Source organism: Micromonospora zhanjiangensis (genome assembly GCF_042650605.1).
In the GTDB taxonomy this organism is placed as follows: Bacteria; Actinomycetota; Actinomycetes; order Mycobacteriales; family Micromonosporaceae; genus Micromonospora_J; species Micromonospora_J zhanjiangensis.
On sequence record NZ_JBHSBN010000035.1, the window covers coordinates 1 to 54,745 of the forward strand.

At 71.0% G+C, this 54,745-nt stretch carries 43 protein-coding genes and 4 pseudogenes; 26 read left to right on the forward strand and 21 right to left on the reverse strand.

Going from position 1 to position 54,745, the window contains the following annotated elements:
* The first annotated feature begins 921 nt into the window (after positions 1-921).
* Positions 922-1,284, forward strand: coding sequence for a DUF4062 domain-containing protein (locus ACFOX0_RS30150; protein WP_377552360.1), 363 nt, complete (start codon positions 922-924; stop codon positions 1,282-1,284).
* 770 nt (positions 1,285-2,054) lie between these two features.
* Here ACFOX0_RS30150 and ACFOX0_RS30155 read toward each other — a convergent pair.
* A complete protein-coding gene (locus ACFOX0_RS30155) occupies positions 2,055-3,155 on the reverse strand; it encodes an LLM class flavin-dependent oxidoreductase (RefSeq protein ID WP_377552362.1) in 1,101 nt (366 codons plus the stop codon).
* Positions 3,156-3,238: 83 nt separating this feature from the next.
* On the reverse strand, positions 3,239-3,883 hold the full coding sequence (locus ACFOX0_RS30160) for a TetR/AcrR family transcriptional regulator (RefSeq protein WP_377552364.1): 645 nt from the start codon (positions 3,881-3,883) through the stop codon (positions 3,239-3,241).
* Positions 3,884-4,093: 210 nt separating this feature from the next.
* On the opposite strand from ACFOX0_RS30160, the gene ACFOX0_RS30165 reads away from it, so the two are divergent.
* The 10 genes and pseudogenes from ACFOX0_RS30165 (at position 4,094) to ACFOX0_RS30210 (ending at position 12,315) form a co-directional block, all read left to right on the forward strand.
* Positions 4,094-4,993: a hypothetical protein gene (locus ACFOX0_RS30165; RefSeq protein ID WP_377552366.1), complete on the forward strand. Its 900-nt coding sequence runs from the start codon at positions 4,094-4,096 to the stop codon at positions 4,991-4,993.
* A gap of 198 nt (positions 4,994-5,191) precedes the next feature.
* Positions 5,192-6,472 (forward strand): beta-ketoacyl-[acyl-carrier-protein] synthase family protein, encoded by a 1,281-nt coding sequence (locus tag ACFOX0_RS30170; RefSeq protein ID WP_377552368.1) that lies wholly within the window; start codon positions 5,192-5,194, stop codon positions 6,470-6,472.
* Between the two features lie 98 nt (positions 6,473-6,570).
* Positions 6,571-7,761: a ketosynthase chain-length factor gene (locus tag ACFOX0_RS30175; protein ID WP_377552370.1), complete on the forward strand. Its 1,191-nt coding sequence runs from the start codon at positions 6,571-6,573 to the stop codon at positions 7,759-7,761.
* Between the two features lie 19 nt (positions 7,762-7,780).
* Positions 7,781-8,044, forward strand: a complete 264-nt coding sequence (locus tag ACFOX0_RS30180) for an acyl carrier protein (RefSeq protein ID WP_377552372.1) — start codon at positions 7,781-7,783, stop codon at positions 8,042-8,044.
* 190 nt (positions 8,045-8,234) lie between these two features.
* Positions 8,235-8,771, forward strand: a pseudogene (locus ACFOX0_RS30185) (carboxyl transferase domain-containing protein); the annotation flags it as partial.
* Between the two features lie 76 nt (positions 8,772-8,847).
* A complete protein-coding gene (locus ACFOX0_RS30190) occupies positions 8,848-9,138 on the forward strand; it encodes a hypothetical protein (protein WP_377552374.1) in 291 nt (96 codons plus the stop codon).
* 25 nt (positions 9,139-9,163) lie between these two features.
* Positions 9,164-9,961 (forward strand): 3-oxoacyl-ACP reductase FabG, encoded by a 798-nt coding sequence (fabG, locus tag ACFOX0_RS30195; RefSeq protein ID WP_377552376.1) that lies wholly within the window; start codon positions 9,164-9,166, stop codon positions 9,959-9,961.
* Between the two features lie 14 nt (positions 9,962-9,975).
* Positions 9,976-10,941, forward strand: a complete 966-nt coding sequence (locus ACFOX0_RS30200) for an aromatase/cyclase (RefSeq protein ID WP_377552378.1) — start codon at positions 9,976-9,978, stop codon at positions 10,939-10,941.
* 5 nt (positions 10,942-10,946) lie between these two features.
* Positions 10,947-11,399, forward strand: a complete 453-nt coding sequence (locus ACFOX0_RS30205) for a nuclear transport factor 2 family protein (protein WP_377552380.1) — start codon at positions 10,947-10,949, stop codon at positions 11,397-11,399.
* Positions 11,386-12,315, forward strand: a complete 930-nt coding sequence (locus ACFOX0_RS30210) for an LLM class flavin-dependent oxidoreductase (protein WP_377552382.1) — start codon at positions 11,386-11,388, stop codon at positions 12,313-12,315. The genes ACFOX0_RS30205 and ACFOX0_RS30210 overlap by 14 nt, the downstream gene beginning before the upstream one ends.
* On the opposite strand, the gene ACFOX0_RS30215 is transcribed toward ACFOX0_RS30210, so the two are convergent.
* The 3 genes from ACFOX0_RS30215 to ACFOX0_RS30225 all read right to left on the reverse strand — a co-directional run bounded on the left by ACFOX0_RS30215 (position 12,279) and on the right by ACFOX0_RS30225 (position 14,485).
* Positions 12,279-13,184, reverse strand: coding sequence for an MBL fold metallo-hydrolase (locus tag ACFOX0_RS30215; protein WP_377552384.1), 906 nt, complete (start codon positions 13,182-13,184; stop codon positions 12,279-12,281). The two genes, ACFOX0_RS30210 and ACFOX0_RS30215, sit on opposite strands and share 37 nt — an antisense overlap.
* 7 nt (positions 13,185-13,191) lie before the next feature.
* Complete coding sequence (locus ACFOX0_RS30220; RefSeq protein ID WP_377552386.1) at positions 13,192-13,491, reverse strand: antibiotic biosynthesis monooxygenase family protein; 300 nt, start codon at positions 13,489-13,491, stop codon at positions 13,192-13,194.
* Between the two features lie 133 nt (positions 13,492-13,624).
* On the reverse strand, positions 13,625-14,485 hold the full coding sequence (locus tag ACFOX0_RS30225) for an NAD-dependent epimerase/dehydratase family protein (RefSeq protein ID WP_377552388.1): 861 nt from the start codon (positions 14,483-14,485) through the stop codon (positions 13,625-13,627).
* A gap of 75 nt (positions 14,486-14,560) precedes the next feature.
* Between ACFOX0_RS30225 and ACFOX0_RS30230 the strand changes: the two genes are divergently transcribed.
* From ACFOX0_RS30230 to ACFOX0_RS30240, 3 genes are all read left to right on the forward strand, one after another.
* The gene (locus tag ACFOX0_RS30230) at positions 14,561-15,031 is read left to right on the forward strand and encodes a MarR family winged helix-turn-helix transcriptional regulator (protein WP_377552390.1); all 471 of its coding nucleotides are present in this window, start codon (positions 14,561-14,563) and stop codon (positions 15,029-15,031) included.
* 85 nt (positions 15,032-15,116) lie between these two features.
* On the forward strand, positions 15,117-15,626 hold the full coding sequence (locus tag ACFOX0_RS30235; protein ID WP_377552392.1) for a flavin reductase family protein: 510 nt from the start codon (positions 15,117-15,119) through the stop codon (positions 15,624-15,626).
* A gap of 414 nt (positions 15,627-16,040) precedes the next feature.
* Entirely contained in the window at positions 16,041-16,877 is an 837-nt protein-coding gene (locus ACFOX0_RS30240; RefSeq protein ID WP_377552393.1) for an AfsR/SARP family transcriptional regulator, read from the forward strand.
* An 11-nt stretch (positions 16,878-16,888) separates the two neighbouring features.
* Here the strand turns inward: ACFOX0_RS30240 and ACFOX0_RS30245 are convergent, their stop codons facing one another.
* Positions 16,889-17,938 (reverse strand): phosphotransferase family protein, encoded by a 1,050-nt coding sequence (locus ACFOX0_RS30245; protein WP_377552395.1) that lies wholly within the window; start codon positions 17,936-17,938, stop codon positions 16,889-16,891.
* Between the two features lie 183 nt (positions 17,939-18,121).
* Here ACFOX0_RS30245 and ACFOX0_RS30250 point away from each other — a divergent pair, with 183 nt between their 5' ends.
* From ACFOX0_RS30250 to ACFOX0_RS30260, 3 genes are read left to right on the forward strand one after another with little or no spacing between them, the layout of a single operon-like run.
* A complete protein-coding gene (locus ACFOX0_RS30250) occupies positions 18,122-19,153 on the forward strand; it encodes a quinone oxidoreductase family protein (RefSeq protein WP_377552396.1) in 1,032 nt (343 codons plus the stop codon).
* Complete coding sequence (locus ACFOX0_RS30255; protein WP_377552398.1) at positions 19,150-20,169, forward strand: methyltransferase; 1,020 nt, start codon at positions 19,150-19,152, stop codon at positions 20,167-20,169. Before ACFOX0_RS30250 ends, ACFOX0_RS30255 begins: the two co-directional genes overlap by 4 nt.
* On the forward strand, positions 20,169-20,909 hold the full coding sequence (locus tag ACFOX0_RS30260; RefSeq protein WP_377552400.1) for an SDR family NAD(P)-dependent oxidoreductase: 741 nt from the start codon (positions 20,169-20,171) through the stop codon (positions 20,907-20,909). Before ACFOX0_RS30255 ends, ACFOX0_RS30260 begins: the two co-directional genes overlap by 1 nt.
* Before the next feature lie 70 nt (positions 20,910-20,979).
* Here ACFOX0_RS30260 and ACFOX0_RS30265 read toward each other — a convergent pair whose 3' ends face one another.
* The 10 genes from ACFOX0_RS30265 to metK form a co-directional block, all read right to left on the reverse strand.
* Positions 20,980-22,554, reverse strand: coding sequence for a DUF885 family protein (locus ACFOX0_RS30265; protein WP_377552402.1), 1,575 nt, complete (start codon positions 22,552-22,554; stop codon positions 20,980-20,982).
* The gene (gene asnB, locus ACFOX0_RS30270; RefSeq protein ID WP_377552404.1) at positions 22,551-24,365 is read right to left on the reverse strand and encodes an asparagine synthase (glutamine-hydrolyzing); all 1,815 of its coding nucleotides are present in this window, start codon (positions 24,363-24,365) and stop codon (positions 22,551-22,553) included. The genes ACFOX0_RS30265 and asnB overlap by 4 nt, the downstream gene beginning before the upstream one ends.
* Before the next feature lie 28 nt (positions 24,366-24,393).
* Positions 24,394-25,533 (reverse strand): GNAT family N-acetyltransferase, encoded by a 1,140-nt coding sequence (locus ACFOX0_RS30275; protein ID WP_377552406.1) that lies wholly within the window; start codon positions 25,531-25,533, stop codon positions 24,394-24,396.
* Positions 25,530-25,949, reverse strand: coding sequence for an aspartate 1-decarboxylase (gene panD, locus ACFOX0_RS30280; protein ID WP_377552441.1), 420 nt, complete (start codon positions 25,947-25,949; stop codon positions 25,530-25,532). The genes ACFOX0_RS30275 and panD overlap by 4 nt, the downstream gene beginning before the upstream one ends.
* Before the next feature lie 46 nt (positions 25,950-25,995).
* Entirely contained in the window at positions 25,996-27,351 is a 1,356-nt protein-coding gene (locus ACFOX0_RS30285) for a DUF6002 family protein (protein WP_377552408.1), read from the reverse strand.
* Between the two features lie 39 nt (positions 27,352-27,390).
* The gene (locus tag ACFOX0_RS30290; RefSeq protein ID WP_377552410.1) at positions 27,391-29,184 is read right to left on the reverse strand and encodes a non-ribosomal peptide synthetase; all 1,794 of its coding nucleotides are present in this window, start codon (positions 29,182-29,184) and stop codon (positions 27,391-27,393) included.
* 127 nt (positions 29,185-29,311) lie between these two features.
* Positions 29,312-36,814 carry an amino acid adenylation domain-containing protein gene (locus tag ACFOX0_RS30295; RefSeq protein WP_377552412.1) on the reverse strand — a complete coding sequence of 2,501 codons (7,503 nt, stop codon included), beginning with the start codon at positions 36,812-36,814 and terminating at the stop codon, positions 29,312-29,314.
* Positions 36,811-37,005 carry an MbtH family protein gene (locus ACFOX0_RS30300; protein WP_377552414.1) on the reverse strand — a complete coding sequence of 65 codons (195 nt, stop codon included), beginning with the start codon at positions 37,003-37,005 and terminating at the stop codon, positions 36,811-36,813. The genes ACFOX0_RS30295 and ACFOX0_RS30300 overlap by 4 nt, the downstream gene beginning before the upstream one ends.
* Positions 37,005-38,231: an MFS transporter gene (locus ACFOX0_RS30305; protein ID WP_377552416.1), complete on the reverse strand. Its 1,227-nt coding sequence runs from the start codon at positions 38,229-38,231 to the stop codon at positions 37,005-37,007. Before ACFOX0_RS30305 ends, ACFOX0_RS30300 begins: the two co-directional genes overlap by 1 nt.
* Before the next feature lie 18 nt (positions 38,232-38,249).
* Positions 38,250-39,440, reverse strand: a complete 1,191-nt coding sequence (metK, locus tag ACFOX0_RS30310; RefSeq protein ID WP_377552418.1) for a methionine adenosyltransferase — start codon at positions 39,438-39,440, stop codon at positions 38,250-38,252.
* Positions 39,441-39,594: 154 nt separating this feature from the next.
* Here metK and ACFOX0_RS30315 point away from each other — a divergent pair, with 154 nt between their 5' ends.
* Together ACFOX0_RS30315 and ACFOX0_RS30320 are read left to right on the forward strand one after the other, a co-directional pair.
* Entirely contained in the window at positions 39,595-40,917 is a 1,323-nt protein-coding gene (locus ACFOX0_RS30315; RefSeq protein WP_377552420.1) for an aspartate aminotransferase family protein, read from the forward strand.
* A gap of 207 nt (positions 40,918-41,124) precedes the next feature.
* Positions 41,125-41,363 (forward strand): annotated as a pseudogene (locus ACFOX0_RS30320) (transposase); the annotation flags it as partial.
* Here the strand turns inward: ACFOX0_RS30320 and ACFOX0_RS30325 are convergent.
* Positions 41,360-43,495 carry an APC family permease gene (locus ACFOX0_RS30325; protein WP_377552422.1) on the reverse strand — a complete coding sequence of 712 codons (2,136 nt, stop codon included), beginning with the start codon at positions 43,493-43,495 and terminating at the stop codon, positions 41,360-41,362. The pseudogene ACFOX0_RS30320 and the gene ACFOX0_RS30325 sit on opposite strands and share 4 nt — an antisense overlap.
* Positions 43,496-43,825: 330 nt before the next feature.
* Between ACFOX0_RS30325 and ACFOX0_RS30330 the strand changes: the two are divergent.
* The 4 genes and pseudogenes from ACFOX0_RS30330 to ACFOX0_RS30345 all read left to right on the forward strand — a co-directional run.
* Positions 43,826-43,939 (forward strand): annotated as a pseudogene (locus ACFOX0_RS30330) (metal-sensitive transcriptional regulator); the annotation flags it as partial.
* A 66-nt stretch (positions 43,940-44,005) separates the two neighbouring features.
* Entirely contained in the window at positions 44,006-46,102 is a 2,097-nt protein-coding gene (locus ACFOX0_RS30335) for a copper-translocating P-type ATPase (RefSeq protein ID WP_377552424.1), read from the forward strand.
* Positions 46,103-46,148: 46 nt separating this feature from the next.
* Positions 46,149-46,625, forward strand: a complete 477-nt coding sequence (locus ACFOX0_RS30340; RefSeq protein WP_377552426.1) for a hypothetical protein — start codon at positions 46,149-46,151, stop codon at positions 46,623-46,625.
* A gap of 83 nt (positions 46,626-46,708) precedes the next feature.
* Positions 46,709-47,413 (forward strand): DUF305 domain-containing protein, encoded by a 705-nt coding sequence (locus ACFOX0_RS30345; protein ID WP_377552428.1) that lies wholly within the window; start codon positions 46,709-46,711, stop codon positions 47,411-47,413.
* A 108-nt stretch (positions 47,414-47,521) separates the two neighbouring features.
* Here the strand turns inward: ACFOX0_RS30345 and ACFOX0_RS30350 are convergent.
* Positions 47,522-47,995: pseudogene (locus tag ACFOX0_RS30350) on the reverse strand (NF041680 family putative transposase); the annotation flags it as partial.
* 132 nt (positions 47,996-48,127) lie between these two features.
* Positions 48,128-49,528: a cytochrome P450 gene (locus ACFOX0_RS30355; RefSeq protein WP_377552430.1), complete on the reverse strand. Its 1,401-nt coding sequence runs from the start codon at positions 49,526-49,528 to the stop codon at positions 48,128-48,130.
* Between the two features lie 85 nt (positions 49,529-49,613).
* On the opposite strand from ACFOX0_RS30355, the gene ACFOX0_RS30360 reads away from it, so the two are divergent.
* Complete coding sequence (locus ACFOX0_RS30360; protein WP_377552432.1) at positions 49,614-50,168, forward strand: TetR/AcrR family transcriptional regulator; 555 nt, start codon at positions 49,614-49,616, stop codon at positions 50,166-50,168.
* Between the two features lie 243 nt (positions 50,169-50,411).
* Here the strand turns inward: ACFOX0_RS30360 and ACFOX0_RS30365 are convergent, their stop codons facing one another.
* A complete protein-coding gene (locus ACFOX0_RS30365) occupies positions 50,412-51,284 on the reverse strand; it encodes a class I SAM-dependent methyltransferase (protein ID WP_377552434.1) in 873 nt (290 codons plus the stop codon).
* A gap of 117 nt (positions 51,285-51,401) precedes the next feature.
* Positions 51,402-51,992 (reverse strand): helix-turn-helix domain-containing protein, encoded by a 591-nt coding sequence (locus ACFOX0_RS30370; protein ID WP_377552435.1) that lies wholly within the window; start codon positions 51,990-51,992, stop codon positions 51,402-51,404.
* Positions 51,993-52,085: 93 nt separating this feature from the next.
* On the opposite strand from ACFOX0_RS30370, the gene ACFOX0_RS30375 reads away from it, so the two are divergent.
* Together ACFOX0_RS30375 and ACFOX0_RS30380 are read left to right on the forward strand one after the other, a co-directional pair.
* Positions 52,086-52,850, forward strand: coding sequence for an FAD-dependent oxidoreductase (locus ACFOX0_RS30375; protein ID WP_377552437.1), 765 nt, complete (start codon positions 52,086-52,088; stop codon positions 52,848-52,850).
* Between the two features lie 126 nt (positions 52,851-52,976).
* Complete coding sequence (locus ACFOX0_RS30380) at positions 52,977-54,560, forward strand: MFS transporter (RefSeq protein WP_377552439.1); 1,584 nt, start codon at positions 52,977-52,979, stop codon at positions 54,558-54,560.
* Positions 54,561-54,745: the final 185 nt, after the last annotated feature.

Below are 54,745 nucleotides of genomic sequence, written 5' to 3' on the forward strand. Positions count from 1 at the left end.
AGACAAACACCCCCCCCCCCCCCCCCCCCGGCCAATCGCTGCCGGTCAGCACGTTGGGACGGCGGGACGTGGAAGACGTGCAGGTTCCACCGCGTGTCGTCATCGGCCGCGCTGGCCGGTCGTACGGGCACGCACTGGAACCGCTGATGCGTCGGGTTGCCGGCTTCGTTCTTGCGGACGCCGAACTTCCTCACGGCGCTGCCAGCGTGAAGAGAGCCCGAGCACGCCACGAGGCCCATGGTTGACGGCTGTTGGGCCTCCACGCGCGTGCCTTTCCGGGTAGAAAAGAAACGCTACAGCGGCGGATTCCGCCAAATCAACCCGCCATCAACACTCCCAGCCGAGTGCTCCTCACGGATGGAGGCATTCAGCGACGGAGTGTTCACGATCGCTGCCACTCTCCTGTTCCTCGCCCTCGCAATTTACCTGGTCGTCCCACTCGCCGACATTCGCAGGGCCCTATTTCCTCGGTCGTGAAGTCGGACTGAGGCGCCGCCACAAGCGCCTTCTGTCGGGGCGGTGGGGCCGCTGCGCGGAGCTCGCGCCAAAGCAGACGTGCGCGGCGATTCCGTTCCTCACGAGTCGCCTTCGTACTTGGAGTCAACGCCCTCATCGGCAGTTGCGCGCGGATCGCGGCAGATCCGTGCACATGATCATGGGCTCCGGATCGACCGACACCAGCTTCGGACCAGCCGAGGCTGCCGCCGATCGATGGGCTATGCGACTCGCGGCCCAGCGGGCATAAGCCGCTGTCGGCTGCGGGGCGGCGCGGTGTCCAGACTGGCCTACGAGCGAGCCTGCGAGCACCTGACCTGCGCGGTGTCGGCAGCATGCCACACGGCCGTATTCACATCGACCATCGAGCTGCGTGTGCAGCGATGCCGTCGCCGAGGGACGGCGGGCGCGGGGGAGAATGAGTACATGAGGGTCTTCATCAGCAGTGTTCGCCGGGAGCTCGAGGAGGAGCGCGACGCACTTCCGGGCTTGATCTCGGCGCTCGGGCATACACCGGTGCGCTTCGAGGACTTCACTGCCCAGACGTTGCCGAGCCGTGAGGTCTGTCTCAAGGGTGTCACCTCGGCCGAGGTGTATTTGCTGATCGTGGGCGGCCTGGTTCAGCACCGTCTGGTACATCACCTGGAAATCTCCGGGGTCGTCCAGGTGATACGTGGCGTCGCCGGACCAGTCGAGACGTCGGTCGAGCGTCACCACGCCGCTGACCGGACCACGCAGGTCGGCCAGACTCGTGGGTACGACGTAGTGCCGCTGGTCCGCGTACCCTGAACCAGCAGGCGCGCCGCCTGCCCTCACCATCGCTCCACCTCCTGACCCGACCGTACGGTGGGGCTCGCACGTGCCGGCGCAGACCGGTACGAACGGATGGACGATTTTGCCGATGGTGGTCCGGTCGTTGCTGCCCGGCGCTGCGTCGGTCCGCCTTGCGGCGGTTGCTCGGTGGGTGCTCGGACGTCGGAGAACTGACACGGACGTTCCGGGACCGGGATGGATTCCGCCGGTCTGCCGGGGGCGTCAATGATCCGCTTCGGTCGATGTGATGCCGGACCTGCGGGGACGCGGCCGGATTGGCTCGGGCGCGGCTGGACGCCAGCGGACTTCGCCACTCTCTGCAAGATCTACGGATCAGAAGGTTAGGGGTTCGAGTCCCTTCGGGCGCACAACACAATCAAGGCCGTGACCAGCGGAAACGCGGGTCACGGCCTTGATTCGCCGACCTGGCGACACGCGACGGCATCGACCAGGTTGTCGCCTCGGTCGCCGACCAGCCGGTCATGATGCTTGTCGACAACGCGGGCGTGGCCCACTGCCCCGTGAGCGGCATGGCCGAGACCCCCCTCTCGGCCATGCCGCGCCCCGACGCCGGCGATGACGGGACGACCCAAGCTAGCGTCGCCCGCTTGCATGCCGCTTTCACGTCACTGTGGACGAAACTCCTTCGCAGCTCCCCGGTTCACCGATCCATTTTTCGGGAAGCCGGCGGCGCGCAGGTCACGCCGCGCGGCTGGCCCCACGCCCGTCGACCGGATCCGCGCCCGCTACCGCCGTTCGGCAGTGCTCGTCGCGTCGTCCGCCGGTGCCGGCTGCGGGAATCGCGGCAGTACGGCGTCCGCGAACAGCCGCATCGTCTCGGCCGATTCCTCGTACGGCATGTTCCCGGAGATCACCTGAAGGGAGACGGTGATGTCGCCGTACAGGTCCCTGATGCGCGACAGCCGCGCGGTGACTTCCTCGGGGGTGCCGACGAGCACCTTGTCCTCGGCGAGCGACTTGTCGAAATCGCTGCTCCTGACCCGCTGCACGATGTTCTCGTAGCCGGGGTAGTCGGCGCTGCGCGTGCGGCTCCACTCGGCCACCGCGTCCACCAGCTTCTGGTGCGTGTGCTCCGAGTACCGCCGACCATTCCGGTACGCCGTCGTGGCGTCGGTGGCCAGATAGCAGTTGTAGCTGAAGTGGATGTCGCCGGTGTTCGGGTCGTGCCCCGCGGCTTGACGGCTCTTGCGGTACAACTCCAACATCTCCTGCAGCTTCTCCGGCTTGTTGATCGACGGGACCATCATCAGTCCGTAGCCGGCCCGGCCGGCGGCCTCACAGGAGACGGGGGTGGTGGCCGTGGCGACGAGGATCGGCGGATGTGGCTGCTGGTACGGCCGGGGCAGCATCGTCACCGGGCCGAACTGGTGGAACCGGCCCTGCCACACGACCTCCTGCTCCGCCCAGAGTCGGCGGCAGGCCTCCACACCCTCGTCGAACCGGTCGCGGCTCTCGTCCATGGCGACCTGGAACGCCTCGAACTCCGGTGGCAGGAACGCCCTGCCGAAGCCGATGTCGAGCCGGCCGTGCGAGATGTTGTCAAGCATCGCCAGCTTGCCGGCGAGCTTGATGGGATGACTGAACGCGGGGATGACCGCGCCGGTGACCAGGCGGATCCGCCGGGTCCGGGCCGCCGCCGCGGCGAGGAAGGTGACCGGGTCGGGGCTGTACCCACCGTAGGGCGTGAAGTAGTGCTCGACCGTCTTGACGTGATGGAAGCCGAGTTCATCGGCCAACGCGGCGAGGCGCAGCGCCTCGTCGAAGTGCTGCGCGGCCGGTTTCTCGGCCGGGGTCACGGTGGGAAACAGATTGATGCCGAACTGCATGTGCACTCCCGGTGCTGGCGGCTTGGTGCCACCAGCCTCGGAGCGCGCCGTCCAGCGGCGGTCGACGCTGGCTCGAGCGCCGGTCAACCGGCCTTGTCGGGGGCCGTGTCGAGGTGTGCCAGGTAATGCTCCAGATCGCCGTTCGCCAACGACTCGCCGGGCAGCGCGGGCAGATCCGGGCGCGCCCGCAGGGCGGCCAGGAACAGCTCGGTGTAGCGCGCGGTCAACCGGTCGCTCACCGGTCCGGGTGGCGCCTGCACCCCCCGGGACAACAGATTCGTCATGACCTGGACGTCGCCGAACCCGACGTCGGAGCGTAGGTCACCGTCGGCCTGGGCGCGTTCGATCAGATCCCGCACCGTGGCGATCAGGGCGTCGCGCACGTCGTAGAACACCTGGTCCGGTTCGACGCGACCACCCAGGACCGGCAGCAGGGAGCCGAGCCGCCGGATGGCGACCCGCCGCAGGAACTGGGCCAGCGCGTCCCACGCCCGCGGCTGGTCGGCCTGCGCCTGCCGCGCCTCGGCGAGTAACTCCTGCTTGGTCAGCACGACGACCTCGCGGATGAGGGCCTCGCGGGTGGGGAACCGTCGATAGAGGGTGGCGATGCCGACCGAGGCCCGGCGGGCGATCTCCTCCAGGGACGCGTCCGGGCCCGACTCGAGGAAGGCGAGTCGAGCGGCGAGGAGGATCTTTTCCCGGTTGCGTCGGGCGTCGAGCCGCAGCATTGAGGAATTATTCATCGCGTCGTTTGGCACTGCAGTCACAACCTTCGATGGCCGTGCGATGGCCTCGACGGGGATCGAAACACACTTCGGCCAGGAACACAAACCACTGTCGAGCCAGTCTCCACCAGGCGTCCAGTGGTCCTCACCGCCCCCGTAGTGAGGCTTGGCAGGACCGAAGCTCCCGAGCACCACTGCAGAACAGGAACCAGGATGTCCAAACTCTCTCGACGCCGCCTCGGCGCGCTTGCTGCGGGTGCGATCGTCACGGCACTCACCGTCGCGCCCCCGGCCGCCGCCGCCGGACTGCCGGCGGCGCGAACCGCCGCATCCACCATCCCGTCCTACCCTGCCAGCCGGGTGCTGTCGGTCGTCGCTCGCGACGACGCGCTGCGACTCGGGCGCAGCACTGTCTCGTCCGGTCTCGTCGCCCTCGACCTGCGGAACGCCGGCACCGTCGACCACGAGGCGTTGCTGATGAAGCTCAAGCCCGGTGTGACCGTCCAGCAGTACGTGGACACCCTCACCAACAGCGGGCTGGGTGCCGCGAACGCGCTGCTGGTCTACTCCGGTGGCGCCAACGTCGTGCGGCCGGGGAAGTCCCAGGTCACCGTGCAGTCGCTCACCGCCGGCCAGTACCTGGTCCTGTCGTACGCGCAGGACGAGAACGCCGTGCCCGAGGTGGTGAAGGGTATGTACACGCCGCTGACTGTCGTCGACGACGGCGCGCCGTCGGTCACTCTGCCCGCCGGCCTGGTGAAGGGCATGATCACCGCGCATGACATGACCTACACCCTGCCCAGCACGCTGGACGGCCACGGCGTCTACCAGTTCACCGTGACTGATCCGAAGGTTCCGCACGAGGTCGGGTTCATCCGGCTCGCGCCCGGTGTCACCCGCGACGACGTGCTGGACTGGGCGATGACGGAGACGGGCCCGAAGCCGTTCACCGCCGCCGGCGGGTTCGGCGCCCTGCCCACCGGCGGCACCGGCTGGTTCTACCTGGACCTGCCCCCCGGGCAGTACGCGGCGATCTGCTTCGTGCACAGTCCCTACCCGCCGTACGAGTCGCACGCGGCGATGGGTCAGATCGTGCTCTTCACCGTCAACTGATTCGCACCGTCCCTGATGAGCCGGACCGCCCGCGGCGGTCCGGCTCATCCCTGTACGGGCCCCCGTCCCCGGTCGGCGCCACTCCTGGAGCGCCGCTCGATCGAGCCTCCGTCTGCCGTCGAATTCGGCTGTGTTGGTACTCCAGGTCCCGCGGCCACCCTTGATCCATCGATCAGATTGGACAGAGCGGGGACGTTCGTGACATCGACAGACGAGAGAAGAGCGCTCATCACCGGCATCGGTGTGGTCGCTCCCGGCGGTACTGGTGTCAAGGAGTTCTGGGATCTGCTGACCGCCGGCCGGACCGCGACCCGCGGCATCACCTGCTTCGACGCGTCGTCGTTCCGGTCCCGGGTCGCTGCCGAATGCGACTTCGACGGCGCCGCGCACGGGTTGACCCCGCAGGAATTGCGCCGGATGGATCGCGCTGCGCAGTTGGCGGTGGTAAGCGCCCGGGAAGCGGTGGAGGACAGCGGGCTCCCGGTGGCCGCCCTGGACCCGTACCGGATCGGGGTTTCCATCGGCAGCGCGGTGGGCGCGACCCGGAGTTTGGACACCGAATACTCCATCGTCAGCGACTCGGGCCGGAACTGGCTGGTCGACCACCGGTACGGCACGCCCCATCTGTACGACTACTTCGTCCCGAGTTCGTTCGCCGCCGAAGTGGCCTGGGCCACCGGTGCGGAGGGACCGGCCGCGGTGATCTCCACCGGCTGCACCTCCGGTCTCGACGCCGTCGGTCATGCCCGTGAACTGATCCGAGAGGGTACGGCCGACGTGGTGATCGCCGGCGCCACCGACGCGCCGATCTCGCCCATCACCGTCGCCTGCTTCGACGCGATCAAGGCGACCACCGCGCGCAACGACGACGCCGAGCACGCGTCGCGGCCCTTCGACCGCAGCCGAGACGGTTTCGTCCTCGGTGAGGGATGCGCGGTCTTCGTGGTGGAGGAGTACCAGCATGCCCGCCGTCGGGGCGCGAAGGTCTATGCCGAGATCGCCGGTTTCGCCACCCGGTCCAACGCGTTCCACATGACCGGGCTGCGTCCCGACGGGCGGGAGATGGCCGAGGCGATCCGGGTCGCCCTCGACGAGGCGACGACGGACCCGACCGAGGTCGACTACGTCAACGCGCACGGCTCCGGTACCAGGCAGAACGACATCCACGAGACGGCGGCGTTCAAACACAGCCTCGGCCCGCACGCGTACCGGGTGCCGGTGAGCTCGATCAAGTCGATGATCGGGCACTCGTTGGGTGCCATCGGCGCCCTGGAGGTCGCGGCCTGCGCGTTGGCGATCGACCGAGGGGTGATTCCGCCGACGGCGAACCTGCACGAGCCGGATCCCCTGTGCGACCTGGACTACGTACCGCTGCACGCGCGTGAGCAGCGGACCGACGTAGTGCTCAGCGTCGGCAGCGGATTCGGCGGTTTTCAGAGCGCGATGGTGCTCGCCTCGCCGACGAGCGCCGCCGCATGACGGCCCCGGTCGCGCCGACCGGCCGGTACGCGCCGGATGCGCGGGACGGGTCGGCGGCCCCGGGCACGCGCGGGGCTCCGGTCGTGACGGGGCTAGGCGTGGTCGCCGCGACGGGCCTGACCACCGAGTCGTACTGGGCGGCCGCGCTCGCCGGGACCAGCGGCATCAGCCGGCTGACCCGGTTCGACCCGGACCGGTATCCCGCCCGGTTGGCGGGCGAGGTGCCCGGGTTCGACCCGGCCGCGCATCTGCCCAGTCGGTTGCTGCCGCAGACCGACCGGATGACGCAGCTCGCCCTCTACGTTGCCGAGCACGCCCTGGCGGATGCCCGGCTGGACGTGGCCGGACAGCCGGAGTTCGGCGTCGGGGTGATCACTGCCAGCTCCTCCGGCGGATTCGAGTTCGGCCAGCGCGAGCTGGGCAAGCTGTGGAGCAAGGGCGGCGCCTTCGTCAGTGCCTACCAGTCGTTCGCGTGGTTCTACGCGGTGAACACCGGCCAGATCTCCATCCGGCACCAGGCACGTGGGCCCTCCGGGGTGATCGTCACCGAACAGGCGGGCGGGCTCGACGCGATCGCGCAGGCACGCCGCCAGCTCCGCAAGGGGACCGGTCAGGTCGTCACCGGCGGCGTCGACAGCTCCCTCTGCCCCTGGGGATGGGTGGCCCAACTCGCCTCCGGGCGGATCAGCGTCAGCGACGATCCACGGCGGGCGTACCTGCCGTTCGACCGGGACGCCGCCGGGCACGTGCCGGGGGAGGGCGGGGCGCTGCTGATCCTGGAGGACGCCGGACTGGCCGCGGCCCGGGGTGTGCGGCCGTACGGCCGGATCCTCGGTTACGGCTCCACGTTCGACCCCCGGCCCGGTTCCGGCCGGCCGCCCGCACTGCGGCGGGCCATCGAGTTGGCGCTGGCCGACGCCGGGCGTGCCGCGGTAGAGATCGACGTGGTGTTTGCGGACGCCGCAGCGGTCCCGCAGCTCGACGCCGAGGAGGCCGAGGCGATCAGCGCGGTCTTCGGCCCGGCCGCGGTTCCGGTCACCGCTCCGAAGACCATGGTGGGCCGGCTCAGCTCCGGCGCGGCGGCGCTGGACGTGGCCACCGCGCTGCTGGCGATCCGGGACGGTGTGGTGCCGCCGACGGTGCACGTCGGTGAGTTGGCCGCGAACCTGGCCCTCGACCTGGTCACTGACCGACCCCGCCGGATGCCGCTCCGGACGGCGCTGGTGCTGGCCCGCGGTTACGGCGGATTCAACTCGGCCCTGGTTGTCGGCGCACCGGCCGACACCTGATCACAGAAGGAGAACAGCCATGGCTGTCCAGGAAATGACCCTCGACGACCTGCGCCGGATCCTGCGCGACGCGGCTGGCGACACGGAGGCCGCCGACATCGACGGGGACGTCGCCGACATCACCTTCGAGAACCTGGGCTACGACTCGATAGCCATCCTGGAGGTGACCTCCCGGATCCAGCAGGAGTACGGCACCCGGCTGGCCGACGACGCGGTCACCGGCTTCGCCCGCCCACGGGACGTGGTCGCCCTGGTCAACGCCCAGCTGGCGGGCGCGGCATGAGTGACTGGGTTCGGTGCGGTGGGTGCCGGACCTGGTCTACGGCCGGCGCCTGGCGCGCAATCTCGGTGTGTGCCCGGACTGTGATCGGCACCAGCACGTGACCGCGCCGCAACGGTTGGCGCAGTTGCTCGACGACGGCTCGGCGGTCGCGCTCACGACCGCCGGGGCCGGCGCCGACCCGCTGGGCTTCGTGGACTCCCGGCCGTACCCGGAGCGACTCGCCGAAGCTCGCCGTCGGACCGGGCTGTCGGAGGCGGTCGTCTGCGCGCGGGGCGCCGTCCAGGGCAACCCGGTGGTCGTGGCGGCGATGGACTTCCGCTTCCTGGGCGGCAGCTTGGGCGTGGATGTCGGCGAATTGATCACCGCTGCGGCGGAGGAGGCGCTGCGGACCCGTACGCCGCTGCTCATCGTGACCGCCTCCGGGGGCGCGCGGATGCAGGAGGGTGCCTTCGCGCTGTTCCAGATGGCCAAGATCCTCAAGGCGGGTTTCGTGGACGCCATCCGGGATCGCCGCCAGTTGCGCGGGACCCTCGGCCGGCTGTTGGCGCACGGCTCGCGGCGGATAGGGCCGGCCGGCGCAGACGGGTCGGCCGGGAGCGCGGAATCGCGGCCGGTGGCGGAGCGGGCGATCGGGCCGGACGGCGAGGAGGCCGACGCGTGGGCGGTGCAACGGGCGCGTGACCTGCACCGACCCACCACGCTGGACGTGATCGCGGCGGCGTTCGACGATTTCGAGGAGCTGCACGGCGACCGGCTGACCGGCGACTGCCCGGCGATCGTCGGCGGCCCCCACCCCGGGGACGGTGCGGGTCTTCCGGCCGGCCGGCGGCCAGCACGTCCGGGTGGACACCCACGGCTACCCGGGCTACCGCGTGCCGGCCAGCTACGACTCGTTGCTGGCCAAGCTGATGACCTGGGGGCCCGACCGGGAGACCGCCGTGGCCCGCATGCTGCGTGCGCTTGGCGAGTTCCGCGTCGACGGGCCGGGCGTGCGGACCACCACCGAATTCCTCGCCGCCGTACTGGACAGTCCGCGGTTCCACCAGGGCCGCTACGACACCGCACTGGTCGACGCCGTCCTGGCGCGTTACTGACCAGCCACACCGCCTCGGAGGAGATATGACCATCGAGCAGCAGACGTCCGGGTCCATGGTCGCACTGGTCACCGGCGCGACAAGCGGCATCGGCCTGGCCGTCAGCCGGCAGCTGGCCCGGGCCGGGCACCGCGTCTTCATCTGCGCGCGTACCGCGGACGATCTCGCGCTGGTCCTCAAGGACCTGCGGGCCGACGGCCTCGACGTCGACGGCGTGACCGCGGACGTGCGCTCCACCGAGGACGTACGACGGTTGGTCGAGGCCGCCGTCGAACGGTACGGCCCGATCGGAATCCTGGTCAACAACGCGGGTCGTAGCGGCGGTGGCGTCACTGCCGAGGTGCCCGAGGAACTCTGGCTCGACGTCATCGACACCAATCTGAACAGCGTGTTCCGGGTCACCCAGGCGGTGCTCACGACCGGCCGTATGCGGACGCTCAGCACCGGGCGGATCATCAACATCGCCTCCACCGGCGGCAAGCAGGGTGTGGTGCTCGGTGCGCCGTACTCCGCCTCGAAGCACGGGGTCGTGGGCTTCACCAAGGCGCTGGGACTCGAACTGGCCAAGACCGGGATCACCGTCAACGCGGTCTGCCCCGGTTACGTGGAGACGCCCATGGCGCACCGGGTCCGCCAGGGGTACGCGGCGGCCTGGAAGACCACAGAGGAGGAGGTCCTGGAGCGGTTCCAGGCCAAGATCCCACTGGGCCGCTACTCCACCCCGGAGGAGGTGGCCGGACTGGTCGGCTACCTGGTGTGCGACGCGGCCGCACCGGTCACGGCCCAGGCGATCAACGTCTGTGGCGGTCTGGGCAACTACTGAGCGAAGGAGCAGCCATGTCCAGCGACAACACGCACACCACGGAGCACGAGGTCGTCGTGGCGGCGGCCGCTGACGTGATCTACGGATTGGTCGAACGGGTCACCGCCTGGCCACTGATCTTCCCGCCGACGCTGCGGGTGGAGATCCTGGAACAGGACGGCCCGCACGAGCGGCTCCGCCTCTGCGCCACCGCCAACGGTCAGGTCAAAACCTGGACCTCGCGGCGGCTGCGCGATCGGCACGCGCATCGGATCGAGTTCCGCCAGGAGGTCTCGGCGCCGCCGGTCGCCGCCATGGGCGGCAGCTGGCTGCTCGAACCGCTCGGCCTCGATCGTACCCGGGTCCGGCTGCTGCACGATTTCCGCGCGATCGACGACGATCCGGAGCAGGTCCGCTGGATCGAGGAGGCGGTGGCCCGCAACAGCGAAGCGGAGCTGGCCGCGCTGCGGAAGGCGGCCGAATCACCGGGCGGGGGCATCACCGCGCTCACCGAGACCTTCGCCGACACCGTGCACGTCAACGGTACGGCGGCGGACGCGTACGCGTTCATCCGCGACGCGGACCGCTGGGCGGAACGGCTGCCGCACGTCGCCCGGGTACGGCTGACCGAGGAGACCCCGGACGTGCAGGTGCTGGAGATGGACACCCGGACGAAGGACGGTGCCCTGCACACCACCCGCTCGGTCCGGCTCTGCGAGTCGGACCGGACGATCATCTACAAGCAGAGCGTGCTGCCGGCACTGCTGCGCGCGCACCTGGGACGGTGGACCTTCGAGCAGCAGGACGGTGGCGTGGCGGTGACCTCGGCACACTCCATCGTGATCGAGCCCGGGGCGGTCGCCACCGTGCTGGGCGACGGCGCGACCGTCGAGGATGCCAAGTCCTTCGTCAGATCCGCGCTCAGCGGCAACAGCATGGCGACGTTGGAACTCGCGAAGGCGTTCGCCGAGCGGTCCGGCGCGGCGCGGGTGGGGCGGTGAGCGGCGTGTCGACGACGACTCCGACCAGCAACTCGCCGGCGCTTCTCGACGCCGAGCGGTACCACCAGATCCAGCAGTTCTACGCGACGCAGATGCAACTGCTCGACGACGGCGCGGCCGCGGCCTGGGCCGGCACGTTCACCGAGGACGGGGTGTTCGCGCAGAACGTCAAGCCGGAGCCGTGGCGGGGTCGTGCGCAGATCACTGAGCGGATGACCGTCGGCCTGGCCCGGGTCGCCGCGAGCGGGTTGGTACGACGGCACTGGTTCGGCATGCTGGCGGCCCGGCCGGACGGACCGGACCTGGTTCGTACCCGCTACTACGCGGTGGTCTACCAGACGCCCTGGGGTGGCCGGGCGGAGGTGTACCTGAGCACGATGTGCGAGGACGAACTGGTCCGCACGGACGAGGGGTGGCTGGTGCGGTATCGGATGGTCGCCCACGATGGCGTCGGCTGACGGGGCCGTTCCGCCGCGGCTCGGCGTGGTGGTGCTGCCCGAGTACGACTGGCCGCGGACCCGGCAGATCTGGCGGGAGGCCGAGGACCTGGGGTTCGCCCACGGCTGGACCTATGACCACCTGTCCTGGCGGACGCTGCGCGGCCGGCCCTGGTACGACTCCTTCACCACCCTGACGGCGGTCGCCGCGGTCACCCGCCGGTTGCGTCTCGGGACGCTGGTGGCCTCGCCGAACTTCCGCCATCCCGTGCCGACGGCACACCAGGTCATGACGGTGGACCAGATCTCCGGCGGCCGGTTCGTCTACGGTATCGGCGCGGGGGCGGCGGGCACCGACGAGGCGGCGGTCGGTGCTCCGCCCGAAGTCCGCCGAACGCGCCGGTTCGAGGAGTTCGTCACCATCTCCGACCGGCTGCTCCGGCAGCCACGGACGACGTACGAGGGGGAGCGTTACCGGGCCGTGGACGCCCACCTGGTACCCGGCTGCGTGCAACACCCGAGGGTTCCGTTCGCCATCGCGGCGGGCGGCCCTCGGGGTCTCGCCCTCGCCGCCCGGTACGCGCAGACCTGGGTCACCATCGGCGAGGCCGGTCAGCCGGGAGCCCGGCCGGACGCCGAGGCCTGGGCACTGTTGGAACGGCAGGTCGACGCCCTGGAACGGGCCTGCGCGGACGGGGGGCGGTCACCCGCCTCGATCGGCCGGCTGGTCAACCTGAGTCGGCTGGTCACCGAGCCGTACGCCTCGGTGGACCGGTTCGTGGAGGTGGTCGGCAGGTGCGCCGCCCTGGGCTTCACCGACGTGGTGGTCAACCATCCACGGGAGGAGGGGGTCTTCGCCGGGGATCCGGCGGCGTTCCGGCGGGCCGTTACCGCTGTCGTTCAGGCCCGGCAGGTCAGCGGGCGTCCCCCGTTGTAGGCGACCATCTCGTCGAAGGCGGGCGCGCTGGGCAGGTGGATCCCGCGCGGTGCGCCACGCTCCTCGGCGTACGCCCGGTGCAGGTTCGCGACCAGCCGTTCCGGCTCGGTCAGCGTGGCGAACTCACCGAGGTCGGCCCGGCGGGCCGCCTCCAGTGGGTTCCATCCGCGCCGGACGCCGTCGGCCGCGACCGCGGCCAGCCAGGTCAGGTACCCCTCCGTCACGTCCAGCACCTCCGGGCCGCAGACCGGTCCGTGCCCGCACACGACGGTGTGCAGGCCGGGCAGCCGGCGCAGGGCGGCGACGGCCTGCAGCGATCCGGACAGCGAACCCATCAGGACGAACGGCGTCGCCCCGGCCATCAGTACGTCGCCGGCGAAGAGCACGCCGTGCTCCGGAAGCCACACCACGACGTCGTTGCTGGTGTGCGCCGGTCCGACGTACCGCAGTTCGGCGTGTAGATCACCGATGTGCAGGCTGAGCCGCTCGGTGAAGGTGAGGTCGGGCAGCGCGACACTGATCTCGCCCCACCCGACGTCCGGCCACACCCGCCGCAGGCCCGTCCCCTTGTCGGCCATCTCCGTGCGGGCGGCCTCGTGGGCGATCACCGTCGCCTCTCCGGCGAACACGAAGTTGCCGAACGTGTGGTCGCCGTGGTGGTGGGTGTTGACCACGATGCCGGGCGACCGGCCGGCCGTGGCGACCGCCGTGTCGTACAGTCGCCGGGCCCGTGACTCGGTGGCGGTGGTGTCGATCAGCGCGGCGGACCCGGCCCCGGTGAGCAGACCGGCGTTGCTGACGCACCAGCCGCCGGGTGGTTGGAGGTAGGCGTACACCCCCGGGGCGAGTGGGCGCAGTTCGCTGTCCACCGCCGGTTCAGCCGACGGCCGCGGTGCCGGTCTGCACCACCTCGGACAGGTGGGCGTCGCCGCGGATCAGGGGCTTGAGGTCGGCGTACAGGTCGCGGAACTCCTCGGTCGCCAGGGCCCGCTTGAAGTCCTCCGCGGTCTCCCACTCGGCGATGTTGAAGTACACGTCGGCGGCCTTGGTCGACCGCACGAGCTGGTATCGGAGGATGCCCGGCTGGGCGCTCATGAAGGCGCCGATCCGGGCGTAGAGTTCCTCCAGCTGGTCGGTGGGGCCGACCACGGTCAGCTTGTTCACGAAAACCACCACGGGCGATCACCGCTCTCGGCTCGGATTGCTCTGCCGACGTCACGGTCGCAGCGGGCGCCGCAGGGGCGGTGGAGAGTCGGTGGAGGGCGGGTACGGGTGCCGCCGAGCGGGGGAGCGGCGGCACCCGTACGTCTCAGTGGCCCGCCGACAGCGGCCAGATCGTGCTGACCGGGGTGAGGTCGAACCCGAACGCGTCCGCGGTGCCCTGCACGTCACGCGCCGGAGTGAGGTTCGCCAGCAGGTCGACGACGGTGGGCGGCGGGCCGGGCACGGCCGCCGCGGCCTCCGGCGACACCTTCTCGACGGGCACGGCCGCGCCGTTCACCAGCTGCACCATCTCCAGCACCGACAGCTCGTCCGGACTGCCCAGGTCGAAGGTGCCGGGCCGGCCCGCACCCGCGGCGGCGGCCACGGCCGCGGTCACCACGTCGGCCAGGGCGACCGGGCGGGACCGCTGAGTGCCGTCGCCGTAGACCCGAACCGGGACTCCGGGACCTCGCTGGCGCAGCATGAGCTCGAACGGTGCCGGGCTCGCACCCCCGCGGACGATGGGGTGGATGCGGAAGACCACGGCGTTCGTCGCGGCCCGCAGCTCCTGCTCGGCCAGGCCCTTGGCCCGGACGTACCAGTTGTCGGCGTCCGGCGCGGCGTCGACGTAGGAGAAGTAGACCAGCCGGGTGTCCCGGCCGGCGAGCGCCTGTACCACCCGCCGGGTAGTGGTCACCGTCCCCTCCTCGTACGCCTTCCAGTCCGGGGCGGCGAAGACGCCGCTGAGGTGGATCACGGCGTCGGCGCCGGCGATCGCGTCGAGCGCCGCCGGCTCCTCGGTCCAGTTCGGGATGACCCGGTGAGCGGGCAGCTCGGTGGGCGTCCGGACCAGGGCGGTGGTGCGTGCCGGGCCACCCTGCAAGCGCCGCAGCAGTTCGCGTCCGGTTACGCTGTTCGCGCCGGTGATGACGACGTTGCCGGAGAGTTCGGGGACAGATCGAGACATTGCGCCTCCCGATAGAAAGATAGGTGCTGTAGCACCTAGTGTTATAGCACGGAATTCGTCGCCGAGGAGTGCGTGATGGATCGTCTGGAAGAGATCGGCCTGTTGTTGCGGGCCGCGACGAGGGAGTCGGACCGCCGGCTCAACGATCTGCTGCGCGAGGTCGGGATCACCGCCAGCCAGGCGGAGGCCCTGCAGCTCCTCGACCGGTGGGGGCCGATGTCGCTGCGCGAGCTGGGCGGCCTGCTGGTGGCGGAGGGTGGCCATCCGAGCCGGCTCGTCGACCGGATGGTCAGCGCCGGACTGGTCGCGCGCCGACCCGCCGAGCACGACCGGCGGCAGGTGGAGTTGGTCGCCACCGCGCACGGCCGTGCGCTCGTCGAGCGGGTACGCGAGCGGAAGGGGATCTACCGGGCGTGGCTGGAGGGTCAACTCGCCGGGATGGATCTGCCGTCGGTGCGGGCGTTCTTCGAGGCGTACCTCGCCGGCACACCGCTCGGCGAGACGGTGCGGCTCCGCCGGGAGAAGGGCACCCTCGCCGACGGGTGACCGGTCCGACCGCAGCTCCAGTCTTCCTCCAGCGACCCGGGTGATCGTGGGACGGTCCAGCTTTCCCGGCAGAAGGGTGGCGGTCGTGCAGGACGGTGGAAACCAGCTCCGCAGGCTCTTCGGATCCCTGCCGTCGGTCGTCAGCGTGGTTTCCGCAGTCGGCTCGGACGGGGTGGCCCGCGGCATGACCTGCAACGCGGTCAGCGCGGTGTCGTTGTCCCCGCCGCTGCTGCTGGTCTGCCTCGACCACCGGTCCCGCACCCTGACGGCGGTGCGCGAGCGGGGCGCCTTCGTCGTCAACTTCCTGGCGGCCGGCCGCGGTGAGATCTCCCGTCGGTTCGCCACCGGGGGCGACGACAAGTTCGCCGGTCTGACGGTGCACGCCTCCGGGCCCACCGGTGACGCGCCGGTGCTGGTGGAGGACAGTGCCGCCAGTGCCGAATGTCGGGTGCACGACGTCCTCGACGGGGGCGACCACCAGATCATCCTGGGCCGCGCACTGCGCTGCCAGGTGTACGACCGGCCGCCGCTTACCTATTTCGGTCGCCGGTACGACGCCTGGCCCGTACCGGCCGTCCCCGGCGCCGGTCGGTGACCCGGTGCCGGGTCGCCCTGGTCGTGTTGTTCAATAACTGGCTGCTTCCGGGTACGTCCTTCTTGTCACGTCGGTGGTGGCGGCGCCGAGAGCTGCGGGTTCGCGCCATGGCAGGCATACGGGTACAAAGTGGAGGGTTGCCCTGCCACTTGCTTCGTGATTTGCTGTCCCATAACTAGCGGGGTTAACGGATCTAGGTCGGTCACTCCACCCATCGGAGGCCGCCGCCTGAACGGTGGACGGCTCCGGATCAGGGCCTGGGGGGCGGAGTCGGTCGACGTATCCATCCGGACCTGTCGACACCGAGGTCGGGGGCGGCCCTGCGAAACGGCGCGGCACGGATGTCATTGCATTGGTGCACCAGGCAGTTTCATTCACGCGACGCCAATTCGGATCTTGCGTTCTGGGGGGACGATGAGAATCGAAATTCTTGGCCCGCTGCTCGTCGGAGATGACTTCGGCGTACCTTACCTACCAACTGCACCAAAACCACGGCAACTGCTGGCGCTGTTCGCGTTGAATGCAAATCAGGTCGTTTCCACGACCATGTGCATCGAGGAACTGTGGGCGAGTCGTCCACCGCGTAGCGCCGTCTCCACACTGCAGACCTACATCCTGCAGATTCGACGCATGCTGCGGCAGATTCCCGGAATGGACGGCACCGACATGCTGCTGACCCGTCATCACGGCTACCAGCTCGTGGCCGGGCGCGAGGAGGTGGACCTGCTGAGGTTCAAGGACCGTGTCGCCGAGGGCGGAGGGCTCATCGCCGACGGGGACTACGCGCTCGGCGCGGGGCTGTTGCGGGAGGCGCTCGGCTACTGGCGCGGACCGGTCCTGGTCGACGTGCAGGCCGGACCCATCATCGCCACCCACCTGCCCCGCCTGGAGGAACTCCGCTTCAGCGTCCTCGAGCAGCGGATCGAGGCAGAGTTGGCGCTCGGACTGCACCACGAGTTGATCAGCGAGCTCTCCGGTCTGGTCAGCCAGTTCCGGACGCACGAGAATCTCTGCGCCCAACTCATGGTGGCGCTCTGCCGGTCCGGCCGGCAGGCCGAGGCGTTGCAGACGTACCGGCAGTTCCGCGAGGCACTGATCGGGGAACTCGGCATCGAGCCGTCCAGCCGCATCCAGCAGTTGCATCAGGCCGTGCTGACCGGGGATCCGGTGCTGAATCCGCCCCCGGCGCACTCGGGCATCGTGCGTTCGCTGGACCTGTTGGAAAGGGGTGCCATGAGTCGCCGCGGCTGAGCGCATCGGGTTCAGCAATCCGTCAGGACCCGGGTGAGCAGACGGGCGGCATTATCGTGCAGCGGCAGATCGGACCGCGAGGTGACGATCCCCGACGCGATCGCCAGCCTGGTCACCCGGGCTGTGATCAGAAAGAACTGGAAGCCGGCGAGGAGCTCGTAGAATCGCAGGTCGACGACGCTGCGCCCGGCGAGTTCCTGGTAGTGGGCAACGGTCTCGGCGGCGTCGGGCAGGCCGGGCAACCGGGTGGCGCCGATGCCCTCGCTCAGATGGCGGTCCAGGTACAGGAACCAGGCCAGGTCCATCTCGGCCGGTCCCGTGCCGGCCATCTCGAAGTCGAGCAGGGCCGCGACGCCGCGATCGTCGAAGACCATGTTGCCGATCCGGGCGTCGCCCCACAGCGGCACGGGCTCCACGGGCCTGAGCCTGGTCGACATGGCGTCGAGCCGGTCGAGCGTGCGTCGGGTCAGATCCGGAAAGTCGGGCTCGAAGAAGGACACCCGGGCGGCGTACCGCCTCAGGGTGCGGTGCACGGCCTCGAGGCCGCTACGCGGAACCGGGCCGAGCGGAAGCCGCCGGGGATCCAGCCGGTGCAGGTCGTGCATGGCTCGGACGGCGGCGTACCAGAGCTCGCTCCGGGCCGCCGGCGTCAGGTCCGCGACCCAGCCGGTGCGATGGTACGACGGGAAGTCGGCGGGGGTACGGCCGGAAACCTGGTCCATGACGAAGAAGGGCGCGCCCAGCCAGTGCGGATCCTCCTCGTACCAGTGGGGGCGGGGGACCCGTACCGCACCACCGAGGTGCAGCGCGCGCTGCACCTCGTACTGCTGGCGGAAGTTCGGATCCGGGTAGACCTGGTGGCCGGTCGGCGCCACCCGGGCCACCAACTGTCCGACCCGGGAACCGGAAAGGGTGAAGAACAGCGTCTCGTTGGAAAATCCACCGACCCGAGGGATCTCCACGTCGCCGACCAGGACGTCGGCGTCGCCCGTGCGTTGCCGGATCCATTCCTGCAACAGTTCTCGGGTCTTTTCCGGGGTGTGTTGGAGTGGAACGGGCATCAGGGACCCCCAGTGAAAATTTGAAGACATGACTGTACCGCGCGAGAGGTCCACAGTGGTGCAATTGACAGGTGGTCTCCGGCCATTCTGGGATGACCCTCCAGTGACTCTCGAGGAACGCTGTACCGCCGCCGGCAAGAATTCCTTCCACAAACGACGCATCCCCTGGCGAAGGGCTGGACAATGCGTGCAGTAACGGTTTCCGCGTACGGCGGGCCGGAGGTTTTCGAGGTCACCGAGGTGGCCGAGCCGATCGCGGGTGCCGGTCAGGTGCTGATCAAGGTGGCGGTCAGCGGAATCAACTTCCTCGACGCCCGGGCGCGGGTGGGCCGGCTGTCCGGCGACCTGCCCTACGTGGCGGGGGTGGAGTGCGCGGGGACGGTCGCCGCGGTCGGTGCCGGAGTCGACGGCTTCACCGTCGGGCAGCGGGTCTGCGCGGTCAACGTGGCAGGCGCGCATGCCGAGTACGCGGTGGCCGAGGCGAGCCGGGTGCTCGCGATCCCCGCGGAGCTGGGTCTCGACACCGCCTGCGCCGCACTGGTCCAGGGACTCACCGGGCACTACCTGACCCACGACACCTATCCCGTGCAGCCCGGTGACACCGTGCTGGTGCACGCCGCCGCCGGGGGGACGGGCTCGATGGTCACCCAGTTCGCCAAGGCGCGCGGCGGGCGGGTGATCGCCACCGTCTCGTCCGACGCCAAGGAGGAGATCGCCCGGGCGGCCGGTGCCGACGAGGTCCTGCGGTACGGGCCCTGCGACCAACTGGCCGCCGAGGTCCGGAAGCTGACCGACGGCGTCGGCGTCGCGGCCAGCTACGACGGTGTGGGGGCCAGCACCTTCGACGCCAGCCTGGCCGCGCTGCGGGCCCGTGGCGTGCTGGTTCTCTACGGTGAGCCGAGCGGCATCGTGCCACCGTTCGATCTGACCCGGCTCGTGGACGGCGGCGAGGTACGCAACACCGTCGCGCGGCGTACCGACATCGGCTCGCTGTACGTGACCCGGCCGAGCCTGGTCCATCACATCAACCCGCCGCACCGGCTGGTCAGCCGGGCCGAGGCCGTGTTCCGGGCGGTCGCCGCCGGCGAGGTCCGGATCCGGATCGGCGGCCGGTACCCGCTGGACGAGGTCGTCCGCGCCTACCAGGACCTCGAAGGACGTTCTTCCACCGGAAAACTGCTACTGATCGTCAACCCCACAGGAGAAGCCTCGTGACCGAAGCCCCCCGTCCCGCCGACCAGATGTTCGGCATGATCGCCGGGTTCTGGGTGTCCCGGGCGATCCACGCGGTCGCGGCCCTGGAGATCCCCGACCTGCTGGACGGTTCTCCGGCGACCGCCGACCAACTGGCCGGGAAGACCGGCACCCAGGCCCCGGCGCTCTACCGGTTACTGCGCGCCGTCGCCAGCGTCGGACTGCTCACCGAGGACGACAAGAACGCGTTCACGCTGACCCCGCTGGGTGCCACCCTGCGCAAGGACGCACCGGATTCGCTGCACGCGTTCGCCGTCACGGAACTCGGCGGCGGGCACTACCGGGCCTGGGGCGACCTGCTGCACTCGATCCGCACCGGCGAGATCGCCTTCGACCACGTGCACAACATGTCGATCTGGGAATACTTCTTCGTGCACAACCAGGCGGACGGTCAGGTCTTCAACAAGAGCATGACCGAACTCACCGGTACCGTGGCTGCGGAGGTCGTCTCCCAGTACGACTTCACGCCGTACCGGGTCATCGTGGACGTCGGCGGCGGTCAGGGCGCGTTCCTCTCCGCCGTGCTGCGGTCCCACCCGAACGGCAGCGGTGTGCTCTTCGACGCGCCCAGCGTGATCGCCGGCGCGGCGGCCAACCTGAAAGCGGCCGGCGTCGCCGACCGCTGCCGCACCGAGGCGGGCTCCTTCTTCGACAGCGTGCCGACCGGTGGTGACCTGTACCTGCTCAAGTGGGTCATCCATGACTGGGACGACGCCGACAGCGGCGTCATCCTGCGCAACGTCCGGGCCGCCATGACGCCCGGGTCGCGGCTGCTCATCGTCGACACCGTGGTGCCGACCGGCGACACGCCGTCGCCCAGCAAGTTCATCGACCTGGACATGATGATCGCTAATGGTGGCCGCGAGCGCACCGCCGCGGAGTTCGACAAGCTGGTGGGCACGGCCGGCTTCCGGCTGGAGCGGATCATCGGGACGAACTCACCCAGCGGCATCGTCGAGTGCGTCGCGGTGGACTGATGGGAAGCGGGTTGAGCGACCGCGTCGTCGTCGTCACCGGTGGAACCCGGGGACTGGGCCTGGCCACGGCCCGGCGCCTGCGGGCCGAGGGCGCCCGGGTGGTCTGTGCCGCCCGAGACGACACGACGTGGGACGGGCTCCGCGCCGAGCTGCCGGACGTGTACCTGCACCGGGTGGACGTGACGGCCCCCGAGTCGGTGCGGGAGCTGTTCGCCGCGGTGCACGACCGGTTCGGTGGTCTGGACATGCTGGTCTGCAATGCCGGCGTGGCCCGACCCGGACCGGTCAGCGCCCTGTCGCCGACGGCCTGGCGTGAGGTGCTCGACGTCAACGTCACCGGCGCGTTCATCTGCATCCAGGAGGCCGTGCCGTACCTGGAAAAGGCGGCACGGGGACGGATTGTCACGATCTCCTCCGCGCTGGCCACCCGGGTGGCGGCGGGCGCCTCGGCGTACTCGGCGGCCAAGGCGGCGCTGGAGATGCTGACCCGGACCTGCGCGTTGGAGCTGGGACCGCGGGGCATCCTGGTCAACGCCGTCTCGCCGGGCTTCATCGACGAGGGCATGGGACGCGACCTGATGGCAAATCCGGCGCTGTGGCAACGGTTGCAGGCCAAGCTGGTGCTCGGGCGCGCCGGCAACGGCGAGGAGGTCGCCGGCGCGGTCGCCTTCCTCGCCGGGGACGACAGCACGTACGTCAACGGGCACGTGCTGGAGGTCAACGGCGGCCTGGACTGGTGACGCATCCGGCGGTACGTCCGATCCGGACGTACCGCCGGATCAGCGTCCCCAGAGGTGGGTGTGTCGCGGCTCAACCGTCCCGGTGGCGCCCGGCCAGCCGGTCCGCCGCGTTCAGCCACTGCCGGTGGCCGTACCGTTCCCAGGCGCGCAGCGCGAACGGGGTGTTGCCGTCGCTGACCAGCCAGTCGTGGAACGCGGCCAGCCGGAAGTCGTCGGCCGCCGAGGCGATGTCCAGCAACGACAGGAGCTGCGCCTTGCCCACCTCGTAGCTGAGCGCCTGCCCCGGGTTGCCGGCGAAGAACAGCGCCTCGGCCCGGGCGGTGTCCGGGTCCAGCGACGCCTCGTCCGCGAGCCGGTTCGCGGCCGCGGGAATGGTCAGCTCGCCGAGCGCCAGGCCGATGTCCACGCCCACCCGTAGCGCCCGCAGCCGCATGGCGCGCTTCAGGAATCCGGCACTGTGCGGCGCGTCGTCGAACATGCCCCGGTCGAGCAGCAGCTGCTCGTTGTAGTAGGCGATGCCCTCGTTCGGTGTCGAGTCGATGACGTGCCGCCGTACCGGACGCGCCCGGGTCGCCGACAGCGCCGCCTGGTAGGCGTGCACTCCCTCGTGCACCACGCCGACCCGGGGATCGAGGCACTCCGCGGCGGCGAAGAAGGAGCCGACCCGCGCCGGAGGTTCCAGGTAGCGGACCGCGTCCTCGTCCGGCCGGTGCGGCAACAGGTGCGGTACCGCGAGCCAGGCGAGCGGCGCCAACTCCGCCGGCATGGCCGCGTTGCGGTACCGGCGGCGCAGGTCCGCCATCGGAGGCAGCAGATCGTGGCGCCGGTAGAACCGGTACACCGAGCGCTCCGCGGCACGCTGCGCCGCGATCTGCCCGACCACGTCCGCGAACGGCGGGGGCGGGCGGTGCTCACGGTACCGCCGCCGGTGCCGCACCTCGGCGGCCCGGTAACGGTGCGCGGCCCGCTCGCCGATCATCCGCAGATCGTCGAGCGGGTACGGCAACAGGGCCACCCGGTGTAGCAGGAAGCCGAACCCGTCGGCGCCGAGCGGTCGGCGGGGCCCATGATTCGCCGCGCCGCGTTCCAGCCACCGGGCGAACTCCAGCAACGCGCGCGTCGCCGGCGCCGCCGCCGGGAGGTGCCGGACGGCCCCGGCCGCCCGGTGCAGCAGCGGCCCGGCGGCCCGGGCGTACGGCGCCGCGACCCGGCCCGCCAGGTTCGCCCTGGCCTGGTCCAGGACGACCGGGACATGGCCGAGCAGCGCCGCTGTCTCGCCCGTCGCCGGGCCTGCCGACAGCAGCGCGTTGTGCACCGGGACGAGGCACTGGTCCAGGTAGAAGCAGGGGTTCTCGGCCCAACCGCGCAGCTGTTCGAGCTCCCAGCTCACCCGGGCCAGCGCCGCCTCGAGGAAGCGGGCGTCCACGCGCACCGGCACGGGCTCCTCGGTGACGTCGAGGGCGGCGAGCCGGTGGGCCAGCCGGTCCCGTACCCGGCGACGGTCGGCCAGCGCGTCGGCGGACCAGTCCGGCAGCCACCCCGCGGGCCGCGGCAGGCGGACGATGTCGTCGTAGGAATCCGGCTGGGTCGCGCCGCGCCAGGCCCAGAAGTCCCGGCCCACCAGGTCCAGCGCCGCTGCCGTCATGTCCGGACCGGGACGCGGTAGTCACGTAGCCAGCGGTCCACCTCCAACAACGGCAGCAGCAGGTGCATGCTGTCGGCGACGGTCATCATCGGGCCGGTGTCGCCGGCCACCTCGCGCACCCGGACCGGGTCCAGCATCGGGCGCAGGGGGGAGGCCGGGTCGGTCAGCAGCCGGTCGAGGCGGGTCCGCACCGCGCTGCCGTGTTCGGCGGAGAAGGTGGCGGGGTAGGCGCTCTTGCGTCGCCGCAGCACCTCGGCCGGCAGCAGGTCGGCGACCGCCGCCCGCAGCACGCTCTTCTCCCGCCCGTCGGCGATCTTCATCTTCCAGGGGATGTTCCAGACGTACTCCAGCAGCCGATGGTCGCAGAACGGCACCCGTACCTCCAGCCCGTGCGCCATGCTCATCCGGTCCTTGCGGTCCAGCAGATACAGCAGCGGGCCCTGGAGACTGAGGTGGAGCACGGCGCGCATGCGCGCTTCCAGGCCGGACTCCCCGTCCAGCCGGGGCACCTGGCGCAGCAGCGTGGCGTACCGGTCCCGCTCGTCGTCGTCGGGGCGGATCCGGGCGCGGATCTCGGGCACGAGCAGGTCGGTGAGCCGGATTCCGTTGCCCAGCCAGGGAAACGTGTCACCCCAGACCGTGTCGTGGTCGAAGAACCACGGGTACCCACCGAACACCTCGTCGGCGGCCTCCCCGGACAGGGCGACAGTCGAGTGTCGGCGGACCTCGCCGAACAGCTGGTACATCGACGCGTCGAATTGGCCCAGGGTGGGCAGGTCGCGGGCGGCCAGCGCCCGGGGGAGCAGGTCATCGAGGCCGGCCGGGTCGACCACGACCTCCTGGTGGGCGGTACCGATGTGCCGGGCGGCGAGGCGCGCGTACGGGGTGTCCTGCTCCGGGCGCAGCGGCGTGGCCCGGAATTCCGCGTCCGCACCGGCGAAGTCGACCGAGAACGAGCGCAGCGAGCCGCTGCGGTGTCGGGCCGCCAGCGCGGTGACGGCGGTGGAGTCCAGGCCGCCGGAGAGCAGGACGCACAGCGGCACATCGGCCACCATCTGCTGGCCAACCACCTCGGCCAGCAGGTCCCGCACCGTGGCCACCGTGGTCGCCTCGTCATCGGTGTGTTCCCGGCTCACCAGCCGCCAGTACGGGGTCTCGTGCACCCCGCTCCGGTCCACCCGCACCAGGTGCCCCGGTCGTACCTGACGCAGGTCGTCCAGCGGGGTCTCCCCGGGCATGGCCAGCCGGGGGTTGAAGAGCACGGGTAACGCCTGCTCGCTGGTCCGGGCGGTGAACCGGGGGTTCGCCATGACCGCCTTGGGTTCCGACCCGAAGAGGATCCCGTCCGGGTACGGGTGGTAGTACAGCGGCTTCACCCCGAGCCGGTCCCGAACCAGCAGGAGTTCCTCGCGGCCCCCGTCCCAGATTGCGAACGCGTACATCCCCCGCAGGTGGTCGACCAGCGCGGCCCCCCATTCCAGGTACCCGCGCAGCACCACCTCCGTGTCGGAGGAGGTGCGGAAGTTGTGCCCCCGGGCGGACAGCTGGCGCCGCAGCTCCCGGTAGTTGTAGACCTCGCCGCTGTAACTGAGGACGATCTCGGCCCCGGCGCGGCGGTCGACCATCGGCTGCCGGCCGCCGGGGATGTCCAGCACGGCGAGCCGGCGATGACCGAGGGCGGCGTGCGGGGAGACCCACATGCCCTCCGCGTCCGGGCCACGCCGGTGCAGGCCGGCGGTCATCGCCCGCACCGTGTCCCGCTGGGTGGTCAGATCACGGACGAAGTCCACCCATCCCGCGATTCCGCACACGACGGTTCTCCTTTCGAGCAGAAGAGGTTCAACGCGGAACGGCCGGGTCCGGTCCGGCCCACACCGAGGCGGGCTCGCCGGTGAGGAAGGCGTCCAGGTCGGCCAGGCGGGCGCCGGCGATACCGGGCGACGCCCACCGCAGATCGGTCCGGGCCGGCCGCTGCCGGTCGTGGAAGTACAGCGCCCGTAACGTGCCGTCGGGTTCCACGGTGAGCGGCGGGTTGTCGACCAGGAAGTCGCGGACGGCTGCGGTGTCCCGGCGGACGTGCAGCCAGAGTCGCTTGCCGGCGAAGTGGTTCGCGGGCAGCCGTACCGTCGGGTGCAGCTTGCGTTTGAACTGGAGTATCCCCTTGCTGAGAAAGGGTTCACAGCCGGACAGGTCGACCCGGGCCAGGCCCTGCCCGGCGGCCCACTGGAGTACGAGGATGTAGAGGGACATGTACGTCCCGTGCCGGTACGGTTCGGGGCCGCCGTCGGCCACCCCGGCCAGCCGGACCACCAGCGTCTCGCCCTCCGTGCGGCAGAGCAGACCGGCCACCCGCCGGTCCTCCTCCCGCAGGAAGAACAGCCTGCCGCACCGGAACAGGCAGCGGCGGGCCGCCTCCTTGGGCATCGACCGGGTCGCGGCACCGTGCCGGTTGTCCATGGTCGGCACGTGCATGTCGTCGTAGAAGCTGTCGAAGTCCGCTTCCCCGGTCGCCAGTTCGAGGCTGCGCCCCCGCGACGCCAGCTCGCGGACGTGCTGCTGGCGCGCCTTGCGGGAGACCGCCCGCAGCACGGCCTCGGCGCCGTCCCGCACCGGTACGACAAGCGTGACCCGCAGCGGCAGGACCAGGCTGCGAGGAGTGCCGGGCGGCAGCGTACGTCGGGTTGGTAGGCCGACCGCCGCGAGGTCGGCGGTGGCCGTGGCCCGCCCGCTGAACAGATCCGACCAGCGGACGGTGCGTCGCCGGTGGTGCGCCTGCCCGCCCCGGCGCTGCTCCAGGAACGGCAGGATGTGGCGGTTTCCGTCGGGCAGCCCGGCGTACGCCAGGACCACGCCCGGATCCGCCCGCGATTCGATCAGCGGGGCACGGCCGGTGCGCAGGGCGTCCACCGCGTGGTGGCCGGCGACCAGCCACGGGTGGGCGCCGTTCTGCCAGGCGTAGCTCCAACCGGCGGGGATCACCGGGGGGCCACGACGGTGCCGGGGGTCAATCCGTGCCCCTCGGGAACCTCTGCGGGACGGTCGGTCAGCTGCACCAGCTGGTTCTTGTCGTCGACGAAGACGACCCGGGGGCGCAGCGCGGCGAGGCCGGCGTCGTCGACGGTGGCGTACGCGATGATGATGACCAGGTCACCCTGTTGGACGAGGCGGGCGGCGGCACCGTTGACCCCGATGACACCGGTGCCCCGCGGCCCGGCGATGACGTACGTCTGCAGGCGCTCGCCGTTGTTGATGTCCACGATGTGGACGAGCTCGCCGACGAGCAGGTCCGCGGCGTCCATCAGGTCCTCGTCGATGGTGAGCGAACCCACGTAGTGCAGGTCGCACTGGGTCACCACAGCGCGGTGGATCTTCGACTTGAGCATGGTCCGGTACAAGGTCACTCCTCGGCTCGGTGGTCGAGTGGGCTGCGGAAGGGGTGTCTCACCGGGCGGCGGCGAACAACAGCCCGGTGACGTCGTCGACGGTGCGGACCGGGTGGGTCCGCGTCGTCGGCAGCGGTGGTAGCAGGTCGTCGGTGTAGTAGCCGGACGCGTGGACGACGACGTCGACGTTCCGGTCGATCAGCCGCCGCTCGCGGGCGACCAGGATGCCGGTCAGCGCCTTCACCAGCGACCACTCCCGGATCTGGGCGGGGTCCCGGGTGATGTCGATGCCGCCCGTGGCGGCCAGCGCGCGGACCTGGTCGAAGTGCTCCAGGCATTCGTGCCGGGACACCACGATCCCGCCGCCGCCGTGCTGCGCGACGAGCGGATCGAGCTGGGCGGAGGTGACCGGTTTGCGGGTGTAGAACGTGGCGTCGAGGACCTCGTGCGGGTCGTCGGTGACCGCCGGGAACGCGGCAGTGCTCTCCTGCGTCCAGCGGCCGTCGGCCCGGCGGGTGTACGGCGGATGCTCGATGCGGAGAAGGCTGAGCACCATGTCCGGGGTGGCCAACTGCTGGATCAGGAACAGGCCCGGGTGCCGGGCCGGCCGGGGGAGCCCGGTGTCGGTCGTCTCGGCCAGGACCCGGTGGCCCAGATGGTAACCGAGCAGACCGTAGGCGCTGGAGACCGCGTGCGCGTGCAGTCGCGGCGGCGAGTCCGTCGTGATCGGCATGAGCTCGGCCTCGACGAAGGCCCGGCTCGCGTCGGCGATGCGGTAGTTGTCGAGGTCGAGGGTGTACCAGAGGTGGAATCCGGTCTCCGCAGCCAGCCGTCCGGTGCTGCTGGCGGCCGCCCCGGCGGCCAGTTCCTTGACGTCGGCGGGCCGGTCCACGGTCGCCAACCCGACCGGGTTGGCCGCGTCGGTGTCCGGATCGTCGCTGAGCGGCCCACCGCGCAGTTTCGCCCGGGACGCCTCCGGCGCGATCACGACGATGCGCAGCTCGTCCGGCGTGGCCAGCCCGCTGGCGTACGCGCGGGCCACCGCGTCCCGCAGGGCGGTGCCCTTGTTGCCGGAGGTCGGCGTGAGCAGCAGCAGGCGGTGTCCGGTCCGGCGGATGTGGCTCACCGCCCGGGCCACCATGAACAGCGACGCGAGCGTCTTGGTGGTCCGGGTTCCGGGGTTACGGGTGAGATCGAGCAGGTGGGTGCGCTCCGCGATGGTGGTCAGCCCGAGCTGGGCCACCGACCCGAAGCGGGTGAATTCCGGCGAGGGGTCGGGCAGTTCGAAGGGGACCGGCGGTGGTTCCGGACGCTGCGCCGCGACCAGCGTGGCCGCCGCACCGAGGCCGGCCCGGTACCGCTGCAGCGCGTCCTCGATGACGGCGGTGACGGGTGCCTGGCTGGTGACGGACATGGGTGGGTACCCCCTCCTGGGGAGACGGATGGTGCCTGGTCACGGACGGCCGCAGCCGGTCGTGTCGAGTTCCGCGAGGACCAGCCGCTCCAGGGCCGAGGTCAACTCGCGCGGTGTCGGATGGTCCAGGACGGCGCGGACGGTGATGGTGGATCCGAAGGCGCGCCCGATTCTCGTGGCCAACTGCATGGCAGCCAGCGAGTCGCCGCCCAGGTCCATGAAATTGTCGTCCGGGCCGACCGCCGTGCGTTCCAGCACCTCCTGCCAGAGGCGGCACATGAGGTCCTCGGCGGTCTCGGGTGCGGTGACGTCGGTGACCCCCGTCGCCGGGAGGCACAGCGCCGTCCGGTCCACCTTGCCGTTGCGGTTGACCGGCAGGGCCGGCAGCAGCACCACCGAACGGGGCACCATGTAGCCGGGCAGCCGGGTGCGGGCGGCGGCGCGGACCGCACGCTCGTCGAGGTCCGGGGTCCGCGGCACCACGTACGCCACGAGCTGCGACGTGCCGTCCGTCCGCCGGTCGGCCCGCACCGCCACCGCGCGGATCCGGGGATCCTCGGTCAGTGCCGCCTCGACCTCGGCCGGTTCCACCCGGTAGCCGCGGATCTTCACCTGGTCGTCGATCCGGCCGCGGAAGACGAGCGTCCCGTCGGCGGTCCACTCGGCCAGGTCACCGGTGCGGTACATCCGGGCGCCCGGCCGCCCGCTGAATGGGTCCGGCAGGAAGTAGGCTGCGGTGAGCGCGGGCCGGCCGACGTAGCCGCGCGCCACGACCGGCCCGCCGAGGAAGACCTCGCCCGGTGTTCCCGGCGCCACCGGGCTGCCGTGCTCGTCCAGCAGGTGGACTGTGACGGCGGCCAGCGGGCGGCCGAGGGCCGGGCGGTCGGGCCAGGCGTCCGGTGGTCCGGTCATCGGGTATGCGGTGGCCTGGTGCGTCTCGGTAGGGCCGTACTGGTTCTCCAGCACCGCGTCCGGCAGCGCGGCGACCAGTTTCCGGACCGACGCGGTCAGCCGGAGCGGCTCGCCGGCCACGACGATGTGGCGCAGCCGGGCCGGCAACTCGCCACCGGCCTGCCACGCCTCGGCGAGTTGGTGCAGGAGGGTGGGCGAGAGGTAGATGCGGTCCACCGACTCGGCCGCGAGCAGCCGCAGCAGCAGGGTGGGGTCGGCCCGGTGCTCCTCGCCCACCTGCACCAGCGTGCCGCCGGCGGCCAGGGTGCCGAAGATCTCCTGTAGGGACATGTCGAACCCCGGCGAGGAGAACTGGGCACACCGCCAGGGCCGGCCGCTCCGGTCGGCCCAGTTCACGACGTTGCGCACGGCGGGCGGGCACATGCCGATGCCCTTCGGCGTGCCTGTCGAGCCGGAGGTGAACAGCACGCACATGAGGTTGTCGTCACCGGCCCCGTGGACCGGGTCGCTGGCCGGGTCGCCGGCCTCGGGACGGGCGGCGAGCGCGAGATCGGCGTCGAGCACCTCGGTCCCGTCGGCCGCCAGGTCGGCGACGCTGCCGGGGTCGGCGACGACGAGGCGGGCGCCCGCCGCGGCGACCATGCCGGCCAGGCGGGTCGGCGGATGCGCCGGGTCGAGCGGCAGGTACACCCCGCCGACCCGGACGATCGCGAGGAGTACGACGACGGCCTCGAACCGCCGGGCCATCCGGACGCCGACGACCACTTCCGGCCCCACGCCGAGCGACCGAAGATACCGGGCCAGGTGCGCGGTCCGGGTCTCCAGCTCGCGGTAGGTGTGCCGCCGGCCGGTGGCGGAGACGACGGCGACGGCGTCTGGTGTGCTCGTGCTCCACCGGCCCAGCCGTTTCAGCAGATCCATCAATTCTCCTCGGGCGTCGCGCCGAAGTAAAAATCGAATGGCAACAGCATCGTTTCCCGGCCGGTGCCGGCGCAATGGGCCTCAGGAGAGCCTGGGTCGATTAATTGAGCAGCTCTCCAGCCAATCTCTATTGTTCCTCATCAATTAAACTTCGCTGCAGCTCGTCCTGGACGGTGCGCACGTTCGGTTCGCTGAGCACGTTGTAGTGGTCGCCATCGACGAGACGGCACGCGAACCGTGCGTCGATCAGTGGCCGCCAGGCCTCCGGGTCGGCGCCGTCACGGGCGGCCACCAGGGTCACCCGCCGCGCCGAGGCCCGGGGTCGGTACGCGGCGAGCGCCCGCCAGTTGGCCTCGAACCGAGAGATCCTGCCGCGCAACTCGTCAGTGGCGCCGGCCGGCACGAGCCCCGCCGTCACCAGCGCCGCGACGACCCCCGCATCCTGGTCCGCCGGTGCCGCCGTCAGCAGGGTGGCCTCGTCCAGCGGCGGTGGCGGCGCCCCGGCGATTCCGGCGACGTCGGCGACGAACCGGCGCAACAGATCGAGTCGTCGATCCGCCGGGACCCGCGGATACGGCCCGGCCGAGGTGTCCAGCAGCATCAGGTGCGCCACCGTCTCACCGGCTCGCTCCAGCAGGTACGACATCTCCGCCCCCACCAGACCGCCGAAGGACCAGCCGGCCAGGTGGTACGGGCCGTGCGGTTGGACCCGCCGTACGGCCGCGACGTAACGTGCCGCCAGTTCCTCGACCGAACCCGGGAGCGTTCCCTCGGTGCCGTCCAACCCGTACACCGGTCGGATGCCGGTCAGCAGGCGTGCCAGCGGGAGGTACGGCGCAACCGAGCCGCCCACCGCGTGCACCACGAACAGCGGCGGTCGTGTCCCGCCGGTCGCCAGCGGGATAACCGGCGACCCGGCGTCCGACGGGCCGGTGTCGCGTCGGCCCGTGTCCCGTCGGCCGGCGTCGACGAGCCGGGCGACGGTTTCGAACACCGGATCCGCGTAGAGCCGGCGGACGTCCAGGTCAACGCCGAACCCGCGGCGGATCTCGGCCCGCAGCCGGGTCAGGTCCAGTGACGTGCCGCCCGAACCGAAGAAGTCGTCGTCCCGGGCCACGTCGGCGACGCCGAGCACGGACCCCCAGATCGGCGCCAGCGCCCGCTCGGCCGGGGTCCGCGGGGCTCCGCCCGCGGCCCGGGGTCGCCCGGTCGCCGTGGGTTCGGGCAGTGCGGCCCGGTCCACCTTGCCGTTCGCCGTCAGCGGGATGTGGTCCACCGGGACAAGTGCCGCCGGCACCATGTACCCGGGCAGCCGGGCGGCGAGCTGGGTCCGCACGTCGGACAGGTCGAGGTTAACCTCCCCGTCGCTGGGCACCACGTAGCCGACCAGGCGTTTCTCTTCTCCGTGCGGGCGGACCACCACGCACGCCGCCGCAATCCGCGGGTGCTCGGCCAGCGCGGCTTCGATCTCGCCGAGTTCGATGCGGAAGCCTCGGATCTTGACCTGGTGGTCAATCCGCCCGAGGTAGTCCAGCGAGCCGTCCGGGCGTCGCCGCACCAGGTCACCGGAATGGTAGCGGCGTGCTCCCGGCGGGCCGTACGGGTCCGCGGTGAACCGTTCTGCGGTCAGGCCTGGCCGGTTGAGATATCCCCAGGACACGCCCGGCCCACCGACCAGCAGCTCGCCCGGCACCCCGACCGGCGCGGGCCGGCCGGCCCGGTCCAGCACCCAGGCGGACAGGTCGGGGATCGGGACGCCGATCGGGCTGCCGCCGGCGTCGAGCAGGTCGGTCGAGAGCGGACAGTACGTCACGTGCACCGTCGTCTCGGTGATGCCGTACATGTTGACCAGCCGAGGGCCGGTCGGCCCGTACCGCCGTAGCCAACGCCGCACCGAGTCGGTGTCCAGTGCGTCGCCACCGAAGACGACAGTGCGCAGATCGGCCAGCCGCCCCCGGTCGGCGTCGACGGCGGCGAGCTGCCGGAACGCCGCAGGAGTCTGGTTGAGTACCGTCACCCGCTGCTGCCGCAGCAGGTCGTGGAACGCCTCCGGGGAGCGGCTGACCCAGTGCGGCACGACCACGAGTCGACCGCCGTAGGCCAGCGCGCCCCAGATCTCCCAGACCGAGAAGTCGAACGACAACGAGTGGAACAGCGTCCACACGTCCTGCGGGCCGAAGCCGAACCATTCGTCGGTGCCGGTCAGCAACCGGACGACGTGGCCGTGGCTGATTGTGACCGCCTTCGGTCGCCCGGTCGATCCCGACGTGTAGATCAGGTAGGCGAGGTCCGCCGCGGTGGATGTGACGTCCGGCACTGTCAGGTCGCCGTCGTCGTCGTGGCCGAGGAGATCGGCGTCCGCCACCAGGGCGAGGCGCGCGTCGGCGGTCATGAAGGACAGCCGGTCCGCCGGATAGCTCGGATCCAGCGGCACGTACGCGCATCCCGCGCGCAGGATTCCCAGCACACCGACCACGAGGTCCGCCGTGCGTTCCACCCGCAGGCCCACCCGGTCGCCGTGCCGACAACCCCGGGCCAGCAGCCGGGCCGCGAGCCGCTCGGATCGGTCGGCGAGTTCCCGGTACGTGATCCGCCGGTCGCCGGCCACCACGGCCACGGCCTCCGGCCGGCGACGTACCTGTCGGGCGAACAGATCCCAGAGCGAGTCCCGGACGGCCGGGGCCGGCTCGCCCCGGCTCCACCGGACCAGCTGCTCCAGCTCGGTCGGGTCCGGCAGCGGGAGGTCGTCCAGTCGGGCTCCCGGGTCGGCCGTACCGCGGGCCAGCACGTGTGCCACGTGCCGGGCCAGCCGGTCGACGGTGTCCGGCTCGAACAGGTCCGCGTCGTAGCCGACGCGGAGCCGGCCCGTCGTCGGGTCGAGTGTCACGTCGATGTCGACGGGGACGGGGACGCCCCGGGCGGCGGCCTCCCGGCAACGGTTGACGAGTTCGGCGAAGGTCTGCGCCCCGCTCGCGTCGACCAGCACACCGTCCGGTACACCCAGCACGACCCGGTCCTGCCGGCAGTAGCGGGAGAGCACCACCGCCGCGGCGGCGAGTACGGCGGCCGGCGCGGGCGGTGTGCCGTCCAGCGCCCGGAGGGCCGTTCCCCGGGCGCCGCTGCGCGTCGCCGGCCGGGGCCGGTCGGTGGGCAGGTCCATCGGCGGCAGCCGGAAGGCCGCCGGCGGGGGGAACTCCCCGAGCCGGCGGTCCGGGGCGACGGCGGCGAGTAGGCGCTGGTAGTCGGCCGCGAACGCGGCCATCCGGTCCCGCTCGAACAGGTCGGTGGCGTACACGAGCTGGCCGGTGAGCCGGCCGTCGTCGTGCCCGGTGAGGTGGAGCTCGACGTCGAAGCGGGTGGCACCGACGTCGGTCACCAGCTGGTCGACCCGCAGCCCCGGCAGGCGCAGCCGGGTCTGCTCGCTGTCGAGCTGGAACCAGGTCTGGACGAGGGGGTTGCGGCCGGGGTCGCGGGGTGGGCCGAGTGCTTCGACGATCTTGTCGAACGGGACGTCCTGGTGGGCGAAGGCGTCCAGGACGGTGTCCCGGACCTGGTGCAGGAGTTCGGTGAAGGTGAGCTGGTCGGCCGGTCGGGTGCGGATCGGCAGGGTGTTGACGAAGAAGCCGATGACCTCGCGCAACTCGGGATGCGTGCGCCCGGCCGCCGGTATGCCGGTGAGCAGGTCCCGGCCACCGGTGTGCTGGGCCAACAGCAACTGGAAGGCGGCGAGCGCGGTCATGAACAGGGTCGCGCCGTGCTGGTCGCCGAGCGCCCGCAGGGCCACCACGGTGTCCGCGGGCACGGTGAGGTCGACGATGTCGCCCCGGTTGCTGGGCACCGCCGGTCGTGGGCGGTCGGGCGGCAGTTCCACAGCCGTCGGGGCACCCGACAACCGGTCCCGCCAGAACGTCAGGTCCGGCCGCCGGCGCCGCTGCCAGTGGGCGTAGTCGCCGTACGTCGGGACGGCGGGTGCGCGGGCCGTACCGCGGTAGGCCGCCGACAGTTCGTCCTCCAGGATCCGCAGGGAGGCGCCGTCGAAGACGATGTGGTGCACGACGATCACCAGGGTGTGGTCGTCCGGGGCATGGCGTTCCAGGTGGGTACGCACGAGTGGGCCCCGGGCGACGTCGAACGGCTCGGCCGCGACCGCCCGCACGGCGGCCTCCGGCGTGAGCGCCCGCCCGTCGCCGACCGTCAGCGGTACGTCCTCGGGGCGCAACCGGCCGACAATGGGCCGGCCGTGCTGGTCGGGATAGTACGAGAGCAGCACCGGATGGCGCCGCAGCACCGTACGCAGGGCCGCCCGTAGCCGCGGCACGTCGAGCTGCCCGCGGATCCGGTAGGACGTGTCCGGCATCGTGTACGCGTTGGTGCCCGGATGCAGGTGTTCGAGGAACCAGAGCCGTTCCTGCGCGTACGAGACGGTCGGCGGCGCCCCGGCCGGAATCGGGCCGCTGTCGTCCTCCGGTACCGGGGCGTCGTGACCAACCGCGGTGGCGATCATCGCGGCGACCGCGGCCGGGGTTCGCCCGGTGAAGACGTCACGCACCGACAGTCCGCAGCCGAACTCCCGGCGCAGCGCCAGGACGACCTCGCTGGCCAGCAGGGAATGCCCGCCCAGGGCGAAGAAGTCGTCCTCGTCGGCGACCCGGGGCAGGCCCAGGGCCCGGGCCCAGATCGCCGCGACCCGGCTGGTCGGGCCGTCGCCGGGACGACCGGGGGACCGCGCCCCGGCGGGGGCGGGTGGCACCGGCGGCAGCGCCGACCGGTCCAGCTTGCCCGTCCGGGTGACCGGCAACTCGGCGACGCCGACGACGTGCCGGGGCACCATGAAGTCGGGTAGCCGGTCCCGCAGGAAGCCACGCAGCCGTTCCTGGTCGACAGGTGCGCCGGCGGCCCCGACGACGTAGGCGACCAGTGCCGTTCCGCCGGCGAGATCCGTGGCCAGCACCGCCGCCTCAGCCACGTCCGGGTGACCGCACAGCACCTGCCGCACCTCGGCCGGTTCCACCCGGTAACCCTGGATCTTCACTTGTTCGTCGACCCGGCCGAGGAACTGGAGGGTGCCGTCGGCCCGCCATCGGGCGAGGTCACCGGTGCGGTACAGCCGGCCGCCCGGCGCGGCGCCGAACGGGTCGGGAAGGAACCGGTCGGCGGTGAGCGCCGGCCGTCCCACGTACCCCCGGGCCGGCCACGGTTTGCCGACGTGGATCTCTCCGGGCACACCGGGGGGTACCGGTCGCGCCTCGGCATCCAGCAGGTGGACCCGGGTGTTGGCGATCGGCCGGCCGACGGGCGGCTGCTCCGGCCACTCTCGCGGATCGCCGGTCAGCAGGTGCGCGGTCACGGCGTGCGTCTCGGTCGGCCCGTACTGGTTCTCCACCGTCACGCCGGGCAGTCCGGCGAGGAAGGCCCGGGTGGCCGGCGTCAACACGAGCCGCTCGCCCGCCGTGACGATCTCGGTGAGTGGAAGCCGCGGGTCGGGTCCGGCGTGGGCGGCCAGCCGGGCCAGCACCATCGGTGGGCAGAACAGCCGACGGACGCCGTGCCGGCGGATCCGCGCCAGCACCGTGTCCGGGTCGCGCCGGTCCTCGTCGCTGATCACCACGAGCGGCTGGCCGGCGAGCAGCGTCGCGAAGGTCTCCTGGAACGAGACGTCGAAGCCCACGGCGGCGAACTGCAGGGCCGGTCCGCTCACCGGCAGATGGCCGGTCTCCCAGCGCAGGAGGTTGACCAGCGGCCGGTGGGTCATGGCGACGCCCTTGGGCCGGCCGGTCGAGCCGGAGGTGTAGATGACGTAGCACAGGTCGTCCGGGGCCGGTGGGGCGCCGGTGCCGGTGGCCGGGTACCGGGCCAGCCCGGGGTCGTCGACCAGGACAGGAGTCGCCGGTCCGTCGACCAGGTCGGCGGACCGGGAGTCGGTGACGACGCACCGCGCGGCCGAGTCGGCGATCAGCTCGCCCAGCCGGGACGGCGGATGCCCCGGGTCGAGCGGTAGGTAGCCGGCGCCCGCCTTCAGCACCCCCAGCACGGCCGACACGCCGTCGGCGCCCCGGGGCAGCAGGACGGCGACCACGTCCCCGGGCCCGGCCCCGCGCTCCCGCAGCGCATGGGCCAGCCGGTTGGCGCTCGCGTCCACCTCGGCGAACGTGACGAGCCGCTCGCCGTCGACGATGGCGGTCGCCGTCGGCGTCGCCCGCACCTGACGCTCGAACAATTCCGGTACGGAGGTCGCCTCCGTCGGTGCGTCGGTGTCGTTCCAGCGGCGCAGGACCTCGGCCGAGTCCTCGACGGCGGTACCCCAGAGAGCGTCGAGGCGGTGGTCCGGGGCCGCCGCCGCGGCGGCGAACAGGCGCCGGTAGCGGTCCGCGAAGTCGCGCATCGTCGCGTGGTCGAAGAGGTCCTCGGCGTAGACCAGTTCGCCCGCGAGGCTGCCGTCCGCCAGCTCGCTGAGCCGCAGCGCGACGTCGAAGTTGGTGGCCGGCGAGCGCAGCGGGACCCGTTCCACCTGGAGACCCGCCAGCCGTGCGCCGGCGGTGTGCCGGTCCAGCTCGAACCAGGTCTGGACGAGGGGGTTGCGGCCGGGGTCGCGGGGTGGGCCGAGTGCTTCGACGATCTTGTCGAACGGGACGTCCTGGTGGGCGAAGGCGTCCAGGACGGTGTCCCGGACCTGGTGCAGGAGTTCGGTGAAGGTGAGCTGGTCGGCCGGTCGGGTGCGGATCGGCAGGGTGTTGACGAAGAAGCCGATGACCTCGCGCAACTCGGGATGCGTGCGTTCCGACGACGGAACCCCGCTGACGACCTCGGTGCCGCCGGCGTATCGGGCGAGCATGCTCTGGAACAGCGCCAGGGCGGCCATGAACGGGGTCGCGTGGTGTTGCCGCGCGTGCCGGCGCACTGCGGTCGCCGCTCCGGTCGGGATCGAGAACTCGACGACCCGGCCGCGTTGCACGGGTGTCGCGGTGCGCGGTCGGTCGGTGGGCAGCTCCAGCGTGGCCGGCGCCCCGGCCAGGGCGGACACCCAGTAGCCGGGATCGGCCCGCCGGTGCCGCCGGAGGCCGGCGTACCGGGCGTACGGCAGCGGCAGCGGGGCCAAGGCGGACCCCTCGTACGCCGCACCGAGATCCCGTTCCAGGATGGCGATCGACCCGCCGTCGAACACGATGTGGTGCACCACGAGCAGCAGCAGGTGCTCGTCCGGCGCCTGGCGCAGCAGGTACGCGCGCAGCAGTGGCCCGGTGGCCAGGTCGAAGGGCTCCGCGGCGAGCGCCTGCGGGTCGCCCCCGTCGGTGACGACCAGGTCGACCGCCTCCGGCCGGTGGTGGGCCACCGTCGGCCGGCCGTCGCGTTCCGGGTAGTGGGAGAGCAGGATCCGGTGCCGGCGGAGCACCTCGTGCAGCGCCCGGCGTAGCCGGTCCACGTCGAGGCGGCCCCGGATGCGGTAGCACGTGTCGGCGGTGTTGTAGCCGGTGGCGTCCGGGTGGAGTTGGTGCAGGAACCAGAGGCGTTCCTGGTTGGGGGAGACGGCCTCCGGCAGGTGCCCGGCGCGGGCGGGCTCATCGCCACCGTGGTCGTCCAGGGCGCCGCGGAGCCGCCGGGCGAGTAGCTCCGCGGCAGAGCCGTGGCTCACCGTTCCGCCCGGGCCCGGCGGACCGACAGGGGAGTGATGTCGGTCCACATCTCCGCGATCCGGTCGAGGCACTCCGGTCTGGTCCCGGACACCCCGGTGTCGTGCCATCCCGCGGGCGGTTCGGGGCCCACCGGCCAGATCGAGTGCTGCTCCTCCGCGTTCACCACGACCCTGAACAGTTCGGATTCCATCAGACCTCCACGGGTGTCGGGTACGGGCGCCGGGTGCCACGCCGCCAGAGCAGTACGGCCGTCGACGCGGTGACCGCCGTGGTGACCGCGAGCAGGGCTCGGTGGCCCACGGAGGCGTACAGGTAGGCGCCCGCCAGCCGGGACAGCGCCAGCGGACCGAAGATCGACAAGCTGACGACGGCGGACGTCCGCCCCTGGAGCCCGGCGGGTGTGCGCCGCTGGGCGAGCGTGAGCGAGCCGATCAGCAGCCAAGGCAGCCCGACGCCCTGCAGCGCCATGCCGGCGAGGATGACCGGTAGTGCCGGCGCGAACAGCAACGCCGTGCCGAGTGAGGTGAGGGCGAGGGCTAGGCCGGCGAACCGGGGTTCGCCGGTCCGCGCCATGATCTCGGCGGCGGCGATGCTGCCGAGCAGCGACCCCACGCCCTGCGCGGCGACGAGTACGCCGAGAAACGGAACCGGTCGACGCAGGTCGTGCTCCACGACGCCGAAGAGCGCCGCCTGGGTGAGTCCCATGGACAGCAGCGCGACCACGCCGACCGTGACGGTGGTACGCAGGTCCGGCGTGCGCCGGATGTGCCGCAGGCCGCCGAGTACGTCCCGCGCCTCGCCGCCGGCCGGGTTGCCGGGGACAGGCCGCAGCAACCACAGCGGCAGGCAGGCCAGAGCCGTTCCGGCGACCGCGACCGTGGCCACCGCGGCGCCGCCGCGCCAGACCAGCAGGGCGACCCCGAGTGCCGGGGCCAGCACCCGCATCCCCTCCTGGATGGACTGCAGCAGCCCGTTGGCCGTGCCGAGCAGTCCGGTGGGCAGCATGGCGACGAACAGGCTGCTCTCCACGGTGGTCATGAGCGCGAGAGCCGAGCCGAAGACGAACGTCGCCAGGTAGATCAGCCACAGGTCACCGGCGTCGCTGACCAGGTAGAGCTGGACCGCGGCGGCGGCCATCACGAGGTTGGCGCCGAGCATGACCGTCCGCTGGGACGCCCGGTCGGTCAGCGCGCCGAACAGCGGGTAGAAGACGGCGGGCACCGCGACGAAGAAGCTGACCAGGGCGCCCGCCCCGGCGTTCCCGGTGAGTTGCGCCGCCCAGACGCCGCCGGCGAGCACCAGCACGTTGGAGCCGGCGAAGCAGAGCGTCACGGCGAGGAAGACCAGCCGGGCGTCGCGGCGGTGCAGCAGCGTCACCACTCCGGCCCGGGGTGCTACCTGGGGGGCTGTGGTCATCAGGGTGTCTCCCGGGGGTCAGGCCGAGCCGGCTCGCAGGTCCGCCGCCCGGCCGACGCTCTCCCAGCTCAGCTCCGGCAGTTCCCGGCCGAAGTGGCCGTACGCCGCGGTCTGTTGGTAGATCGGCCGGAGCAGGTCCAGGTCCCGGACGATCGCCGCCGGCCGCAGGTCGAACACCTCGCCGATCGCCTTCTCGATCCGCTCGACCGGCACGGTCTCGGTGCCGAAGCACTCCACGAACAGGCTCACCGGATGCGCCCGGCCGATCGCGTACGCGACCTGCGTCTCGCACCGCTCGGCCAGGCCCGCCGCCACCACGTTCTTCGCCACCCAGCGCATCGCGTACGCCGCCGAGCGGTCCACCTTGGACGGATCCTTGCCCGAGAACGCGCCGCCACCGTGCCGGGCGTAACCGCCGTACGTGTCGATGATGATCTTCCGGCCGGTGAGCCCCGCGTCCCCCATCGGACCGCCGATCTCGAATCGGCCGGTCGGATTCACCAGCAGCCGGTAGTCATCGGTGTCGACGCCGAGGCCGGCCAGTTCCGGCTCGACCACGTGCGTACGGATGTCCGGCGTCAACATGGACGCCAGGGAGATGCCCGCGGCGTGTTGCGTGGAGACGACCACGGTGTCCAGGCGGACCGGTCGCCATCCGTCGTACTCGATGGTCACCTGGGTCTTGCCGTCCGGCCGCAGGTACGGGATGGTGCCGTCCTTACGGGCGGCGGTCAGCCGCCGGGCCAACCGGTGTGCCAGCGCGATCGGCAGCGGCATCAGCGCGGGCGTCTCCGCGCAGGCGAACCCGAACATCATCCCTTGGTCACCCGCGCCCTGCTGGTCCAGCGGATGCGCCGATTCGCCGGTCCGCGCCTCGACCGCGGCGTTCACCCCCCGGGCGATGTCCGGCGACTGCGCTCCGATCGACACGCTCACCCCGCACGAGGCACCGTCGAAGCCCTTGCTCGACGAGTCGTAGCCGATCTTCAGGATGGTGTCCCGGACGATGCTCGGGATGTCGGCGTAGGCCCGCGTGGTGACCTCACCCGCGACGTGTACCTGACCGGTGGTGATCAGGGTTTCGACCGCGACCCGGCTGCCGGGATCATCCGCCAGCAACGCGTCGACGACGCCGTCGCTGATCTGATCGGCGATCTTGTCCGGGTGGCCCTCGGTGACGGATTCGGAGGTGAAGAGGCGGGCTGCCACGGATGCTCCTCTCGGCCCGAACGCCGGGCAGCGATGACGTTAGGTCGGCGGACTACAGGCGAACTCCGGGGCCGCTGGAGATCGGCTGGGGTGTGGCCCGTGCGCGGCTGCGGGCCCCTTGCCCGGGCGACCCGGGTTTGGCAGCCTGGCCGGCATGCCCGACGCATCGGTCAACAACGATCTACTGGCTCGGCACCGGGCGGTACTGCCCTCCTGGATGCCGCTCTACTACCACGACCCGATCGAGCTGGTCGCCGGGTCCGGTCGTCGGGTCACCGACGCCGCCGGCCGCACCTACCTGGACTTCTTCGGCGGTGTGTTGACGAACATGCTCGGCTACGACGTCGCCGAGGTACGCGAGGCGGTCGAACGCCAACTGCGTACCGGCATCGTGCACACGTCGACGCTGTACCTGATCCGTCAACAGGTGGAACTGGCCGAGAAGATCGCCGCGCGGTCGGGGATCCGGGACGCCCGCGTGTTCTTCACCAACTCCGGGTCCGAGGCGAACGAGGCCGCGCTGCTGTTCGCGACCAACACCCGCCGGTCCAACCAGGTGCTCGCCGTGCGCAACGGCTACCACGGCCGTACCTTCGGCGCGATGGCTGTCACCGGCACCCGTTCCTGGTCGGCCAGTTCGCTGAGCCCGTTGCAGGTGGCGTGGCTGCACTTCGGCGACCGGTTGCGCGGCGCATACGCGGGGCTGCCCGACGCCGACCACATCGAGGCCGCCGTCGCGGATCTGCGCGAGGTACTGGCCACCCAGGTCGGCGGTGACGTCGCCGCGCTGATCGCCGAGCCGATCCAGGGCGTGGGCGGCTTCGTCATTCCCCCGGACGGGTTGTTCGCGGCGGTCAGGGAGGTGCTCGACGAAACCGGCATCCTGTTCATCAGCGACGAGGTGCAGACCGGCTGGGGACGAACCGGCACGCATTTCTGGGGCTACCAGGCGCACGGCGTCGTCCCGGATCTGCTGACGTTCGCCAAGGGCGTCGGCAACGGCCTCGCCCTCGCCGGCGTCGTCGGTCGCGCCGAGGTGATGGAGGGGGTGCCGGGGATCAGCTTCTCCACGTTCGGCGGCAACCCGGTCGCCGCCGCGGCCGGCAACGCGGTATTCGACTACCTGTCGCGGCACGACCTGCAGGCGAACGCGGAACGGGTCGGGAGCCTCCTGCTCGACGGACTACGGTCGGGCCTGCGCGATCAGCCGCACGTCGCGGAGGTCCGGGGCCGGGGCCTGATGATCGGCGTCGAACTGGTTCGGCCCGGCGGCACCGTCCCCGACCCGGCGGCCGCCGGTGTCGCCCTCGAGGCCTGCCGGCGGGACGGGCTGCTCGTCGGCCGGGGCGGCCTGTACGGCAACGTCCTGCGGATCGGACCACCGCTCACGCTGACCGAGGCGGAGGCCCGCGAGGGGTTGGCGATCCTGCTCGACGCGTGCCGGTACCGATCCGACGGCGGCACCCCGGACCGCTGACCCGGCCGGCGGCGCGCGGGTCCGTCAGGCCGGCGGCGCGCGGGTCCCGGCCTCGCGCGGGTCCTGGCTGGCCTCCGCGCCGATGTCACCTATCCCGGCGATCCCGGCACGATCATCCATAAACGTCAGCGCCCACCGTGTCCCATCGCCTCGCCCGCGGTGCGGAACTCGAAGTGGATTCCGCAGGTCGCGGGCCGAGGCTGGTTGATCATTACTCGTGACCGCCAGGACGCCCACCGCCGCGCCAAGGGCTCCGCCGGCGGCCGGCCACCAGCCTTCGACCCCGAGGTCTACCGGCAGCGTCACGCGGTCGAGTGCGGCATCGACCGCCTCAAACGCCACCGAGGGATGGCCACCCGATACGAAAAGCTGGCCGTCCGCTACGAAGCCACCATCCCATCGCCATGATCAACGAGTGGCTACACGCACTTCGAGGCACTGCCTAGCCGCGAACGTGGACGGGGACGCTGGTGACGACGATGCCGGGTAGCGGGCGCACGGCGCGGCGTAGCCGTCGTGCGTCGTGGTGATGCAGTGGGCGGTGCCACCATTGCTTGACCACCACCTCCGGGAGGACGACGGTCAGGGTGATGTCGGGTCGTAGGGCGTGCAGTGCTTGAAGGTAGTGGGAGAGGGTAGGGATGATCGCCCGGTGCGGGGAGACGATGATCTCCAGCCGTAGATGGGCACCCCAGTATGTCCACTGGTGCCGGAACCTGTCGTCCTCTTCGTCGTCGGGGCTGACGTGCACCGCGAACACTGGCTGGCCCAGGGATACGGCGTAGGCCAGGGCGCGTAGCGCGGCCCGATCCAGGCGCGCCACCGGGACCACGGCCATATGCAGCACTTGCCCCGGGCGCTCTCCGTCTTCCTGACGGGGTTCGCCGCCCTGCTCGCCCGGTTCCGGCGATAGCGCGGCCTGTACGGCGTCGTAGTGGCGCCTGATCCGTAGCGCGGTCAGGATGACGATCGGTACGGCGGCGAGCACCACCCAGGCGCCCTCGACGAACTTGGTGAAAGCGGCTGTCACGAGGACGACGCCCGACAGCAGCGCGCCGGTGCCGTTGATGACGATGTTCTTGCGCCAGTGCGGGCCTTTCTCCCGCAGCCAGTGCCGGATCATGCCGACCTGGGAGAGGGTGAAGGCGAGGAACACGCCGACCGCGAACAAGGGGATCAGCGCCTGGGTGCGGCCGTGGAAGGCGATCAGGATCGCCGCGGCCGCCACTGTCAGCAGGATGATGCCGTTGCTGAAAACCAGCCGGTCACCCAGGCGCAGGAAGGCGCGTGGTGCGTAGCCGTCGCGGGCCATGAAGAACAGCAGCCGGGGAAAGTCCTGATAGGCGGTATTGGCCGCCAGCAGCAGAATCAGCGCGGTAGTGGCCTGGACGAAGATGTACAGCGGCCCCTCGCCGAAGGCGAGGTGGGCCAGCTGCGACAGCACGGTCTGGTTCGGTTTAATGGCCACGCCGTCTAGGTGGATCAGGGCGATCAGGCCGGCGAACATCAGGATGAGAAGGCTGACCATCCAGGTCAGCGTGGTGCGGGCGTTGCGCCATTCCACCGGTTTGAACACCGGGACCGCATTGGAGACCGCTTCGATACCAGTCATCGAGGTCGCCCCGGAGGCGAACGCCCGCAACACCAGCAGGACGCCCAGTCCTTCAGTCGCGGGAACCCGCGGTGGCGGGAGGGTGGTAAAGCCGCGGCGGGCCGCTTGTGCCAGGCCGAAGCAGATCAGCAGGAACACGGCAGCGACGAATGCGTAGGTCGGTGCGGCGAACAGTTTGCCAGCCGACCTGACCCCTCGCAGGTTGCCTGCCAGCAGCATGACGAGTACCGCCAGACCGATTGGCACCGCCGCCGGGGCCAGCCGGGGCAGGGCTGAGTTGATCGCGTCCACGCCGGATGCCACCGATACCGCGGCGGTGAGAATGTAGTCCATCATCAGCCCAGCTCCGGCGGTCAGTCCGAGGCGTGAACCGAGGTTGGCGCCGGCCACGATGTAGGAGCCGGCCCCGTGCGGGTAGGCGCGGATGGTCTGCCGGTAGGACAGGCCCACAGCCACCATAAGCACGACAAGCGCCAGACTGATCGGCAGGGTCAGCCGCAGAGCCGAGGCGCCCGCGAGGACCAGGACGGTGAGCATCGCCTCCGGTCCGTACGCCACCGAGGACAGCAGATCGGAGGACAGCACCGGCAGGGCAATCAGCTTGCGGATGCGCTCCTGCACGACGGCCGCGCTGTTGAGCGGCGGGCCCAGGATCACCCGCCGAAGCCGCGTCAAGGTCCCGCCCTCCGGCGACACCGGGGCTTCGGGCTGGTCAGCCACGAGCCGGTCCGGCGTCTCGGTTCGGAACTGCCCGACCGGCGCGATCCGGCTGAACCGGCCGGGCGCCGGCGTGGGGTACTGGTTGAGCGCGGGGTCAAGCGGCAGCGCCTCGGCTCGCCGCCAGTCCGGTAGCCCGGCGCTCCAGTCCTGGCCAACCTGGCTTAGTACTGCCAGCTCCTGCTCACTGAGTGGGGGGAGCTCAGCGGATGGGCTGAACGTCACCACCGCAGGCTCGCGGGAATCCATAAGGCATGCTATGCCGTGAAGGCGAGATTGGTCCCGGTTTCACAGTGAAGGGACGACGTCCGGGATCGTGACAGCCTCGAAGATGAGGACCTGCCTGGAACGCTATTTACCGGACCTGATTGCCCAGCCAGGCGCAACCACTAGACCCATCACAGCATGGCCAGGTCCGGGGCGAGAAAGGCGCGCTCGGGATACAGGCGGGCAGCGCGTCCGCGCCGGTGGATCAAGCTGATGGCACGCGGGCCGCTGGTGACAGCGACGTGAAGCCCGCGGACCTGCCGATCGAAGCGGAACTCGTCGCCCTTTCATCGGCGTATGCGAGATCTGGCAGGCGTGCTCGGCGACCACGTCCGGCGCTGCGTGCGCGAAAGGGCCGCCGACGGCCGCGCGGACGAGATGGCCACCGAGATGGCCGCCGTCGGCCGCCTCATGAAACGCGGCTGAGTGAGGCTCGAATCACCCTTCTGGTACCCCCCGGGGGTATATAGTGAGTGGTGAGGAGGTGACGAGATGTCCCGTCACTCGCACCAGCACGGCGATCACCCGACGGCTGCCGGCCATGGGCGGCACGGCACGTCCGGGCACGGGGGTCACGGCGGGCATGACAAGCACGCCGGGCATGATCCGGAGGCGTTCCGCCGCAAGTTCTGGCTCAGCCTCGCGCTGACCGTGCCCATCGTGGTGACCAGTCACATGGTGATGGAGTGGTTCGGCTACCACGTCGACTTCCCTGGCATGGATCTGGTTGGGCCGGTGCTGGGCACCGTCGTGTTCGGCTACGGCGGCTGGCCGTTCCTCCAGGGAGCCGTGCGGGAGGTGCGGGACCGGGCGCCGGGCATGATGCTGCTGATCGCGATGGCGATCACCGTGGCCTACGTGGCCTCGCTGGCCACCGCGCTGGGCGCGTTCGACCTGGACTTCTGGTGGGAGCTGGCCGCGTTGGTGAGCATCATGCTGCTCGGTCACTGGCAGGAGATGAAGGCCATCGGTCAAGCCCAGGGAGCCCTGGCCGCGCTCGCCGCGCTGCTGCCCGACGACGCCGAACGCATCGGCGAGGACGGCCAACCGCAGGCGGTGTCGGTCACCGACCTGCGCGTTGGCGACGTGGTGCTGGTCCGGCCGGGCGGGCGGGTACCGGCCGACGGCCAGGTGGTCGACGGCGACGCCGAACTCGACGAGTCGATGATCACCGGAGAGTCCCGGCCGGTCGCCCGGGGCGTCGGCGACCGGGTGGTCGCCGGCACGGTCGCCACCGACGCGGCGATCCGGGTACGCGTCAACGCGGTCGGCGACGACACCGCCCTCGCCGGCATCCAGCGGCTGGTCACCCAGGCGCAGCAGTCCAGCGGGCGGGCGCAGGTGCTCGCCGACCGGTTCGCGGCCTGGCTGTTCTACATCGCCACCGCCACCGCTGCGGTCACCCTCGTCGTCTGGACCGTCGTCGGCAACCTCGGCGAGGCGGTGGTCCGCACCGTGACGGTGCTGGTGATCGCCTGCCCGCACGCGCTCGGCCTGGCCATCCCCCTGGTCATCGCCCTGTCCACCGCCGTAGCGGCCAAGGGCGGGATCCTGGTGAAGGACCGGCTCGCGCTGGAGCGGATGCGCACCGTCGATGCGGTGCTGTTCGACAAGACCGGCACCCTGACCCGCGGCGAACACGCGGTGACCGGCGTCGCCGGCGTGGACGGCGCCACCGACGACGAGGTCCTTGCCATCGCCGCCGCGGTCGAGGGCGACAGCGAGCACCCCCTCGCCCGGGCGATCGTGTCCGCCGCCCGGGCACGGCAGCTGTCCCGCCGGGCGTCGGGCTTCCGGTCGCTGACCGGACGGGGCGTACGGGCCGAGGTCGACGGCGTCAGCTACGCGGTCGGCGGCCCGGCGCTGCTGCGGGAACAGGGCGTGGCAATACCCGAGGAGCTGACCAGCCGACAGCGGGAGTGGTCCGATCGGGGGGCCGCAGTGTTGCACCTGCTGCGCCTACACGGCGACCGGGTCACCGTCGTCGGCGCCCTCGCCCTGGCCGACGAGGTCCGACCGGAGGCCCGGCAGGCCATCGCCGACCTGCGCGACCAGGGCGTACGCAAGGTCGTGATGATCACCGGGGACGCCCGGTCGGTCGCCGAGTCGGTGGCCGCCGACCTCGGCTTCCGGCCGGGCGAGGACGAGGTGTACGCCGAGGTGCTGCCGGCCGACAAGGACGACGCCGTGGCCGGGTTGCAGAAGCGCGGCCTGCGGGTGGCGATGGTCGGCGATGGGGTCAACGACGCCCCGGCGCTGGCCCGCGCCGACGTGGGCATCGCCATCGGCGCCGGTACCGACGTGGCCATCGAGTCGGCGGGTGTGGTGCTGGCCTCCTCCGACCCGCGCGGGGTGACCGGGGTGATCATGCTGTCCCGGGCCTCCTACCGCAAGATGATCCAGAACCTGGCCTGGGCCGCCGGCTACAACATCGTCGCCCTGCCCCTCGCGGCCGGTGCGCTGGCCTGGGCCGGGGTGACCCTCAGCCCGGCCGTCGGGGCGGTGCTGATGTCGGCATCGACGATCGTGGTGGCGCTCAACGCCCAACTGCTGCGCCGCGTGCGCCTGCGCCCTGAGGAGGCGAGGTGACGAGGTTGGCGCCGCGAGCCGGCAGGTGCCCGGTAGCGTAATGGCCGTGACCGGTATGTCGGCAGTGCGAGGCGGATGGCTCGTCCGCTTCGTGCTGCTGACCGCCACCCTGATCGGGCTCGCGGCGATGCACAGCCTCGGTCACGAGCCCGCCATGGCTGACCACCACGACCGGCCGGGCATGTCTCCGATCACGCAAACGGTGCTCCAGCCCGCGGCGGCCTTGACGAAGACGGTTGCCGCGATGAGTGTGGCTGCCCCGAGCGGGTGTGCCGGGGATCGGTGCACCGGGCTGAGTTCCGCTTCGGGCGACGCGCCCGGGAACATGCCTGGCTGGGCCGTCTGCCTGGCGGTCGTCGGCGCGTTCGGGGTGGCGTTGGCGCTCGCGGCGGCCCTGCTGCGGCGCGCGACGGTCACCACGCCGGGCGACCGTCGCCAGGCGTCCGTGGCGGTTTCCCGCGGCCCGCCCGCCTGCCCCCGGTTGGGACGACGCGTCGCCGAGGTGTCGGTGTTGCGCATATAGGAGCGACCCCGCGGCGGGCACCCGGCTGTGCCCGCGCGACCGCTTCCGCGCATCTTCACCGATTCCGAAAGGCTTACTTCGACATGTCTCGTACCATCCTGCGCCGTGCCCTCGTGGCCGGCGTGAGCCTTACCGCCGCCGCCGTCCTGGTCGGCTGCGGCAGTAGTGACGACCACAGCGCGGCCGGCGGTGGCCACGGGTCGCCCACCGCTACCGCCCCGTCCGACGGCACGTCGTCCGCGGTGCACAACGCCGCGGACATGATGTTCGCCCAGATGATGATCCCGCACCACCAGCAGGCCGTGGCGATGGCGGGCCTGGCAGCCACGAGGGCCGCGGACCCCGAGGTCAAGCAGCTCGCCGCCCAGATCAAGGACGCCCAGGCGCCGGAGATCGTCACGATGAGCGGCTGGCTGACCGCGTGGGGCGCGCCGACGCCGACCGGTACCCCCACCGCCATGCCCGGCAGCGCCATGCCGGGCATGGACCACGGCGGCACCGCCATGCCGGGCATGAGTCAGGGCGGCAGCAGCATGCCGGGGATGGATCACGGCATGCCGGGCATGATGTCCGACGCCGACATGACCCGGCTGGCGGCGGCCTCGGGCCGGGACTTCGACCGGCAGTTCCTGACGATGATGATCGCCCACCATGAAGGGGCGATCACCATGGCGCGGACCGAGGCGGCGCAGGGCGCCAACGGCGACGCGAAGGCCCTCGCCGGGCGGATCAGCACCACCCAGCAGGCCGAGATCGACACGATGAAGACCATCCTGGCCAGAATCTGAACACCGGGTGCGGTGGCCGGACCCGTCCGGCCACCGCACCCTCAGCTTGTTCTTTACCCCGTTCGTTCTTTGCGTGCGGTGATGGTGAGGTCGCTTTTGACGGTTTCCGATGTCGTGACGGGGTGCTGGTCTGCGGTTTCGCGAGCCGGTTGGACGTCCGGGGCCTGGCCTTGCGGGTTTCGGTGCGTTGGTGGGCAGGGCGCTGTTCGCGCGGAGGTTCCGAAACCCTCGGCGGACTCGGGCGGGGGTGAGCCGGCTTGGTGGGGTGGGGCGTTCCCAGGGGCGACGCAGGTCCGCGGCGAGGGGTCGGGCGAGGCGGAGTTGGGTGTGCGCGGCGATGATCAGCCAGGTCCAGCGGTCGGCGGCCTCGGGGGTACGCAGTTTCGGCCGGGTCCAGCCCAAGGTCTGCTTGAACAGCCGGAACGTGTGTTCCACGTCAAATCTGCGCAGGAACGACTGCCACCATCGGTCGATGTCGGCGGCGTTCGCGTCGACGGCGGAGCACCACAACCACACCGGTTTGGGGTCACGGTCGGCGGGCAGGTGATCGACCTGTAGTCGGATCAGGGTGCCGGCGATGACCGCGCACCGGAGGAAGCATTGACCGACACGGCGTCCCCACACCGGGTCTTCTGGCTCACTACCGGACTCCCCACGCTCACCGCGGCGCTCCCTCGGTGCCGGCGGTCGGATCCATATGGGAGCCGGCCCGGGTCAGGACGAAACCGGCCGCATACGTACGCCGAGGTTCTTGGGGAACAGGGCGAAGGTCATGCGCTCCTTCACCGGTCCGGCGGACGTGTCCGGTTCGATGACGAACGACTGGCAGGTCATCGCGGCGAGCAGGGTCGTTTCCAGGAGAGCCAGGTTGCGTCCTGGACAGAACCGGGGCCCGTTACCGAAGGGCAGGTGCGGCTGGGCGCCGGGGACCGGCGCATCCTGGGTCAGCCAGCGGTCCGGACGAAACGCCTCCGGATCCGGGTACCGGCCGGTGTCGGTCTCGGCGCCGTAGGTCAGCAGCACGAAGACGGGTGTGCCCCGGGTGAGGCTCAGTTCCCGGGTACCGTCGGTCACCGTGGTGTCGGCCACCGGCTCCATCACGAGGTATGGCGCGGGAGCCCGCAGCCGCATCGCCTCGTTGACCACCGCTTCTGCGTAGGTCAGCCGGGACACCGCCGAGGCGTCCACGAGACTGCCGTCGCCGCCGAACACCTCGGCGGCCTCCGCCCTCACCCGGCGCTGGACGTCGGGGTGCGTCGCGAGGAAATGCAGCGTCCACGCTGCGGCGGCGGCCGTGGTGTCCTCGCCCGCGACCACCATCGTCAGGACGTTGCCGACCACGTCGGCGTCGTCGAGCGGGTCCTCGCCGTCCAGGTCAGCCTTGGCGAGCGCGGTCAGGAAGTCGACCGGCTCCGCTCCGTCGGCCATCCGTCGCCTGGCCTCCGCGTACCGGCTCAGGATCAGCTCGCCGATCTCCGCCACGGCGGTGTCGGTCCGGCGGTCGGCCGGCAGCCGCATCCACCGCCAGTACGGCAGCGGGCTGTTCAGCCGCCGGCCCAGCGTGCTGAACACCAGCGACAGTTTCCGGTGCAGGCCGGCATCGGGCTGGTGGCCCATGGTCAGGCCGATCGACACCTCGAGGGTGTACCGCAGCAGTTCATCGACCACGTCGATCCGCTGGCCCTCCAAGGCGCCCCATCGGTCGCGCAGCCGTCCGGCGGACCGGAGGATGGTGCCGAACGAGGCTCGCACGTACTTCGCATTGAGGCCCCGCATGGCGATCCGGCGCAGCCGGCGCCAGTCGTCGCTCTCGGCGTTGAACAGTCCGTGCGCGCCGAGCTCGTCGATCAGGTCGGACACGAACCTGGCCCGGCGGAAGCTGGTCGGCCGGTCGCGCAGCACCGTGTCGATGATGCCGGGCTCCGAGGTAACCACCACGTCGGTGCCCGGGAAGCGCATCCGGAACGTCGCGCCGTATTTTTCCCGCCAACCGTACAATCGGCGGTGCGGAATGGCGCCCCGCGCGAAGGCCGGAAGGTTGCCCACCACGGGCAGCCCCGGCGGCCCGGCGAGGTCGGCGACGGTCAGCAATTCCGTCCTGGCATCGGTTTCCATCGGCTACTGGTCCCCTCGGATCGATTCACTCCAGCGGCCAGTGAACACGTGTTAACAGGATTTGTCGAGCAAGGGAGCGACTCACGTGCGAACGGGCAGTCTGTATGACCAGCTGCTGGAGGCCGCTATGACGCTCGCCACGTCCCGGCTGTCGCTGTCCATTCCGTCGCTGCGGTCGGTCGCCCGCGAGTGCGGGGTCACGGCCAGTGCCGTCTACCGCCACTTCCCGTCGCAGAGCAGCCTCAACCGCGCGATGGTGCAGAGCATCGACGCGTCGTTCGTGGCCGCCCTGACCGCCACGGACGATCCCGCCCGGGCTTCGGTGGAGCGGCTCCGCGCGCTGGCCGAGGCGTACCTCCGATGGGGTCTGACCAATCCCGGTCTCTACCAGCTGCGGTTCGAGAGCGCCGACCAGCTCGGCCCGGACTTCGTGCGCACTGAAGCGGCCGACAAGCTGCTCGCCCACATCGACGACCTCCTGGTGAGCGTCCACAGTGGAACAAAAGCGACCGCCGAGGACCTGTGGGTCGGACTGCACGGCGTGGTCTCGATGCGCATCCATAAACCCGACCGGCAGTGGAACACCGACGCCGCCGCCCAGGTCGACAAGCTGCTCGACGCCTGGGGCCTGACGGCCTAGTACTGCTACGGCAGGTCGCCGCTTCGTACGGTTCTGGATCGTTTCGTAGGTCGGTGTTGAGGTTGTCGGCGACGGTCAAGCCCACGACGCGGCGTGAGGCCAGGTCGATGACGGTGGCCAGATACAGCCAGCCTTTCCAGGTGTTGATGTAAGTGATGTCCTACGCCGACCGTCGAACTATCCCCAGTCATCCCGAAAGGCTTGCTGCCAGCCAGGAAGCCAACCACGCTTGGGGGTTCGGGGTCAGCTGCGGCGGGCGGCCCAGACGGTGCGCTCGGTGCGTAGTGTCAGGTCACGTCGGCGCAGGATGCCGCGCGAGCTGCTGGTGTCGAGGAGTTGGTCGAGCGCGGTGAGGTCCTCGGCGGAGAGCCTGTCAACGATGACACTGCGGATGCGCTGCAGGATGCCGAGGGCATAGCGGCTGATCGCCTCGCTTTGCGAGCCTTCGATGTTGACGGCGACGGTGCGCTGGTCCTCGACGGTGAAGCCGGCGGCGGTCAGCATCGGGCCCCAGTCGGCGCCGCGGTGGGGCATGTGTTCGGCTTGGAGGCGGTCGGCCGTGGCATGGACGCGCTCTTCGAGACCGGGCCGGTCCTCGGGGGCGCTGTCGGGCAGGAAACGGGGATGGCCGGCCAGTTCCACGACGGCGAACAGGCCGCCGAGCGCGAGCGCATCGTGGACGGTGCGCAGAGCGCGGTCTGGGCGGGTCATGTGGTGCATCGAGGCAGACGCCCATACCAGGTCCGGTGAGCCGAGGTCGGGCCAAATGGCTTCATCGAGGTCGGCCTGTACCGTGCGCACGCGGTCCTGGACGCCGCGGGCGCATGCCTTGGTGCGCAGGCGCTGAAGGTGGTCGACGGATGCGTCTATGGCGGTGATGTGCGCGTCGGGGAAGCGGTCGAGGAGGGCGAAGGTGCCCGCGCCTGTGCCACAGCCCAGATCCACGATGTGGTGTGGGCTGGCTTGCAGCGGCAGCCATGCGGTGATGGAGGCGGTGTGTTGGGCGAGGACCTCGGCGTCCAGGTCGAGGATCTCTGCCTGGCCGTCGGTTCCGTGTTCGTGGTGGTGCTCCTGTGCGGCGCTGTGCTGGGGGGTGTGGATGTGTGCGTGGGTCATGGATTTGACTCTAGGGCGACCATGCGCCTCTGGCACTAGATCTTCCTTTCTACGCAAGAGGATGGTGTGGTGTGCTGCCCGACGCGCAATTGAGCGCCGAGGCTGAGGCGCGGGCGGTCATTCCGGAGAGTTCTGAGCCTCGCCATCGTCGTCGCGCTGGTGGCTGCGGCGGGCGTCGCGGTCGAAGATCCCCAGGATCTCGCAGAGCCCTGTCTCGGCGCCGATCGCGTGCGGCATCATCGTGGGGAACTCGGCTGCCTGGTTGGTCTCAAGGCGGTAGCGGCGGTTGCCGAGCATGAGGACCGCAGTGCCGGACAGGACGACGAGCCATTCGCGCCCCGGGTGGGCACGCATGCGCGCCGGGTTCTCGGGGGGTGGGTCGGCCAGGCGCTGGCGCACCACGCTCATCCCGGGGTCTGCCTTGACAGTCCAGCGCATCCGCCCGTGGGTGCTGTCGATCGTCGGGCTGGTGACGACGTCGTCGGTGGCGGTCTCCACGAGCTGATCAAGCGTGGTGTCCAGAGCGCGGGCGAGGGTGACCAGCTGATCCAGGGCGAGGCGACGCTGGCCGTTCTCAATACGGCTTAGTGAGGACTGGCTGAGGTGGGCGCGGGAGGCCAACTCCTCCAAGGACCAGCCTTGCGCCACCCGCAAAGCGCGGAGGCGTTTGCGTACGAGGCTGTCCAGATCTCCATCTCCTTGCGTCATGGGCAAAACTATATGCCCTGAGTGCAAATCTGGTTAGCGTCGTTTGCAGATCGTCCGCATCGTGTCGACCACCCACAAAGAAGGACAGGAGCCATGGCCGTGACAGCTTCTCCGTACGCGAGCGACGCACTGCCCGAGGCTACGGTCGACGTGGTGGTGATCGGCGGGGGCGCCGCAGGGCTGAACGGTGCGCTGATGCTCGCCCGCTCCCGCCGCATTCTGGTGGCCACCGGACTAACGGATGTGCTGCCCGAGGTGCCCGGGCTCGCCGAACACTGGGGGCGCAGTGTCGTGCACTGCCCGTACTGCCACGGCTGGGAGGTGCGCGATAAGCCCATCGGCATCCTCGCCACCGGCCCGGCCTCCACCGGCCATGCGCTTCTGTTCCGTCAGCTGACTGAGGATTTGACCTACTTCACCCACGGCACTTGCCTGGATGAGGACACCCGGGCCCGCTTCACTGCCCGCGGCATCCGCATCATCGAGACAGCGGTCAAGGAGGTCGTCAACGACGAGGACGGTGCCCTCGCCTGGGTGCGCCTGGCCGGCGGCCAGGTCGTGGCCCGCCGCATCCTCGCAGTTGCCACGCAGATGCAGGCCCGCGCCCAGGGCCTGGAAGGTCTGCGCCTGCCGACGCGGGATCTGCCCGACAACATGGGCAGCGGCTTCGCCACCGGCATGGCCGGCACCACCGAGGTGCCGGGTGTGTGGGTGGCCGGCAACGCCACCGACCTCACCGCCCAGCTCGGCGCGGCCGCAGCGGCCGGAGCCCTGGCTGGCGCCCACATCAACAGCGCACTGGCCACCGCGGACGCCGACGCGGCCCGCCACGCAGCCCCGGACGGCACACGCCCCTGAGATCCCGGCCCGGCACCTGCCGCCGCGACCACCTGGCGATGCGCGCGGCGCCCCACCACCCCTCATTCTGCTGGGCGACCGGCCCTGCTCCGGTGCTGTCCCGGCATGCCCTTCGAAAGGAAAACCATGAGTACAACCCAGCCCGCACAAGCCGCGCACGCCAGCGGGGAGGGCTTCCCCGACGCACGTCAGCTGCGCAAGGTCCTCATCGCCGTCTCCGTCGCCCTGATGGCGGTCATCGCCTCGGTGACCGGACTCAACGTCGCGCAAACCCACATGGCTGTGGAATTCGGCGCGTCCCAGAACACGGTTCTGTGGATCATCAACATCTACACCCTGGTTTTGGCAGCGCTGCTGCTGCCGCTCGGCGCACTGGGCGACCGCCTGGGCCGCAAGCCCATGCTCATCGCCGGTCTGAACGTCTTCGGCATCGGCACCGTCGTTGCGGGACTGGCCCCGAACGCGGAAGTGATGCTCGCCGCCCGCACGGCCGGCGGTATCGGCGCCGCAATGATCATGCCAATCACGCTTGCTGTCATCACCTCCACCTTCCCCGAACAACAGCGCGGCAAGGCGATCGGCGTGTGGACCGGCATCGCCGGAGGCGGCGGCATCCTGGGCATGTTCCTGTCCGCGCTGCTCGTCGACGTCGCCGACTGGCGTTGGCTGTTCGTCCTACCGGCCGTCCTCGTCGCCGCGGCCCTGGCCATGACGCTCAAGTCTGTCCCCAACTCCCGCGAGACCTCGTCCCACCGATTCGACACCATCGGCGCTCTGGCCTCCGCGATCGCGGTGACCGGCCTGATCTTCGTCCTGCAGGAAGGTCCCGAACGCGGCTGGACCGCCCCCCAGACACTGATCAGCCTCACGGTCGGCCTCATCGCCGGCATCTGCTTCATCGCCTGGGAGCTGCGTCGCCGTGACACCGGCCTGCTGGACGTACGGCTGTTCCGCGAGCGCACTCTCGCCGCAGGCTCGATCACGCTTCTGGTCGTCTTCGGCGTCCAGGCGGGAATCGGCGTCGTCCTCTTCCCGTTCTTCCAGGCCGTACTCGGCTGGTCGGGCCTACTTTCCACGGTCGCGATGATGCCCATGGCCGTCGCGATGATGATGGCCTCGGGCCTGGCCCCCAAGCTCACCTCACGTACCGGCGCACGCGCCACCATGGCCGTGGGCATTGCCCTGGCCGGCGTCGGCATGGCGCTCATGGCCCTGTTCGTCTCCGCCAGCGGCGGCTACCTGTCCGTACTGCCCGGCCTACTCGCCATGGGCATCGGCATGGGCCTGTCGATGACCCCCTCCACCGAAGCCATTACCGCCAGCCTGCCGCACCAGAACCAGGGCGTCGCCTCCGCCCTCAACGACGTCACCCGCGAGTTCGGCACCGCGCTCGGCGTTGCCCTGCTCGGCGCACTGGTCTCCGCTGGCTACCGCAGCGCCATCGACGACAGACTGCACGGCATCCCCCAACGCGCTGCGGACACCGCCCGCGAAGGCGTCGCCAACGCCGTCGAGGCCGCGACCACCACCGGACCTCACGCACAGGACCTGCTCCACGCAGCCCAGCAGTCCTTCGTCGACGGCTGGCAGCAGGCCATGTGGGCAGGTACCGCCATCATGTGCGTCCTGTTCGTATACATCGCCGCACTCGGACCCAAGAGGGTCCAACGACTGCATCGCGACGCTGGCCACACTCGGCTCGGTGCTTGACGACTTCCCGTACCTGCCCGTCGTCGTGGTCGGCGCGGCGGACGCGCCGGGACTGTAGAAAGAACGGTGTAACTCCTGATCAAGGAGACGCACCTGATGACCGTGACGACTGACGCCGTGGATACTGCCGCGGTGGCGAAGAAGAAGCAGCAGGAGCCTGGCCTGCCGGCCGGGGTGAACGCCGA

Coding starts and splice junctions, on each gene's coding strand:
- ACFOX0_RS30150 (WP_377552360.1), top strand. CDS start 922: ATGAGGGTCTTCATCAGCAGTGTTCGCCGGGAGCTCGAGGAGGAGCGC.
- ACFOX0_RS30155 (WP_377552362.1), bottom strand. CDS start 3,155: ATGCAGTTCGGCATCAATCTGTTTCCCACCGTGACCCCGGCCGAGAAA.
- ACFOX0_RS30160 (WP_377552364.1), bottom strand. CDS start 3,883: ATGCTGCGGCTCGACGCCCGACGCAACCGGGAAAAGATCCTCCTCGCC.
- ACFOX0_RS30165 (WP_377552366.1), top strand. CDS start 4,094: ATGTCCAAACTCTCTCGACGCCGCCTCGGCGCGCTTGCTGCGGGTGCG.
- ACFOX0_RS30180 (WP_377552372.1), top strand. CDS start 7,781: ATGGCTGTCCAGGAAATGACCCTCGACGACCTGCGCCGGATCCTGCGC.
- fabG (WP_377552376.1), top strand. CDS start 9,164: ATGACCATCGAGCAGCAGACGTCCGGGTCCATGGTCGCACTGGTCACC.
- ACFOX0_RS30200 (WP_377552378.1), top strand. CDS start 9,976: ATGTCCAGCGACAACACGCACACCACGGAGCACGAGGTCGTCGTGGCG.
- ACFOX0_RS30210 (WP_377552382.1), top strand. CDS start 11,386: ATGGCGTCGGCTGACGGGGCCGTTCCGCCGCGGCTCGGCGTGGTGGTG.
- ACFOX0_RS30225 (WP_377552388.1), bottom strand. CDS start 14,485: ATGTCTCGATCTGTCCCCGAACTCTCCGGCAACGTCGTCATCACCGGC.
- ACFOX0_RS30230 (WP_377552390.1), top strand. CDS start 14,561: ATGGATCGTCTGGAAGAGATCGGCCTGTTGTTGCGGGCCGCGACGAGG.
- ACFOX0_RS30240 (WP_377552393.1), top strand. CDS start 16,041: ATGAGAATCGAAATTCTTGGCCCGCTGCTCGTCGGAGATGACTTCGGC.
- ACFOX0_RS30245 (WP_377552395.1), bottom strand. CDS start 17,938: ATGCCCGTTCCACTCCAACACACCCCGGAAAAGACCCGAGAACTGTTG.
- ACFOX0_RS30250 (WP_377552396.1), top strand. CDS start 18,122: ATGCGTGCAGTAACGGTTTCCGCGTACGGCGGGCCGGAGGTTTTCGAG.
- ACFOX0_RS30260 (WP_377552400.1), top strand. CDS start 20,169: ATGGGAAGCGGGTTGAGCGACCGCGTCGTCGTCGTCACCGGTGGAACC.
- ACFOX0_RS30265 (WP_377552402.1), bottom strand. CDS start 22,554: ATGACGGCAGCGGCGCTGGACCTGGTGGGCCGGGACTTCTGGGCCTGG.
- ACFOX0_RS30285 (WP_377552408.1), bottom strand. CDS start 27,351: ATGTCCGTCACCAGCCAGGCACCCGTCACCGCCGTCATCGAGGACGCG.
- ACFOX0_RS30290 (WP_377552410.1), bottom strand. CDS start 29,184: ATGGATCTGCTGAAACGGCTGGGCCGGTGGAGCACGAGCACACCAGAC.
- ACFOX0_RS30300 (WP_377552414.1), bottom strand. CDS start 37,005: ATGGAATCCGAACTGTTCAGGGTCGTGGTGAACGCGGAGGAGCAGCAC.
- ACFOX0_RS30305 (WP_377552416.1), bottom strand. CDS start 38,231: ATGACCACAGCCCCCCAGGTAGCACCCCGGGCCGGAGTGGTGACGCTG.
- ACFOX0_RS30315 (WP_377552420.1), top strand. CDS start 39,595: ATGCCCGACGCATCGGTCAACAACGATCTACTGGCTCGGCACCGGGCG.
- ACFOX0_RS30325 (WP_377552422.1), bottom strand. CDS start 43,495: ATGGATTCCCGCGAGCCTGCGGTGGTGACGTTCAGCCCATCCGCTGAG.
- ACFOX0_RS30335 (WP_377552424.1), top strand. CDS start 44,006: ATGTCCCGTCACTCGCACCAGCACGGCGATCACCCGACGGCTGCCGGC.
- ACFOX0_RS30345 (WP_377552428.1), top strand. CDS start 46,709: ATGTCTCGTACCATCCTGCGCCGTGCCCTCGTGGCCGGCGTGAGCCTT.
- ACFOX0_RS30355 (WP_377552430.1), bottom strand. CDS start 49,528: ATGGAAACCGATGCCAGGACGGAATTGCTGACCGTCGCCGACCTCGCC.
- ACFOX0_RS30365 (WP_377552434.1), bottom strand. CDS start 51,284: ATGACCCACGCACACATCCACACCCCCCAGCACAGCGCCGCACAGGAG.
- ACFOX0_RS30370 (WP_377552435.1), bottom strand. CDS start 51,992: ATGACGCAAGGAGATGGAGATCTGGACAGCCTCGTACGCAAACGCCTC.
- ACFOX0_RS30375 (WP_377552437.1), top strand. CDS start 52,086: ATGGCCGTGACAGCTTCTCCGTACGCGAGCGACGCACTGCCCGAGGCT.
- ACFOX0_RS30380 (WP_377552439.1), top strand. CDS start 52,977: ATGAGTACAACCCAGCCCGCACAAGCCGCGCACGCCAGCGGGGAGGGC.